The sequence below is a fragment of the Chryseobacterium sp. CFS15 genome (genome assembly GCF_031118795.1).
Classification (GTDB): Bacteria; Bacteroidota; Bacteroidia; order Flavobacteriales; family Weeksellaceae; genus Chryseobacterium; species Chryseobacterium indoltheticum.
The window spans coordinates 115,344-173,014 of the sequence record NZ_JAVHYL010000011.1; the positions used below are offsets into that span (position 1 = coordinate 115,344).

Sequence of the window (57,671 nt, forward strand, 5' to 3'; positions counted from 1 at the left end):
CTTCCATTTCAAGTTCTATCAGAAATACAAATTTTGTAATCCTTAGAAATATCTCCATGAGTTTCCTCTATTAAACTTGGCTTTACATTATGTAATTCTTTGAACAAATTATACTATAAAAAAATTGAAAATAAACAACCACCCGACAAAAATTTCTTCGAAATTTCGCCACCTCTCCTGAGGAGAGGAATTCATGCATTACCATTATAACTAAAAAACAATATGTAGAAAAGTCTCAACTATCGACTATTAACAAACAACTACTACCTAAATTCTGCCTAAATGTCATTATTTTTTCTTTGGCAGAATGTTTGTGAAACAACATTGTAAAAAGTTATTGAAATATGGAAAATCAGGATATCAACGAAGAAAATATCAATAATCAGGAAGAAAACATTACGCAGACTGAAGAAACGGTTGAAGAAAATGTGACAGAAATGCCTACTCCAGAAGAACTTTTGGCAGCAGAAAAAGATCGTTACATAAGACTGTATGCTGAGTTTGAAAACTATAAAAAAAGAACATCAAAGGAGAAGATGGATTTTTTCACCTACGCCAATCAGGAAATGATGGTTTCTATGTTGGGTGTTTTAGATGATTTTGAAAGAGCGCTAAAAGAAATTGCTAAAAACGGAAATGAGGCCGATCTTCAAGGTGTTGAACTGATTTACAACAAGTTTAAAAATAAACTGACCGAGAAAGGTTTAAAAATAATGGAAGTAAGAGCGGGAGACAGCTTCAACGTAGATTTCCACGAAGCAATTACACAAATTCCTGCACCTTCTGAAGACCTGAAAGGTAAAATTGTAGATGTTATCGAAACAGGATATACGCTGGGAGATAAAGTGATTCGTTTTGCAAAAGTTGTAACAGGAAACTAAAAATTTATTAATGATAAATGATGAGTGATAATTGATTGAATTTTTCACTTAGAATTTCAGATCAGTTATTATTTATCAATCATCAATTATACTATATCATGTCAAAAAGAGATTATTACGAGGTTCTTGAGGTAAGCAAATCTGCAAGTACCGACGAAATAAAGAAAGCATACCGAAAAATGGCGATCAAATATCACCCCGATAAAAATCCGGGCGATAAAGAAGCTGAAGAAAAATTTAAAGAAGCTGCAGAAGCTTACGAAGTTTTAAGCGACGACAACAAAAAAGCTCGCTACGATCAATACGGACACGCCGGCGTAGGCGGTGCAGGCGGTTTTGGCGGCGGTGGCTTCGGTGGAGGCATGAACATGGAAGATATCTTCAGCCAGTTTGGAGATATTTTTGGTGGCGGAGGTTTCGGAGGATTTGGCGGTGGCGGCGGTGGTCGTCAGCAGGTGAAAGGTTCTAATTTAAGAATCAGAATCAAGCTGAATCTTGAAGAGATGGTAAACGGAACCCAAAAAACTCTTAAAGTAAAAAAAATGAAGATGGCCGAAGGTGCCACTTCAAAAACTTGTCCTACATGTAACGGTGCCGGAGTTCAGATGAAGGTGATGAACACAATGTTCGGACAAATGCAAACACAGACCACTTGTGGAACTTGTCAGGGAATTGGTAAAGTTGCCGATAAAATTCCTGCAGGTGCCAATGCACAAGGTCTAATAAAAGATGAAGAAGAAATTACCATTAACATTCCTGCAGGTGCAAGAGACGGCATCCAATTGAATGTAAGAGGAAAAGGAAATGACGCACCATTTGGCGGTATTCCCGGAGACCTTTTGGTGATTGTGGAAGAAGAAGTAGACAATACAATCAAAAGAGAAGGTGATAATCTACATCAGGAATTGTATGTTTCTTTTGCCGAAGCTGCTTTGGGAACGAAAAAAGAGATTCCTACCGTTGGCGGAAAAGTAAAAATCACCGTTGATCCTGGAACACAATCCGGAAAAATTTTAAGATTAGCCGGAAAAGGTTTACCAAGTATCGACAGTTATGGAAAAGGTGATATGTTTATTCACATCAATGTATGGACTCCACAAAGACTTACGAAAGATCAAAAAGACTTTTTCGAGAAGCAGATGAGCAGCGGCGAAATGGTTGCCGAGCCTTCCGGGAAGGAAAAAACCTTCTTTGATAAAGTAAAAGATCTATTCAACTAAAAAAAACTTAAAAAGAGGCTTTTTAAAGTCTCTTTTATTTTTAAATTTACATCAATTTTTAATTTGATATATTCCTTAAAAAGGATATTGTAAAAAACTCCTCATGAACTACAAGCTTGAACTGCGCACACCTGATTCTCAACCTAAACTAATCTTCCATGCAATTACTTTTGATGCGTTCAAAGTAAATATTGTGGAGAGATATGGTGGAGTAAAACCAATATTATGCGATGTTTTATTCAGAGTAAGAACTCTGGATGACCAAATTATCAAAAGAAAAGACGGGCACGTAAAAATCAGAATTAAAGATGAAGAGCTTGAAACCTATCAGAGATTAATAAAAGTTTTCAAATCTTACGATTATAAGAACCGATTGATCAGCAGAAGAGATGCAGAACAGGATTTCGTACATTTTATTTTGAGAATGGTGATTATCAATTACGAAATGAATTAATATAAACTAGACAACGATGATATTTCGCTGTCTTTTTTAATTTTAATAATTTCAAACGTTTTTCTGAATCATAATATTAAAATTATTAAGATCAGTAATTTTCATTATTTCGTAAACCTTACCGAATAATTATTCAATATAATGAGAAAACTATTGATACTTTCATTATTTAGCGCAATCGTTTACGCCCAAGAAAGTCCGAGATATTTGTTTAACTATTTATATTTTGCAGATCCTTCTGTTCATGTTTTTGATGGAAAAATTTATATTTATCCTTCTCACGACATTCAGACTGATGTGAAAGATGCTGCCAATGGTGCTCATTTTAATATGAAAGATTACCATGTTCTCACTTTGAATGACGTAAACCAAAAAGCAAAAGATAATGGCATTGCTTTACAGCTTGAAGATATTCAGTGGGCAAAACAACAGCTTTGGGCGCCAGATGTTGCCAAAAAAGGAAACAAATATTACCTTTATTTTCCTGCGAAGGATAAAAATGATTTGTTTAAAATTGGCGTAGCTTCCAGCAAATCTCCGACAGGACCATTTAAAGCTGAAAAAGATCCTATTTCAGGAACATACAGCATTGATCCTACGGTTTTGAATGATAACGGTACTTATTATATTTATTTTGGAGGGTTAAAGGGCGGTCAACTTCAGGAATACAGAAACAACAAACATTCTAAAGATTATCCTGACTTGCAAAAAGGCGAAAATGCTTTATTGCCAAAAATTGCTTTGCTCAAAAGCAATATGAAAGAATTGGCTGAAGAACCGAAAGATGTTTTAATTGTCGATGAAAACGGAGATCAACTAAAATCCGGAGATCAGCAAAGACGTTTTTTTGAAGGTGTTTGGATTCATCAGTACAACAACAAATATTACCTTTCCTACTCTACCGGAGAAACTCACAAACTGGTTTATGCAATTGGAGATAACCCTTATGGCCCATTTACTTTTAAAGGAGAAATTCTGACACCCGTTGTAGGCTGGACAACCCATCACAGCATCGTTGAGATCAACAAAACATGGTATCTTTTCTATCACGATTCCAAAAATTCTGGTGGTAAAAGTTACCTTAGAAGTTTGAAAGTAAGAGAACTGAAATATGATCAAAACGGAATGATTCTGCCAATGAATGGTCAGGATTAATTTAAAGCAAATATTTCAATTTTCTGTTGAGATAAACCAAGCCAAAACTTACAGGAATTAAAATTGCTAAAAAGATCAAGATTTTAAACGACTGAATTTCTTTATAAAATTCAGATTTCATGATCAGCGGATGTACAACATATATTGCTGTAGAAAAGCTGGCTAAAACTTTCGAGGTTGTTTTTATATATATTTTCTGGCAGTATAAAAACAACAGTGGGCTCGCAAAAATCAAAGAAAATAGAATGTCTGTACTTTCGCTGCTGATATATTTATAATTAAAAAAAGCTTCGGCAATAACACCTGAAATTGATAAAATAACCAGCAAAGACGAGTTTTTGTATGTTGAAATATCAATTCGGTGCTTGTTAATTAAAAAACCAATCGTTAAAAACGGGAAGCAGACAAAAAGGAAATTACGGTAAAGCAGATAGTCATTCAAAAGTGAATCTGATTCAGTATTTAAATAATGTAGATTTCCTAAAACCTGAACGAAATAGCCGAGCAAGAATAAAAAAATCGCCAAAGTAAGCAGCCAACTTGAATTTTGGTTTCTAAGAAAATACAGAATCAATCCTGAAAAAAAAGTTCCTATTAAATACCATAAATGATGGTATCCGAAGATAATGGTCAACCAAATCTGCTCGTTATCTTTCCAATAAGAAACGTAAATCAGCATCCAGATTGCATACAGCAGAAACGTCCTAAAAAGCCATTTTTTAAGTTTTTTTGCGCTGTCGATATGGAAAAAATAAAATCCTGTGATGACTAAGAAAACAGGGACTGCAATTCTAAAAAGTCCGTTTACTAAAATATAACTCAAAACAGGATACGTCTCTTTCAGAAAATTCATGTGCAGAAACACAACAAAAAATGCCAGTATTATTTTTAAAACATCAATTGATAAATTTCTACCCATAATTAATTAGAACCAAACCTTTTGAAGATCCATAATTTTGCAAAAGTAAATATTTAAAATTGATTAATAAGGCAAATTATTCCTCTGTTCATTCTCAAAAACACGATAAAAATTAATTTATTTTAATTAGATATATTTGAAAAGATTTTATTTTTAATAATATGAATTTTAAATATAAAGCATTACTCGTTTTCAGTACAATTTTTATAATTTTCACACACGCTCAACAGCTTAAAAACGGAAATTACACAGAAAAAATTGATGGCATAAATATCAATTACACTATTAAAGGAAATGGTCCGGTAATGTTTGTGGGACATCCTAATTCAGGAAAAATTGGGTATGAATTAACATTACAGCCATTGGAGAAACAATTTACAATGGTATATTATGATTCACGCGGAACCGGAAAATCTGCTTTACCAAAGAAAGTAGAAGATTATAGTCTTGAGAAAAGTGTTGTAGAAGTTGAGGAATTAAGAAAAAAACTCAACATCGATAAGATTTGGTTCTTTGCACATTCCGATCAAAGCGCAGTGGCCATGCTTTACGGTTTGCAACATCCAAATCATGTTGAAGGAATGATCTTGGCCGGAACTTCTTTAGTTGCATCCCCGGAAGAAGTCTACAACAGAAAAAAAGAATCCGAAAACAAAAGATTAAAAGAATCTGAATGGTTTTCACAAGTCGTAAAAGACTGGGATTATATGTACACGCATAAAACCGAAAAAGCTCCGGACGGAAGAGATTTATCTGAATCTCCTTTGAAATGGTGGTGTTATGATGAAGAATCTTCAGAAAAAGTAATTCCGATTATAAAAGAAATTTCAAAAGCTGGTAGAAGAAAACCAGTTAACGGTCAATTACCGAAGATTGAAAAAGAATTAAAGTATTATTATACTCAACAGAAAAAATTCTCAGATATCAAAACAAGAACTTTAATTCTCAACGGTATAGCGGACACCAATAATTTACCTGAATTTGCAGAACAGCTTCATCAAACATTACCCAATTCTAAATTGGTATTAATAGAGAAAGCAGGTCATTTTCCCTGGGTAGAAGATGCAACTCAAAGTTTCGCAGAAATCGAAAAATGGCTTGAGGAAACTAAACATTAAATAAAATTAAAAATCCTGCTCAAAAAATATTGAAGCAGGATTTTGTCTTAAGATCTAACAATTATTTCTTAGTCGCTAATGCATAAATTTTCTTTCCACCAGTAATTAAAAACAAGGCAATTAATCCTCCAACGATACCAAATAATACTTGTTTTAGTGTCTCATGCCATGTCGGGAGTGAATGATGAAGATAATCAATATTGTGATCAAAAATTCCACCTGCTACCAAAATCAACGCAATAGTTCCGATAATTCCCAAAGCTTTTATCACAAAAGGAAGTGCTTTCACGAGAAGGTGTCCCAATTTACCAAAAAAACCTTTATCGTTACTTTTTTTAATTAATTTGAAACCTGCATCATCCATTCTAACGATTAATGCTACAATTCCGTAAACACCTACCGTTGCAATAATGGAAACCACAGAAACAGTAACTATTTCTACAAGGAAAGGATTAAACTGAGATTTAAGCGCTATATAGCCATCTTTGGCTGCAGCTAATGCAATAATAACGATCTCAAGAGACAAAATAAAATCAGTGGTAACTGCAGATTTTACTTTAGCTTTTTCTACCGCCTCACCGTCTTGTTCAACTTCCTGTGCTTCTTCGATTACTTCATGTCCTTTTTTATCTCTGTGAAATAAAAATTCAACAATTTTTTCGACACCTTCGTAAGCCAGATAAAATCCACCAATGATTAAGATAATTTTAATTGCAGGTGAATACAGCCACTCCAGAAGGAAGACAAAAGGAACAATAATCAGCTTATTGACAAATGAGCCTTTCATAATCTTCATCAATACAGGGATTTCTCTTGAAGAAAGAAAACCTGTGGCTTTTTCTGCGTTTACCGCCAGATCGTCGCCCAAGATACCTGCTGTTTTTTGGGTTGCAATTTTACTTGTTACAGCAACATCATCCATCAAAGCAGCGATATCATCTAAAATCGCAAAAAAACCAGACGCCATAGTATTTTAATATTTTTTTAATAAGTGTTAAGTCTTACAAAAATATAGATTTTAATTGGTTTCAAAGAACTTTTAAATCTCATTTATCCGAATAATTGTTCACAGTAAATTTAAACAGTCAGATTATATTATTGATTTTGACGTTGTTTTTCTTACGAGGTTTCTACGTCATCGCTTCGTCATGTCTCCGTCTCAATTATTATTTAAAATTTAGGGTAAAAAAATTAAACAGATATAAAAAATCATCTGTATTGATAATCAATAAAATCAAATTCTCCTTACCTTTACTCTATGAAAAAGCTGATTCTCAATTACCATTTTTTTGTTTTAGGATTGATTGGTTTGGTATTAAATTCATGCACTAATTCTAAGTTTAAAGTTTGGATGGGAAAAGACAGTCAGAAAATCTACAATCTTAATTATGGTGAACACAAACGCCAGAAAATGGACGTCTTTCTTCCCGCAGATTATCCGCAAAATTCTCCAGTTATTTTAATTGTTCACGGTGGCGCTTGGAAGTATGGAAGAAAGGAACACATGATACAAATTCAGAAGATGCTTTTTGAAAATAATATTCCGAGTATTAATATGAATTACCGCTTGGTTTCAAAACATTTCACGTACAAAGATCAGTTGGAAGACATCAATTCTGTGATCGAAAAATTCAATGCACTTTCAGAAAAAGCAGAACTTCTTCCGAATAATTATATCATATTGGGTGAAAGTGCGGGCGGACATTTAGCATTGCTTTACGGCTATCAAAATCCTGATAAAATTAAGAAGATTATTTCACTCAGTGGGCCGACAGATTTTTATTCGCAAGAATATTTGCAGTCATTTTATTCAAAATATACCTCGGGAACAGTGCAGAAAATGGTAGGAAGTAAATTTGACCGAAAAAATTTATCTGAAGATTTCCAAAAAGCTAGTCCGATAGCGAATGTAACGAATGTTCCGACGCTTTTATTTCAGGGAAATCAGGATTTTTTGGTGAATCAGAAACAAGGTTTAGCTTTAAACTCAGCATTAACGAAAATGAATATTCCGCATAAATTGGTGTTTATGGATAAAACAGGTCATGCTCCAAGATTTTTCAACAAGAAAAAAAGAGACAGCATTATTTACCCCAATATTCTGGAATGGATTAGGAATTAAAATTTAATTCTTTTTTTAAGCATTTAAGCCTTCCTTTTTGATACTTGACAAAAATATTTAACCGCAAAAGAATCAAAAGAAATGATTAGAAAAGTAGAAATTCAAAAGTTGACAAAATATGAAAAACCTGAGTTGTCAATTGTTTTGCAAACTTCTGATTAGCTTAGTAAAATCTTTTGATTCTTTTGCGGTTAAAATAAAATATAACGTACCAAAATCGTATATAATTTTTTCTTTTTCTCTCGCTGATTATGCAGATTTCGTAGATAATTTTGCTAAAAACCTGCCCAATTTATAGTCTTTACACTAAAAAATTATAGTACGTTTTTTAGAAGCAAAAAAATAACCCGCAAAACTGCAGGTTATTTTCTATATTTTAAATTGATTATTTTTCTTTGTCAATCAAATCATCCAAAACTTCATCTTCCAGTTTCGGGTTTCCTTTTGGCGCTCCAAACATAAATTTCAGAACCACAGGAACAGTTGTAATTAAAACAATTACAATAATGATAAATTCTAGTTTTTCTTTCAGATTGATTCCGAATTGATCAAGGAATAATTTGTCTAAGTAATGTCCAGCAAAAATTAAACTGAAAGACCAAAGAACACCTCCGATAATATTATCACGAAGGAAAGATTTTTTATCCATCTTCACAATTCCGGCAACGATGGGCATAAAAGTTCTTACTACAGGTAAAAATCTAGCCATAATAATTGCTAAAGCTCCGTTTTTTTCAAAAAAATCATGTGCCTGATAAAGGTATTTTTTCTTGAAAAGCATCGTATCTTTTTTCTTGTATAAAGCCGGACCGGTTTTGCTTCCGAACCAATACCCTACCTGATTACCTACAATCGCAGCAAAAGCTACAGCACTTGCCAAAATTGTGGTATCTAAAAAGTCACTTCCCGTAGAACCGAATGTTTGAGAAATAATGTCTACCGCATAAATTCCGGACACAAATAGCAGTGAATCTCCCGGAAGGAAAAACCCTACAAACAATCCTGTTTCGGCAAATATTATAAATAATATAACCCAAAACCCACCCATGTTTATATAAAACTCGGGGTTTAATAAATCTCTCCAGCTATTGAATTCTTCCATATGTAATGATGATGAACAAAAATAAGCTTAATAAAATTATGCTGAAAATATATTAGCATATTTTAACAAAAATGTAAACATGATTTTTTATAGATCAAAATCATCGTCTGAAACTGCAGTTCCGTCAGCCATCAGAAACGCTTTAAGGAAAGGCGTAAGATTTCCGTTCATCACGGCATCTACATCTGATGTCTCATGACCAGACCGCACATCCTTTACCAGTTTGTAAGGGTGCATCACATAATTTCGGATTTGACTTCCCCACTCTATTTTCATTTTATTGGCTTCAATTTCGGTACGGGCTTTCAGACGTTCCTCCAATTCCATTTCATATAATCTGGATTTCAAAAGCTGCATCGCCTTTTCTTTATTCTGAAGCTGAGAACGAGATTCTGAGTTTTCAATGATAATTCCTGTTGGTGCGTGACGAAGACGAACAGCCGTTTCTACCTTGTTTACGTTTTGTCCACCCGCTCCCGAACTTCGCATCGTTTCAAATGAAATGTCTGCCGGATTGATGTTGATTTCAATCGTATCATCTACCAAAGGATAAACATACACCGAAACAAAGCTGGTATGACGTTTTGCATTAGAATCAAAAGGAGAAATCCTTACCAGTCTGTGAACGCCATTTTCACCTTTAAGATAACCAAAGGCATATTCGCCGTCGATTTCCAAGGTTACAGTTTTCACACCGGCAACTTCACCTTCCTGGAAGTTCAGTTCTTTTATTTTATAGCCCTGTTTTTCAGCCCACATATTATACATCCTCATCAACATTGCAGCCCAGTCACAACTTTCTGTTCCACCTGCTCCTGCCGTTATTTGAAGTACTGCCGAAAGCTCGTCACCTTCGTTAGAAAGCATATTTTTAAACTCCAGATTCTCTATTTTCTCTAATAATTGAGGAAAAGCTTCATCCAATTCTTTTTCAGAATCAGCATCTTCTTTCGCAAACTCCAGTAAAACCTGAAGATCCTCAAACTGAGTATTGATTTCTTCGTACTCTTCTACCCATTTTTTCTTGGAACGAAGCTGCTTCAGAAAAACCTCAGCTGTTTTAGGATTATCCCAAAATTCCGGAGCTGCTGTTTTTTCGTCATCATTAGAAATCTCTATCTTCTTTTTATCGATCTGAAGATATTTATGAAGGTCTTCAATTCTGGATTGAATTTCTTTTATCTGGTCGTTATTAATCAAAACTAAAAAATTTGAATAGCAAATTTACGGATAAAATCATGAGTTTTGGTATTGCTCGTAAGTATTACTAAAACTAAATCGTTACAACACTTACGTTAAACTTTATCTTCGTCATTATGCATAAAACCGATTTCTCTTCTCGGAGTTTCTACAGACTGATACGTTTCCAGCTCAGATTTTAGCGCATGAATTCTCATTTGAAAATCATCAAGGTTATTGATAATGACATCATTTAAAAACTGAGCAATTTGGTTAAGGTATTCTTCAGTTAATTTTGCTGCTGCATCTCGCAAAGCACCATTCAGAAGGGTTTCATCAATTTTCAACTTTTCGTCTTTCGTTCTTTGGTAGCGGTTTTTAATCCTCTTTTTTAAACTTTGAGTAAAATCAATCAGCATGGTATTACTGAAAACCTTCATTTTCTTAACAGTTTCGCTCCAGAAAGGAATTTTATCTGCTTTGTTGTTTTTCAGAATTTTGAAAAGCAGAGAATCTTTATCCAGATTTTTGGTCATTGAATACAAAATGATCTCTGATCTTTCGGCAGCATTGGGAGGAAAAACAGGAATAACAACATCAAATCTTCCGGGTGCCAGAATTTCTTCGTCAATGTCTGCAACGGAATTGGCAGAACCGACCATCAATACTCCTTCACTTTCAAATTTTGAAACGTGATGCAGAATAATCTCCTGGGTTTCGAGATTGCACGAAGCCACATTATTTTCAGCATTCCTTTCCATCATAATTTCATCAAAATCATCCAAAAAAAGCAACACTTTATCTTCCTTCATCATCGTCACCAAAAAATCATTGAAATTGGTTTGATTTCCGTCAATGAATGAGGTGCCGAGATAATGTTTTTTAACTTCTTTAAACTTATAATTAATGATTTCGGCAATTTTATTGGCCCAAAATATCTTTCCGCTTCCGGGAGGTCCGTACAAAATAATTCCTGCAGGTTTATGAATTCCCCAGTCTTTGGTTTGCTGAGGATTTAAAAACGGCTCCAAAATATCTGAAATATAAAAGAAAAGATCTCTATAACCGATGAAATCTCTTTGCTGAAGCTTGGTTTTATTTCCAAAATAATTATAAACGAATTTGTAATTTCCACCTAACTTTTGATCAATCCCATAACTTGAAATCGAAGATCTAAACAATCCGTTATCAAAAATATTTGAAGGATTTTCTTCAATGGCTTTTTCAATTTTATCTTTAGGTTGATTGATAGTTTCTGCAATTTGGTCGACGGTTTTATTTTTGTCTAAATCTGTTTCATATAGTTTTAAAAAATCTACATTTTCACGGGCAAATTTTTCAAAATCTTCTTTTACTTCAAACTGGGTCGAAATACAATCAACCAGGTCAAGATCAAAATCCTGAATAAACTGCTTGATGGACTCTGCGGAAACATTTAATTCTTTTGCAAGTTCAATTAACTTCATACAAACATCTTTTAAATCAAATTTAATGAAAAAAATTGGTTGTTGGTTGTTAGTTATTTGTTGTTAGCTAAAAGTATTCATAATTCATATTTCATAATTCATAATTCATAACTAAAAAGTTCACTTCGCTTGTAACATTTCACAAAAAAGAGAAACTTATAGTACATACAATATACTACATGGAAAAAATTTTATCAGTAAAGAATCTGACGAAAAAATTCAAGAGAGTCGTAGTCAACAATATTTCTTTTGATGTAGAAAGAGGTAATGTTTACGGTCTTTTAGGTCCCAACGGAAGCGGAAAATCTACTACCTTCGGGATGCTTCTTTCAACAATCAATCCTACAAGCGGCGACTGGTTTTGGTTTGGGCAAAAAGGAACAACTCCCGAAACGCTTAAAAAAATCGGAGCTATTATCGAGCAACCCAACTTCTATCCTTATCTAAGTGCAGAAACCAACCTGAAAATTGTTGCGGAAATCAAAGGAACTCCTTTTGCGAGAATTGATGAAGTTTTAGATACCGTTAAACTTTTAGAAAGAAAAAAAGATACATTCAAAACCTTTTCTTTAGGGATGAAGCAACGTTTGGCAATTGCTTCGGCTTTACTCAACAATCCTGAAGTTTTGATCTTAGATGAACCGACCAACGGCTTAGATCCTGAAGGAATTATTCAGATCAGAGAAATTATCGGAGCTATTGCAAAACAAGGTATTACCATCATTATTGCAAGTCACCTTTTAGATGAAATCGAAAAGATCTGCAGTCATGTAATTGTTTTAAAAGAAGGAAACGCCATTTATTCCGGACGAGTAGATGAGATAACCAGTAACCAAGGCTTTTTCGAATTAAAAGCTGATAATAATTCTGCACTTTTGAGTGCTTTGGAAGAACTTCAGTGGTTTACCTCAGTTTCGGCAGAAGGTGAACTTATTAAAGCACAGGTGCGTGATGATGCATCGATTTCTGCATCAACATTAAACCAGAAACTTGCAGAAAAAGGTATTTTCCTGTCACATTTGGCTAAGAAAAAACAATCGCTTGAAAATCAATTCCTTGAACTTGTAAAAAACACTAATTAATCATGATGAAATTATTAAAATTAGAATATTATAAAAATCTGAATTATACACCGTTCAAGGTTTTTACCATTCTTTACTTTGCTATTTTGGTGATCTTTCTTTGCATCGGTTTGATTGATCTTAAACTTTTTGGTGACACCATCAATTTGAAAGAACAAGGGATGTATAACTTTCCTGAAATATGGAATTTTACGACCTGGACTGTCGCTTTACTTAAAATATTTTTAGGGCTAATTATCGTCTTTTCGATCTGTCAGGAATTCAGCAACAGAATGTTTAAGCAGAATACGATTGATGGGTTGAGCAGAGAAGAATTTATTGGTTCAAAATTATTGACGATCACTATTTTTACTTTAATTTCAACAATTATTGTATTTGCTATTACTTTGTTTTTAGGCTTACAGTACTCAACCTCCACAGAATCATCATTGGTTTACAAGGAGATGTTTTTTATTGGAAATTACTTTTTAAAGCTGTTTGCATTCTTTTGTTTCTTAATGTTTTTATCAATTCTACTAAGAAAATCTGTTTTTGTTTTCCTTGCATTCTTTGTAATTTGGGTAGGAGAATCTATTATCGGAGGAATCGAATCTTATTCAAAATTAGCAGGCCTAAAAGCGGCTCAAAGAAATGAAGTATTGCAAAATGACTTTTTCTTCAGCAAAATTTTCCCTCTGGAAAGTATGTCCAATTTAATTCCTAACCCGATGTTGAGGCTAAATATGGCAAAAGCACTTGGTTTAAAATATGAGTTTACTTACCCGACAGAAAGCCTTATTGCTTGCCTGATTTGGTGTGTTTTATTTATTTTCGGGTCTTATTTGATTCTGAAAAAGAGAGACTGGTAAAATTTATTTACATATTATTCAAAATTAAAAGTGATTCGTTTGAATCACTTTTTTTATTTTACTTAATTATTTCATCGGGCTTTACCCGATGCTTTGATAAATCGTCCTTTTAGAACCTCAAAATATTTAATCTAACATTCTGATGCCTTAAAATAAAAAAGCCCCGAAATCGAAATTCCGAGGCTATATTTATTAATGAACAACAATTACTCATTGCCCATTACTTATCATTTATTAACCAAGATATGGGTATTTATAATCTTTAGGAGAAACAAAAGTTTCTTTAATAGATCTTACAGACGTCCATCTTAGCAAGTTCATTTTAGAACCCGCTTTATCATTTGTTCCTGAAGCTCTACCTCCACCGAAAGGCTGCTGACCCACAACTGCGCCGGTTGGTTTATCATTGATGTAGAAGTTTCCTGAAGCATTTTCTAACGCTTTGAAAGCCTCGTTTACAGCGTAACGATCTTGTGCAAACACAGAACCCGTCAATGAATAAGGAGAAGAAGAATCAACTACTTTTAAAGTTTCTGCCCAGTCTTTATCTTCGTAAACAAAAACAGATAAGATCGGTCCGAAAATCTCTTCAACCATACTTTCGTATTGAGGATCTGTAGTTTCTATAACTGTTGGATATACAAACCAGCCTTTAGAATCATCAGTTTTACCACCAATTACTACATTGGCAACGCTTGAAATTCCTGCTCTGTCGATATAACCTTTACATTTTTCGAATGAATTTTTATCGATTACCGCATTCACAAAGTTTGAAGGATCTTCAGGAGAACCTACTTTAATTGAAGCGATCTGAGTTTCCATTACTTTTTTCACATCAGCCCAAAGAGATTGAGGAATATAAGCTCTTGAAGCCGCAGAACATTTTTGTCCCTGATATTCGAAAGAACCTCTTACCAAAGCCGTTGCAACAGCTTCTACGTTTGCTGAAGGGTGAGCGATCACGAAATCTTTTCCACCCGTTTCCCCAACGATTCTTGGATATGTTCTGTAGTTATGAATATTGTCACCGATCATTTTCCACATTCCCTGGAAAACTTTTGTAGATCCTGTAAAGTGAAGTCCTGCAAAATCTCTGTGCGTCAGAACTTTATCAGCAGTTTCTTTTCCGTCTGTAAAAATCATGTTGATAACTCCTGCGGGAAGACCCGCTTCGATCAAAACATCCATAATTACTTTTGCAGAATAGATTTGCTTGTCAGAAGGCTTCCAAACCACTACGTTTCCAAGCATTGCCATACAAGTCGGCAAGTTTCCTGAAATTGCTGTAAAGTTGAAAGGCGTTACTGCAAAACAGAATCCTTCCAGTGGTCTGTACTCTACTCTGTTCCAGATTCCTGCGTCAGAAACCGGCTGCTCAGAATACATTTCTGTCATAAATTCTACGTTGAATCTTAAGAAATCGATGAATTCACAGGCTGCATCAATTTCAGTCTGATGAACATTTTTAGACTGCCCGATCATTGTCGCTGCATTAATAACGTCTCTGTAAGGTCCTGCCAAAAGATCAGCTGCTTTTAAGAAAATCGCTGCACGGTGCTCCCATCCTAGCTCATTCCACTGTTTTTTTGCGGCTAAAGCAGAGTTGATTGCATCATCTACATGCTGCATCGTTCCTTTATGATAAAAACCGAAATCGTGTGCGTGATCCTGCGGAGACTGAAGCTGAACAGTATCGCCTGTTTTCACTTCTTTACCATTGATGATCATTGGGATTTCTATCTTTTCTGCCCACATTTTTTTGTAAGTTGCAAGAAGAGATTTTACTTCTGCTGATCCCGGTACATAAGAAGTTACCGGCTCATTTACTGCAAATGGTACTTGCGAAATTGCTTTTGACATATGAGTTGTATTGTTTAATTTTTGCTTTTTACAAATTTACAACATTTAAAATTTATTTTGAATAATTGTCAAAGGTGAATTTTTCTTTGCAAGTGAAGAGTGGATTTTAAATGATTTAAGCTTAAATTTTAGCAAAAGAAATAGACAAGGAAGAGCGGATTGCTCTTTCACAATTCACTTTCTCACATCTTTTCGTTCTCCAGAATTTTTAAAACTAATTTTTCCTCGTGAGTTAAGCCAGCTTTTCCGTCATTTTCTTCGATAACTTCTAGCTCATCAAGGTATTTTTTGATGGTATTATTTTCGTATAAATTAATTACTAGTGGGTGCACATAGTATTTCCGGCACACTGTATTTGTATTTCCAAGATGCTCAGCAACAATATCTAATGCAGCTTTCACTTTCTTTTTATATTGAGAATTATTTTCGGCATAGCCTATTTCTTTAAATGCAATTAAGGCATTTACCGTTCCCGACCAGGTTCTGAAATCTTTGGCTGTAAAATCCTCACCGCTGATTTCTTTAATATACTCATTTACCATCCCAGAATCTACAGAATGCCTTTTTCCGTCGTCATCAATATACTGAAACAGCTCCTTCCCGGGAATTTCTTTGCATTTCATAATTAATTTTGCCAATCTTTTGCTTTTAAGATTGACATTATGCATTACCCCTTTTTTACCTTTAAATGAAAAATTGATTTTCTGCCCCTCTACCTTTACATGTTTTCCCTTCAATGTAGTCAATCCGAAAGAACCATAAAGCTTTTCGTAAATACTATTACCAATTCTGATATTGGTACGCTGCATTAAACTGACAATCAAAGCCATAATTTTTCGCTTTTCAAAATTTCTTAAAGCAAGATCTTTTTCAAGTTGCAGTCGAATTTCGGGTAAAGCATAGCCAAACTGCAGCATTCTGTAAAATTTGGTCTGATTTCGCAAAGCACTCCAAAGTGCATGATATCTGTATTGCTTTCTTTTTCTTGCATCAAATCCTGTAGCCTGAAGATGACCATTATCTAAAGCGCATATCCAGACATTCTCCCAAGCCGGAGGAATGACTAAACTATTAATACGCGTAATCTCTTCTTTATCTTTAATTTTTTCACCATCTTTAAAGTAAAGGTATTTTTTGCCTCTTTTTCTACGAATAATTCCGGCAGTTTCTGCATCTGTGGTGTAAATAAGATTCACCGCCTTTGCAGAAGCTACCGGATCTTTCATAATTTTTACAATCTTCGATGGCTTAAGATGAGAAATAATATCTAAGTCTGATTGTTCCATAAAAGTTGGTTAAGAGTTTCTACCCCGCGAAAAAAGCCATAACAGAAGTGCAACGACTCCGACAACCAGAATTATCCCCCACCACATTCCTGCTTTAAAGATTGTTTCTACTGCCTCGCAGCTTGTAAGAAGCATCAAGCTAAAAATAGCCATGCTGTATAAAGTCCACTTTTTCATAGTAATATAATTTAGGTTAGTTATTTTAAATCCGATGGTGATCTGCTCGCCATTTTTTAATTGACTTTTTGATCTGATCACCTGACATTTTTTCGTTTAAAGCTTTATATAAAAGTTCTTTAAATTCTTCATCATAAGCAAATCTTAAAGCAGCGATCTGTTCGAAATTCAATTTCTCTTCCACTTCATCTGATCTTGTGTTGAACAGTTCAAAATATCTTCGCTTAAATTCAAGTCTCACGATGCGGTTTTGTAGTCCCAATGCATAATGTTGACGGACCATTATTGCTAAATAGAGAATTAGAAATATAAGAACTGAAAACAGCACCCACACAAGTTGATTCACTGAGTCATTAAATATTTTATAAATTCCAAAAATTTCAGCTATCAACAACAATGGCAAATAAATGAAATGATGCGGCGGATAAAATTTTCTGTGGTTATTATAGTTTTGCGTTCCCATGTTGCCGATACTGCAATAATCTTTCCAAAAAGTTAATTTTTTTATGATTTGAGTTTGATGTGGTACCTGAATACTGTTGTTTTTCCCGTAACTCATTAAAAACATTCATTAAATATGATTTTAAAATTATAGTCAACAATCAAGAATATTTTTGATTAAAACACTTCAAAACTGCATTTTTTTGTAACTTCACGTCTTTAAAATTGATAGAAAAATGACTTCAAAGGAAAAAGTAGCTGCGCTTCGTGAAGAAATGCAGAAAAATAATGTTGATGCATTTATAGTATATTCTGCAGATCCTCACATGAGCGAATATTTGCCTGAAGAATGGCAGGAAAGAGCCTGGCTTTCGGGTTTTCTTGGTTCCGCAGGTTTTGTGGTAATTACTAAAGATAAAGCCGGACTTTGGACGGACGGAAGATATTTCACGCAAGCTCCAATCGAATTAGCAGGCTCAGGAATAGATCTTTTCAAAGACGGAATGGAAGGAACGCCCAATTATATTGATTGGATTATCTCTGAAATTCCTGCAAACGGAAAAGTGGCAGTTAATGCATTGGCAACTTCACATTCAAACTGGGAACTTTTACACCAGAAACTGAACGCCAAAAATTTAACCCTGGTTGATTCTCCTTTATTAAAAACAGTCTGGAAAGAAAGAGGAACTCCTTCAAAAAACCCGATTTTTGTGCATCCATTAGACAGAGCAGGAAAATCTGTGACAGATAAAATCTCTGCAATTCGTCAAAAAATGGAAGAACAGGAAGTTACCGTTCATGTGATCTCGAGTCTTGATGATGTTGCCTGGACATTAAACTTAAGAGGAAGCGACGTAGAAAGCAATCCTGTTTTTTTAGGATATATTTTGATTACTAAAAATGATGCAATTCTGTTTACCGACCTTGAAAAAATGGAGGTTGAAGCCAGAAAACAAATGGATGAATCATTCGTAAAAATGATGCCTTACGAAGAATTCAATAATCATTTAAGAACTATCAAAAACGAAAAAGTTTTAGTTTCACCAAACAGCAACCAATCTATTTTTGAAGCTTTAAAAATTGACAATAAATTTGTAAAAGCTGCTGTTCCCGGAAATATTATGAAGGCTCAGAAAAATGAAACTGAGCTTGAAGGTTTCAGAAAAGTAATGGTAAGAGATGGTGTTGCGATGGTAAAATTCCTTTACTGGTTGACGCATAATGCCGGAAAAGAAACCATGAACGAATATTCTATTGGTAAAAAGCTGAGAGAATTCCGTGCTGCAGGAGAAAATTTTGTGGGTGAAAGTTTCGGAAGTATCGTTGGGTACAAAGACAACGGTGCCATGATGCACTATTCTGCAAAAACCGAAGGCAGTAAGGAAGTAACCAATGACGCAAGTATTTTGGTTGATTCGGGAGGTCAATATTTAGAAGGAACAACAGATATTACAAGAACTTTAGCTTTAGGAGCAGTTTCTGAAGAATTTAAAATCAATTCTACTTTAGTTTTACAGGGAATGATCCGTTTATCGATGGCTAAATTTCCAAAAGGAACAAGAGGAGTTCAGCTTGATGCGATTGCAAGACTTCCTTTGTGGATGAAGGGAAAAGACTACAATCACGGAACAGGCCACGGAGTTGGAAGCTTTATGAATGTACATGAAGGTCCGCAAAATATCAGAAAAGATATGAATCCGCAGGAACTTTTGGTTGGAATGGTTGTTTCAAACGAACCTGGATATTATGTGGAGGGAGAATACGGAATCCGTCATGAAAATCTTATTGCCGTAAAAGAATCAGAAACCACAGGATCCGGGACTTTTTATGAGTTTGAAACTTTAACGTTCTGCCCGTTCTTTAAAGATACCATCGTAAAAGAAATTCTTTCTGAGGAAGAAATCACTTGGCTGAATACTTATCATAAAACATGTGAAGAAAAACTGGCTCCTCATTTGGAAGGGGAAGTAAAAGATTGGTTTTTATCACTTGTAAGCCCAATTTAAGGTTATTAATAATATTTTAATTGTTAATTGTTAATTGTTAATATAAGATTTAATATTTTTTAATTAATATAAATAGTCATCCTGCAACAGATTTTGCAGGATGATTTTGTTTTATACAACCGTATTTTTACGGTTTTTTTTATGAGGTATATCCTGAAAAACAATTAATTCTTATCCTCTATTTTTGTGCAGGCAAAAGGAAAGCAAAACCAATCACATTTATATATAAAAACTAATATCCTTTAACGTCATCTCTATTTAATAGGGATGATGTTTTATTTTACTGCAAAATATTTAAGTAATTTTGTTACGACTAAAAACAAATTTATTTACAAAATGATTCAGCAGTTTTTTCAAAATTTTAATCTGTTTTCAAAAAATGAAATAGAGCATCTTTCGACTCTTTTTAGTGAAATAAAATTATCAAAAAATGATTTTTTTGTAAAAGAAGGTGAGAAATGTAAAGAAATTGCTTTTATACAATCAGGAATATTCAGATCTTTTTATACTTCAGATGAGGGAAAAGACAATACGTATTGTTTTAGATTCCCCAATGATTTGATGGCTTCTTATTCTTCATTTATTTCAGACAAACCAAGCATAGAAAACATGCAGGCCATTTCAGATGCTACTCTATTGGTTATTAAGAAAGAAAAAATTCAGGAACTTGCCTCTGAAAATCCGAAATGGAGCGAATTTCTCAGAATGATTGCCGAACAGGAATATCTAGAACTTGAAAAACGTTTTTTCCAGCTTCAACGGGACACCGCCGCACAGAGATATGATTTTTTAATTGAAAATCAGCCGAATTATATTCAGCAAATTCCCTTGCAACATTTAGCTTCTTATCTAGGCATTACCCAAAGACATCTGAGCCGCATCAGGAAAGAAATTTCTTTTTAGACATTTGTCCTATTCATTGATATGCATCATGTATAGTTTTGTACCAAAGAATAAAGGTATTCAAATACAGTACATCATGAAAAAAATTGCACTAATCAACGGACACCCAAATCATGAATCGTTCAATTTCGTTTTAGCTGAAGCTTATAAAAAGGGAGCCGAAAATTCAGGAGCTGAAATAAAAGAAATTATTATCCGAGATCTTGATTTTAATCCTAATCTACAGTTTGGCTACCAAAAAAGAATGGATTTGGAACCTGATCTACTGAAAGCATGGGAAATTATACAATGGGCAGATCATCTGGTTTGGGTACATCCGGTTTGGTGGGGCGGACTTCCTGCCATTACAAAAGGTTTTATCGACCGTCTTTTTCTTCCCGGTTTAGCATTTAAATATCGTGAAAATTCGGTTTGGTGGGATAAATTTCTAAAAGGCAAAACTGCACATATCATCACAACAATAGATCAACCTGGTTGGTACTACAGAATATTTTATGGAAGACCAAGTATCAATCAGCTCAAAAAATCTACCTTAGAATTTTGCGGTGTAAAGCCTGTAAAAGTTACTTATATAGGAATTATTAAAAACTCAAAAGAAGAGCAACGTCAAAAGTGGATTGAAAAAGTGTATTCTTTAGGCCAGAAACTTAAATAATTGAGGTAAAAAATCTGTTTTCAGATTAGCATTAAAAATTTTCATATAAAACCGTAAATTTGCAAAATGAATCATGACACTATCTGCGCACTTGCCACAGCCAATGGAATCGGAGCCATCGGAATTATCAGAATTTCGGGTGATGATGCAATTCCTGTTTCAGCTAAAATTTTTGACGGTAAAAACCTTGAAAAAGCACAATCGCACACTGTTCATTACGGTTTTATAAAAGATGGTGATGAGGTAATTGACGAAGTGATGATCTCTGTTTTTAAAGCTCCAAAAACTTTTACCGCCGAAGATTCTGTAGAAATTTCATTTCACGGATCACCCCATATTGCTAAAAAAATTCTTGAAGTTCTGATTAAAAACGGAGCAAGAATGGCGAAAGCTGGTGAATTTACCATGCGTGCTTTCATGAACGGAAGAATTGATCTAAGTCAGGCTGAATCGATTGCCGATTTGATTGCGTCAGAAAATGAGGCATCAAGAAAAGTAGCATTAAACCAGCTAAAAGGAGGAATTACTAACGAAATTTCGTTTTTAAGAACCGATTTATTAAATTTTGTTTCTTTAATTGAATTGGAACTCGATTTTGCTGAAGAAGACGTTGAATTTGCAGATAGAACCGCATTGAATCAATTACTTGATAAAATAGAAGCCAAGTTAAATTCTCTTATTGAAAGTTTCCAATACGGAAATGCTATAAAAAACGGAACCGCCGTTGCCATCATCGGAAAACCAAATGCAGGGAAATCAACGCTTCTGAACGCTTTATTAAAAGAAGAAAGAGCAATTGTGAGCAATATTGCGGGAACAACAAGAGATACCATTGAAGAAATTCTTCACATAAAAGGTCATGCATTCAGATTAATTGACACAGCCGGTCTCCGTGAAACCGTCGATGAAATCGAAGCAATCGGTGTAAAAAAAGCAAAAGAGAAAGTAGAAAATGCCAATATTCTGGTTTACCTCGCCGATGCTGCCACAGAAAATTTTTCTGAAGACATCGAAATGATAAAATCTTTACAAAGAGATGATTTAAAACTCATCATCTGCGCCACGAAAATAGATGAAGTTTCTCCTGCCCAATATGAACTGGTGGAAAATATTTTCAGAAAAGAAATTTCGCAAGATTTCGATTTCATCACCATTTCGGCTGTTGAAAATCAAAATATGCAAGATTTAAAAAATGAATTATCATCTTATGTAGAGCAGCTAAAATCGGAAGAAAGTAATGTGGTAATCACTAACCAACGACACTTTGAAGCCTTAGGGAAATCCTTAGACGCCGTAAACAAAGTAAAGGAAGCCATTACTTTCCAAATTTCAACAGAACTTTTAGCTTACGAACTAAGAAATGCTTTGGAGCATCTTGGTGAAATTTCCGGCGAAGTAACGAATGATGAGGTTTTGGGAAATATTTTTTCTAAGTTTTGTATCGGAAAGTAGGGAACTAAAACTTCTAAATATTTTAATAAAAAAGTCTTTTAACAGTTAACTGTTTCAAAAGACAATGCAAAATTGACGGAAGATTTTATTTTAATTTTACTGTTTTTGAAGCTAATTTCCCATGAAAAAATTTAATATTATTTTTGTAATTATATTTAATATTTTCTAATTCCTTTTTGTCTATTAAGTTAGTATCTATATCCATTTTTATTTTCAGATGATATCTCTTTTTATCGTCTAAAATAGGATATGTTTTGCCTCCTTTTATATTTGTAGAATCAATAAATGGAAGAGTAAAAATAACTGAACTTTGTGGAGATATTACTCTATGGATACGTTTCTTCGCCAATGTACTGTATTTTTCCATCTCTTTTATATCCTGTGGATTAAACGAACCATTTTCATTTAATATATATAAAGGATCTGAAGAAACTTCAACTTTAGCAGCTATATTTTCAGCACTCACTTCAGCAATTATAGTATTTTTACTCTTTGAATTATAATCAAGTTTAGGATTTTCAAAATAAAACAAATAGTGTTCATTTGTATTATTGTAAAGCTCGAACCGAACAGAATCATTTGTTGAAATCGAAGTATTTAAAATTTTAATTTCAAAATTATCTTTTTTGCAAGAGCAAAGGATGGTTGCCAGTATAATAAGTAATATATTTCTCATAATTCGTTTTAAATGTTCCTTTTTACCAAAAGAAACCATATACTTTTGAGTTTGTTTTTTTAATAAATCAACAAATCAACAACAACCGATATTCCCCATCATTTTCTATCGGAGCCCGATGAACACAAGGCAAAACCTTTTGCGAAGGATGATCTACCGCCAAACGCAAAAGATGTCCTATGCCTAAATTTGTTGGACTTGCACCAGGTCTGGCCTCATAATGAAGGTCGAAAAAGTTTTCTTTTAGAAAGTCTTCAAATTCTTCTTCCGAACCGTCGTGCAATTGTTTAAGCTTTGCTCTGATTTCCGGAATTAATATTTTTTGTTTAGCCTCATCATTAGGTATAATATCGCTTGAAGCACCATAATAAGTGCATAAAAAAGTATCGATGCCAACTGGCGAGCGATCTACATGAAAAGAATATACATCTGTCGAAATGAAATCGAATTCCTCATCTCGTTCGTAATTTTTGAGTAAATTGAGTGAAGGCAATGCTCCAAAATCACTTAATAATTTTAGGTCATTTAAGATAATTTCTCTTGCTAAAATACCATTTTCTGATAATTCCAAAGTCAATAGATCTTCAGTAGAAACTTCTGTAATGTTTTCTTTTAATTGCAGTTTAGAAACAATTTCTTCAAAATCTCCATTTAAGTTTCGGTTCCAACAAATTGCATTCATAACTCCATGAAAGCTTGTATCTACCAGTTCGGAAAAAGAAGAAACTACTCCAATTTGATGGTTTTCAGAAGATGTATTGTGCATATATTAAATAATTGTCTGGTCGTTTAACTTTATGCAAAAATAATGAAACAACGTAAGACAAATATGAGATTCTAAACTTATTTTAGAACAAAAAAAGCCGTCTCTCAGAGACAGCTTTCGTTTGATTTTGATCGAAATAATTATTTTTTAATAATCTTTTTTACAGTAATTGTTTTATTTCCAGCTGACATAGCTTTTAAAATATAGATACCTTTTGAGAGATGAGATAAATTTAAATCTTTCTTATCTGACACGTACACTATTTTACCAGACATATCATATACAGATACATTGCTTAGTTTTTCAGTAGTATTGATATGAATGTCATTAGTAAACGGATTTGGATACAAATCTACACCCGTTTTATTTCTAATTTCAGCAGTAGCCAAAGAGCTTACAACATTTAAAATTCTTGCAATTCTATTTTTTCCGTTGCCTTTGTAATTGGTAAACACCCCGCCTATTAATACATTATTATTTGGGTCTAAAACCATTTTATTGATATTGTTATTTGTACCGCTACCAACATCAAATGTTGTATCCAGCGTAGCATCTGCATTCAGCCTCATGATTTTATTAGACAATGTAGTCCCGTATTTGGTAAAGGCGCCTGCTATAATAACTTTATTGTCTGGTTGTACAACAAGGGTTTGCACAGAAGCGTCAATATTTGTTCCCGGAGCGAATGTAGTATCCAGACTTCCGTTAGAATTTAACCTTGCAACTCTTGCATTGGCAATCCCGTTAAATGTTGAGAAATTTCCTCCAATCAATATTTTTCCATCCTGCTGAACTGCTACTGTATATATGGGTAAATTAGTTCCCGTTCCTCCGGTGCTGAAAGATGTATCTATTGTTCCGTCGGTATTCAGTCTGAAAATCCTGCCTGTAGTTCCATTGAAAGAGGTAAATAAGCCTGTGATAATCATTTTCCCGTCTGCAAGAAGAATAATAGAAGAAATAGAACCGGAATTAGCGCCTGTTCCGACTGAAAAAGTAGCATCTATTGTACCATCGGTATTCAGTCTAGCGAGTCTGTTAATTGCTGTTCCGTTATAATTGGTAAAGCTGCCTCCTACAATAATCTTTCCGTCATTTTGTACGGCAACTGCGGTAACAGAATTATTGAAACTTGTTCCTAAAGTAAGGTCGTTACTATGAGATCCATCAGCATTTATTCTTACCAGATTAGTTATATCATTTCCATTATATTTTGTAAAAGTACCTCCCGCAATAATTTTACCGTTGTTTTGTAAAGCTACGGCAGAAACGGTTCCGTTTGCACCTGTCCCGTTCATATTAAATGATGTATCTAATGTTCCGTCGGTATTGAGTCTTGCTATTTTATTCTTTACCGTTCCATTATAACTTGTAAATTCGCCGCCTATAATCATTTTATTATCGGGTTGAAAAACAATGGAGCTCACATTGCCATCTGCACCTGTACCTAAATTATAGTTGGTGTCTGGCGCTCCGTCTGCGAGAATATGAGCACAGTAGTTTTTTACCAAACCATTATACACATTAAATGAACCTGTAATAAAGATTGTACCGTCTAAATTGTCTATAATATTAGTTACAGAAGAATTTGCACCTGAATTTCCTGCATTATAAGTGGTATCAAGATTACCGTCTGCATCTAACTTTACCAATCTACCCACGGGCACTCCGGCGTAAGAAGTAAAGTTTCCTCCTACAAAAAGGTTATTTCCTATCGTTTTTATAGCATACACACCTGTATTTGCAGCATTATTAAAATTGAAAGTACCATCTAAAGTACCATCACTATTCAGCCTACAAATGTTTTTGAGGGTACTATTGCCATTGTAAAACCCAAAAGTTCCACCAACGAGAAGTTTACCTGTACTTAAGAGTACAATTTCAGAAACCGTATTGTTAAAGCCTTGTGATGTTCCACTTCCGATAATAAAAGAAGTGTCTACGGTGCCGTCACTATTTAATCTTGCAATTCTATTTACTGTAGTACCATTAATTGAAGTGAAGCTCCCTCCAACATAAATCTTCTGATTTGCAGCATCATACTCCATTTTATTGATTGATGCGCTTGAATTTCCCACTCCCGGACTTGAGACAAATGTTGCATCTAAAGAGCCATCAGCATTAAGCCTTGCAATTTTAACCGCAGTAATATTATTATAAGCACTGAAGCTACCACCTATCAATATTTTTCCGGTAGGTAAAATCACAATATTATCAACTAAACTATTGCCGCTTGGTCCTGCTCCTACACCTGAAAATGTACTGTCTAAAGTTCCGTCCGAATTTAGTCTTATGATTCTGTTAACTGTAACTCCGTTGTAGCTGGTAAAGCTTCCGCCAATGATTATTTTACCATCAGGCTGCTCAGCGGCTGAATATACATAAGCATTTGCTCCTGTTCCGCTGTTAAAGGTTGCATCAATGCTTCCATCGGTATTAATTCTTACTATTCTTCCTAAAATACCATCATTGTATGAAGTGAAATTACCCACCAGCAATAGCTTACCGCTAGATAATTTTAGAGACTTCGAAATATTTCCGTTGGCACCATCACCAGCACCATTACCCGAATCTGCAGTATTAAATGTTGCATCTATATTACCAGCCTGCGAAAAGTAGAAATTGCAGGTTAACAGTAGAAATAAAAGTATGTATTTTCTCATCGTTTATTAGTTTTTAATTACTTTTTTTGTCGATTCGTTTCCTTTTTTGTCCAAAATACGAACCCAATAAACTCCTTTTTCAAATGAAGAAAAATCAAGCTGACGTGTTTCCTTAGAAGCATTAATCAACTGTCCTGCTGCATTATATATAGTTAACGATGAAATATCTTCTTTAGATTGAATGTGTAAAACAGAACGTACAGGATTAGGGTAAACAGACAAATCATTATTATCATTTTTTACCAAATCGTTTGTAGAAAGGAAAGATGAGAAGTCATAATTCTGTGCATACGGACTGGTAATCCCCGTTCTGTTCTCAGTCCAAGTCACAATAAACTGATTGTTTAAGCCTTTGTTAAGATAAATATTTCCTTTTGCAAAAGCTGATGTTCCGACCCCTACACTACCTCCGGGAATAATAAATGTGGAAGGTGTATTTTCGTTTAAGATAGTTAAAGAAATAGTTGTAGCATTAGCGCCATTATAATTACTGTCAATTGTGGCAAAAACAGGTTTTTCTCCAAGCATTTTCAAAGTACTCGTCGGTTGCTTTGAAGTTGGTGTTACCGGATAAATTTCCTGCGCACTATCAGATAAAAGTCTGGCACCTGTATTTTTATCGAATTTCTGAACAAATGAACCAATGGAGCCTTGTCCACTTGACGTGAGTCGGGATAAAGCCCAAATATAATTAGAACCGGAATTCATCGCAATAGAGGTATTAAACTCAAAATATTGGTTTGTAGTCGCAAAATCAACCCCGTTGATTCCCCATGGGATGCTTCCGTCAGCAGTAATTTTTTGCAGAAAAGAATCTGTTCTGGAACTGTTTGCCCCGGAATATCCTAAATATAATACATCATTATCCTGCACACAAGTATAATTGGTATTAGAAAAGGTAGTTCTGTCAGAAATCTTTGTTGGAGCTGCTAGCATTGGAGCTCCGGTAGTACTGTTATATCTTTGTGCAAAAAAATTAGAATTGGCAGTTGTTATTGCCGTTTTTGCATGAAAAAGTGCCAAAAAACTACCGTCAGAAAGCACTGCACCTTCACCAAGGCTGGTTACGTTGTAGCTTACCGGAGCTGAAATAGTCTGAGTGGTAGGCCACAATAAAGTTTTACTTGCGTCATATTTACCCAAAACTCCCAATCCGTTCTGAAAAGAACTTACATACACGTTAGAGGAATTCTTATCCGTAAAAACTTTAGGAAAATAAGCTGCATTTCCTAACGGTAATCCATCCGAACCCCACAATTCTGTACCTGCAGGTGAGATTTTGTGTACAAATCCTCTTTGGTCTCCACCGGTTTCTATAAAAGCAATATAAAAATTATTATTGCTATCGATCGCCGTATTATATATTGAAGTATAGGATGACATATTGAGTGGGAAATCTCCACCGGCATGAACTTCCATTCCCGTAGGTCCAAATAGTTTATTTCCATTTTCATCCAATAATTGCACATACAATTTAAAATACTCGGGAGCAGGTTTTGAAACCCAATATGACAAATAAGTTTTACCGTCCGAAGTCGTTTGTGAATTTGAAGCCAATACCGATGCATCCGAAGCAATAGTATTTACTGCATAATTGTTTGTCCACTGTGCTTTATTTGCAACTGCTGCTAAAAGCGCTAAAAAAAAGAGAGATTTTTTCATATACCTGTTGATTATTTCAAACAACAATACAGCTTAGGAAAAAACAGCGCAAATTTATAGCTACATCAACAGCACTCACTTTACAAAGCAAACCACCTACTTACCACACACCTAAAAATTTAAATCTGATAATCAATCGATTAACTTAATGAATATTCGACAAATTAAACATGATTATAGTAGGAATTTTTTACTTTTGGAATTTTTGATGATTATTTTCAATACTAAAATTATGATATTTACCAGATTAAAGTCATTAGCCAACACATATAAAAAAAGAAATACTACTCTTAATAAATAAAATTCTGTAATATCAAATTTACTTTGTTAAATACACATTTAATTACATAGTATTTGGAACCTCGGTTTCTATCAAATAAATGGACTGGTTTTCTATTTTAAATCTTAAAATTTCAGACAATTCTTTTTTTATTTACATGACATCTTTTATTATGACTTTTTAGAAGAAATTTAGAAATTATAAATATTGATAAAACTTATTTCGTTTTCATTTTACCATTTTTAAACCTTTCGCTTGCAGTTTGATAATAAGAGATTGTTTCAGAGACAAGATCTTTATTTTTAAAGTTAACTTCCTGCAAAGATTTGTCGGTTCGGGAAACGGTAAACTGCTTTACTCTTTTTCTGTCGTCAATTTGAGTAAAAAGATCATTCCGAAGTAAGCCCAGAGTGCGGTAATTCCCTATAAAAGCCCTTTCCTCTCCTATTTTGGTTTTATTAATGTCTTTTCCGTACCAACTGGTGTCGTATGTCCAATTCAGATAACCGAACAACGAAGGCATAAGATCAATCTGAGAAGTAAGTCTATTGATTTCTTCAGGTTTTTGTTGAAGATTATAGATAATCGCAGGAATATGATGTTTCGCAATATTGATTTCCCATTTGCCCGCGCTGCTTGCACAATGATCTGCAACCACTACAAAGACTGTGTTTTTAAACCAAGGTTTTTTCTTTGCATCGCTGATGAATTTTCCTAACGCATAATCTGTATATTTTACCGCTGCATCTCTGTCACCTTGCGGAAGATCAATTTTTCCTTTTGGAAATGTATAGGGTTTATGATTAGAAGTAGTCATTAGAAACTCAAAAAACGGTTTATTTGAATTACTTTCTTTATCTGCATATTTTATTGCCTGTTTGTATAGATCGCCGTCACAAATCCCCCATGCATTTTCAAAACTCACTTCGTCATCTTTTATCTGAAAACGTTCGGTCTTTATACTCTCCGATAAAGGATTTCCTCGATTTCTGTCTACAATCGTAAATCCTTGTCCACCAAAAAAGTTGTTCATATTATCAAAATAACCGTCACCACCATAAATGAAATAAGGCTGATATTTTTTATTTTTTAAAATAGTTGCTACAGAAAACAAATTCTGGTTATTCGGTCGTCTTACGATACTGTTTCCCGGAGTTGGCGGAACGCATAAAGTGAGAGCTTCCATGCCACGCACGGTTCTGGTTCCTGTTGCATAAAGATTGGTAAAGAAAATACTCTCTTTTGCCAATTGATCGTAATTGGGAGTAAGATGATCTTTATTCCCGAATGCACTTAGAAATTCTGCGCTAAAGCTTTCAATAGCTATTACTACGATATTTGGTTTTTGCTCTCCATTACTTTTTGTAAGTCTCGAAATGTCATCAAATTTCGCTGAAGAATAGCTTTGATTTTCCTGTAAAAGATTCTGCTTTAAAATTGAATATGCTTTTTTATCTGAAATTTTAGGATAAAAGGTTTCATAATCCAGTTCATTTGATCTGAAAGCTGCTATAAATGAAAATGCACCGTTTTTTCCAAGTTCATTGTCTACAAGATTATTACTGAAATCTGCATATTTGTTTTTCATGAAAAATCCCAAAACAATTGTCAAAACCAAGACAGGACTCACAAAAAATGCACGTTTTTTTAATTCTATATGATCTGAAAAAGTCTTTTTGAATATTTTGAATTTTGTCAGCAGAAAAAACGTCAAAGCGACCAACCCGAACAATACGGCGATAAGCAAAGGTAACGGATAAGACTGATTGATGTTTTCTACAACTTCGTAAGTGTAAATTAAATAATCAACTGCAATAAAATTAAATCTAACCTCAAACTCCTCCCAAAAAGGAATTTCCGCAAGAAGACTGAAATAAATGACCAAGAGAATAACCGCTAAATAAAAGTAAGTAAAAGCTTTGTCAAATAAAGAGCCTATCCATTTTTTTGGAAAAATAAAAAGGTAAAGAAGGTAAAGAAATAAGAATAATGACCCCGAAATAAAATCATAAAGAAAACCTGTGAAAAATATTCTCAGAATATAAACAAAATTAAAATCTACATCTTTTGATGACCAGAAAAAAAATACTAATCGTATTAAAAACGACAATAAAATATATAAACTTAGAATACTGAAAAATGCAGAAAATCTACTGTTAAATGCCTTTCCTGTAAGGTTTGAAAGTTTTTTTGAGAACATGCTTTACTTTTTTAAAACGTAAAGGTGTTTCTCAATTTAGAATTAATTTAGAATTTTAAAAATTCACTGTAAAAATATGTTGATCATTTTCAAATGTGTAAATAATTTCCCAGTTCTGAAATTTGCAGATTTCATAGATAATGGCAAGCCCCAAACCACTTCCGGCACTGTCTGTTGAAAGTCTGGAGAATCTTTTAAACAAAAAATCTTCATTAAGCTTTTCCGTTCCTGAATTTGTAATTTGAAAAGAAGAGTCTACCAATTTCATATCGATAAATCCTTTTTGTGTAGTATGCCGTATTGCATTAACTATTAAATTATTAATCAAAACTTCCGTTAAACTCATGTTTCCATTTACAAAAACTTCCACTTTAAGAGAAGAATGTACTTTAATATTTTTTTGATGAAAATGCTCTTCCAGCATTTCACAGCTTTGCCCGATTACCATATTCAACAGAATATTTTCAGATATATCAAACTGGCTGTTTTCAATTTTGGCGAGCAGCAAAAGATTTTTATTGATTCTGGAACTTCTGGTCAAAGCCTTGTTGATATCTTCTACAATTTCATATTGTTTTGAAGTTAAATCTTCATTCTGAAGAAGAATATCCAATTTATGTTTAATAATTGCCAAAGGAGTCTGCAATTCGTGAGAAGCATTTTCGGTAAACTCCTTTTGAGTTTTATAGACCGAAATACTATGTTCTATTAATTTAGATAGTGACTGGTGAAGCTCCTCAAACTCTATAGTATCGGTTTTTTCAAATTCTATTTTACTTTGATGATTCAGGTTGAAGTTTTTTAGTTTTTCCAATGTATTTCTGAACGGATTCCAAACCACTACCGACAGCCTTCTATTCAGAAAGAGAAGTCCTACAACAATAATTGCAAAGAAAAATGCCGTATTGAGCGCAATAGCAGCAATGGTTTCACGAGATTCTTCGATATTGGTCTGTACCGTAAAAAGAAAGGGTTTGTTGTTGATGTAAACTACTTTTTTCAGACAACGATACCGTTCTATTTCAGGTTCGGCAGCAAAAGTTTCTGCTTTTTCTACGGTAAAATATTCGTCATTTTGCGGAACTTTTGCTTTTATGTTTTCAATATTTGTCTCCGGCTGAATGCTGTTCCAAAGTTTAATACTTTCGTGCAACATTTCATTAGAAAGCTTCAGATGATTAAATTCATAAGCTGTTTTTTCTGCAATAGTTTTGTTATGCTCATCAAGCTCATTCTGCCAAATCGTATCTACAATAAAATAATAAACAGGAATACTCATTAATAAAATAACGAGTACATAGATAATAAACGGTTTGGTGGTTTTACTTAAAAGCGGTTTCATTAAAAATTATAAGTTATGAATTATAAATTTTTCGATTTTGTTATTATAATGGCGCTACGAATCATTTTTAATATTTCTAATGTATAACAATGTGTTTGTAGAGTTTTACAATTCTTATTGCAAAAAATAAAGCTCTTATCTTTCAAAATATTCTTTTTATCATTCATAACTCATCATTTATAACTCATAACTAATTATCGCCCCATTTATAACCGGTTCCGTAGACTGTTTTAAGGTAATGTTCGCAACCTGCATCATATAATTTTTTCTTGAGGTTTTTCACATGGGCGTAGACAAAATCATGACTGTCGAGCATGTCTGCCAAATCTCCTGAAAGGTGCTCTGCCAAAGTACTTTTAGAAATTACTTTATTTTTATTTCCTATAAAGTAAAGAAGCAGATCAAATTCTTTTTTTGTAAGATTAATATTTTTATCGTTAATCATCACCGTCTTGGCCAAAAGATCAATCTGAAGTTCGTTCTGAATGATAATATTAGAATTATTAAATTGTTTTCTCCTGATGATCGAGTAAATTCTTGCCATGAGTTCAGAAAGATGAAAAGGCTTCGTCAGATAATCATCGGCTCCCAATTGCAAACCTTCTATTTTATCTTCCAAAGCATTTTTCGCAGAAACAATAATGACGCCGTCTTGTTTGTTCTGTTTTTTTAATTCTTCCAAAATAGCAAGTCCGTTTCCGTCGGGAAGCATGATATCTAAAACAATACAGTCGTACTGGAACATTTCTATTTTATTCATTGCCTGCGTAAAAGTAGTGGCAAATTCGCACAAATAGATTCCTCCCGAAAGATATTCTGCAATACTTTTAGACAGTTCTATTTCGTCTTCGATGATTAAAATTTTCACAGCATCAAATTTAATGATTCATTCCTGAGGAAATTATGAATTAAAAAAGTAATAAAGATAAGATTTAAAACTTACCAATCTGCATAAAAGTATTACCGATAACAACACCTTGCAAAAACTACAAAATATTTTAATCAAAAATCCGTAACTTTGCGCTCTACGAAAAATTTTATGGAAAGTATTCAAGTTCACGACAAAACTTTTGTTCCCTATTTAAAGGATGCCGAAATTCAGGAAATTGTAAAGGCAACCGCTCTGAAGATCTATGAAGATTACAAAGATGAAGTACCTGTTTTCATCGGTGTTTTAAACGGTGTTATCATGTTTTTCTCTGATCTTCTTAAACATTATCCCGGCCCTTGCGAAATCGCCTTTATTCAAATGAGTTCTTATGCAGGAACAGAATCTACAGGTATTGTTTATCAGAAAATGGAATTGACGAAAGATGTAAGAGATCGTCACATCATTCTTGTAGAAGACATCGTAGACACAGGAAATACTGTTGAAAGTCTTTTTAAATATTTTAATGAGACCCAACGTCCTAAATCTGTGAAAATTGCTTCTTTCTTATTGAAACCTGAAGTTTATAAAAAGGATTTTAAACTGGATTATATTGGAAAAGAAATTCCAAATAAATTTGTTTTGGGTTACGGATTGGATTATGATGAACTAGGCAGAAACCTATCGAATCTATACCAATTGGAAGACGGACAAATCAACCATTAAACGCTGTAGGCTAGGAGCTCACAGCTTTTAGCTTAAAAAAGTAAAATAAAGAAATAAATTTAATAATAACTAAAAAAGCTGAAAGCAAAGTTGCAAACCGCCAAAAGCAGTTGCCAATTGCCCAAAGCAAAACAACATTATGATAAACATTGTTCTGTTCGGCCCTCCAGGAAGTGGAAAAGGTACTCAAGCGCAAAACTTAATCGAGAAATTCAATTTAAAGCAAATCTCAACAGGTGATCTTTTCAGATTCAACATGAAAAATGATACCGAATTGGGAAAATTGGCAAAATCATATATCGATAAAGGAGAATTGGTTCCGGATCAGGTAACGACAGATATGCTGATTGACGAAATCAGAAAACCAAGCGATGCGGCAGGATTTATTTTCGACGGATATCCCAGAACTGCAGTGCAGACAGAAGCTTTGGAAAAAATAGTAAAAGAAGAACTGAATGATAATATTGATGTTTGTCTTTCTTTAGTTGTTGAAGACACTATTTTAGTTGAAAGATTACTGAAAAGAGGTGAGATCAGCGGAAGATCAGACGACAGCAATGTAGAAATCATTGAAAACAGAATAAAAGAATACTACACAAAAACAGCAGAAGTAGCCGAGCTTTACAAACAACAAGGTAAATATGTAGAGATCAACGGTGTTGGAGAAATCAACGAGATTTCTGAAAAACTTTTCGCTGAAGTAGAAAAAATAAAATAGTTAAAAGTTATGAGTGATGAGTTATAAGTTATTACAATTCATTCTCATAATTCATAACTCATAACTCATAATTGTAAGAAATGTCAAATTTTGTAGATTACGTAAAGATTCATTGTAAAAGCGGTCATGGTGGCGCAGGTTCTGCCCATCTTCGTCGTGAAAAATATATTCCCAAAGGTGGTCCTGATGGTGGAGACGGAGGCCGAGGTGGCCACGTGATCATGAAAGGAAATGCCCATGAATGGACTTTACTTCCGCTTCGTTATACCCGTCACATAAAAGCTGAGCGTGGACAAAACGGAGCAAAAAACCAGTTAACAGGAGCGTACGGAGAAGATGTTTATATCAATGTGCCGATCGGAACTATTGCTAAAAATGAAGATGGCGAAATTGTAGGCGAAATATTGGAAGATGGCCAGGAAATCATCCTGATGGAAGGCGGTAAAGGTGGTAAAGGAAATGAATTTTTCAAATCATCTACCAATCAAACTCCACGTTTTGCACAACCGGGAATGGATGGTCAGGAAGGTTACATCATTTTCGAGCTTAAAATATTAGCCGATGTAGGTCTTGTAGGTTTCCCAAATGCCGGAAAATCTACTCTACTAGCATCTGTTTCTGCAGCAAAACCTAAAATTGCCAATTACGCATTTACAACCTTAACGCCCAATTTAGGAATCGTTGATTACAGAAACTACAAATCTTTTGTAATGGCAGATATTCCGGGGATTATTGAAGGTGCTGCAGAAGGTAAAGGTCTTGGCCATAGGTTTTTAAGACATATTGAAAGAAATTCTATCTTATTATTCTTAATACCTGCAGATTCTGAACATCATTTTCAGGAGTTTAAAATTTTGGAGAATGAATTGAAAGAATATAATCCTGAACTTTTAGATAAAGACTTTATTATTTCTGTTTCTAAAGCCGATCTTTTGGACGATGAATTGAAAAAAGAAATTTCCGCAGAATTTCCGGAAAACAAAAAACCACTGTTTTTCTCGGGTGTTACCGGAGAAGGTTTAGTTGAATTAAAAGATGCTATTTGGAAACAATTGCACGGATAGAAAATAATATTTATCAATATTTATAGAGAAGCTTTCAGGTTTCTCTATTTTTTTATTCGCTATTTTGGAATACTTATTGAAACAATCATTTCAAATAAAAAAACAATGAAATATCTATTAAGTCTCTTTTCAATTATTTTTCTTTTCTCATGCACTACTCAGAAAATGTCATCATCAAAATACTCAACTGTAGAATATGAAGCGGGTGCATGCTTTGGTTCTTGCCCCATTTATAAAATGACCATTAACGCTGACCGAACAGCTGTTTTGGAAGCCGAACATTTTAATTTTTCTAAAGGATTTTCAAAAGGAGAATTTGATAAACCCAGAGAAGGAACTTTTAAAACGACTATTAAGGAAGCAGATTACAAAAAACTTATTACACTTCTTGATGGTCTAGACCTAAAAAGTCTTAATGATAAATATGGCTCACGTAATATTACCGATTTATCTACATCTTATCTAAGAGTAAAATTTAATGATGGATCATCTAAAAACATTGAAGATTACGGAAAACGGGGAACTGAAAAACTGAAGACTGTGTATCAATTTTTTGAAGATTTGAAGCACAATCAGCAGTGGGAAAAAGTTCAATAATTGTATTTAAAATTATTTACGCTATATTTGCAGTATATTTCGCGGCATTCTCAGCCAAATAGTAATTAATATTACTTAAAAACTCTGTTAATCTTTTTAGCAGATCTGCTAAAAAATGATGAAGTATACTGCTTCGACCGCATTATTTTAATACGCAATATATATTTTGTTATTTACAGACTTAAAACTTATTAAGCCCATCTTGGATGCGCTTCAAAAAGAAGGTTACGAAAAACCAACACCTATTCAGGAACAAGCAATTCCATCAATTTTAGAACACAGAGATGTTCTGGGTACAGCACAAACAGGAACCGGTAAAACTGCTGCTTTTGCCATCCCGATTCTACAGAATCTTACAGAAAGAAAAGGCCCGAAAAGCAATCATATAAAAGCATTGATTCTTACTCCAACAAGAGAATTAGCCATACAAATCGAAGAAAGTTTCAACGCATACGGAAGAAATTTACCATTAAGAAAATTGGTGGTTTTTGGTGGTGTGAAACAAGGAAGTCAGGAAAATGCATTGAGAAAAGGTGTTGATATTTTAGTAGCGACTCCGGGAAGATTGTTAGATTTTATTGCACAGGGAATTATTTCTCTTAAAAATCTTGAAATTTTTGTTTTGGATGAAGCCGACAGAATGCTAGATATGGGTTTTGTACATGATGTAAAAAGAATTATTAAACTTTTACCTCAAAGAAGACAAACTCTTTTCTTTTCTGCAACAATGCCGACTGAAATTCAAAAATTAGCAGATTCTATCCTGAATACACCAATAAAGGTATCTGTAACACCTATTTCTTCGACTGCAGAAACAATAAAACAATCTGTTTATTTTGTTGATAAAGATAAAAAACTGGATCTTCTTTCTCACATTTTAGAAAACAACATCAAAGAATCTGTTCTGGTATTCTCAAGAACAAAACATGGTGCTGACAAGATTGCTAGAAAACTTCAGTCCGCAAACATAGCTACAGAAGCGATTCACGGTAACAAATCTCAAAATGCGAGACAAAACGCTTTAAATAATTTTAAATCAGGAAGAACGCGTGTTTTGGTAGCTACAGATATCGCAGCAAGAGGTATTGATATTGATGAACTGAAATATGTTATCAATTTTGAGCTTTCTGATGTTGCAGAAACCTACGTTCACCGTATCGGAAGAACAGGCCGTGCAGGAGCTGAAGGGAGTTCTTTATCTTTCGTTGATGGTTTAGATTTACTTAATCTTAAAGATACCGAAAAGCTGATTGGAATGAAAATCCCTGTTGTAAAAGATCATCCTTATCACACCGATAATTTGGTTGTTGAGAAGAGAGATTCTAACAATAAACCTTTTACACCGAGACCCAAACCGGCAAATGCAGGTCAACAAAGAAAAGATACAGGTTTTAAAAAACCAAAGAATAAAAATAACTTTTCCAGAAATAAATAAACAAGAAAGCCTTCCGATTGTGGACTGCCCCCAAAAAGTTAGACACTTTTTAGGGGCATTTTTTATGAAAAGGAAAGAAAAATTTAGCGTTGCTTTCAAATTGGACTGTATTGAACTTCACCAGAATTCTTATCGTTCGATTGACTCTATAGCAACAGAAAAAGGATTTAATGAGAGTAATCTTCGCAAGTGGATCAGCTTTTATAATAAGTATGGAATATCGGGACTCCGGCCGAGAAAAAACAAAAGTTACTCTCTAAAGTTTAAGCTTAAAGTCTTGAAAGCCATCCATACTGAGTTTATCTCACAAAGGGAAGCGTGTGTCAGGTTTGATATCCCTGCCCAATCTACCGTCTTGAATTGGCAACGTGATTACGAAAAAGGTGGTATTTTAGGTCTGGAAAACAAACCTATAGGAAGACCCAAAATAATGAGTGATTACAAACGTAAGAAAAGGAAGTCTGACAAGCCATTGACCAGAGAAGAAGAACTTTTACTGGAGAATGAAAGGCTGCGCGCCGAGAACGATTTTCTAAAAAAGCTAGACGCCTTAACTCTCAAAAAGAACAAACAGAAGCCATCGAAGAATTAAGGCGAAAATATGACCTGTCAGTCTTGCTGGATTGTACAGGAATGGCCAGGAGCAGTTTCTATTACCATCAGAAAACCCTTGAGAAGAAAGATAAATATGGAGAAATCAAAACCTTGATAAGACAAATCTATCACAGGCACAAAGGGCGTTTCGGATACCGTCGTATCACTTTGGTAATGAAAGAAAAAGGAATTATGATCAATCACAAAACGGTAATGAAACTTATGAAAGTTTTGGGACTTAAAAGCATCATAAGGGTAAAGAAATACAAATCCTATCGAGGAGAACAAGGTAGGATAGCACCAAATATTTTGGAAAGAAACTTTAAAACAGATCGCCCGAATAAGAAATGGGCAACAGATGTGACAGAGTTCAATGTCTTGGGAAATAAGCTCTATTTATCACCAATAATTGACCTGTATAACGGAGAGATCATCAGTTATGACCTCTCAGAGAGACCTGTCTTTACGCAGGCTGTGAATATGTTGAAAAAAAGCTTCAGAAAAATTAAAAATACAGAAAACATCATTCTCCACTCGGATCAAGGCTGGCAATATCAGATGAAAGCCTATCAGATGCTTTTGAAAGAAAAAGGAATCGTACAGAGTATGTCGAGAAAAGGAAACTGTCTGGATAATGCCGTAATAGAGAATTTCTTCGGAACATTAAAATCCGAGATGTTCTACACCAAGAAATTTAGAACAATTGATGAACTTAAAAAAGAAATAAAAGAATACATTAATTACTACAACCACGACAGAATAAGACTTAACTTAAAAGGAAAAAGTCCGGTAAAGTACCGAACTCTTTCATTATAATATTGTTTAATTTTGTCTAAACTTTTGGGTGCAGTCTATTTTGGAAGGCTTTTTTATTTTTAAACAATCAAGGTTTCAACTTGTAAACCGTTATAGAATCATACTGCGGCTGCCATGTTTTTATGGGGTTAGGATATGATTTTATTTTATTGAGTTCACTTTCTTTTAAACTATCAATGATCGTTCGATCTAATGTATTTCTAAATTTAAAAATATAATCTTCATTACGGTTATCAACATGAAGAGCTAAAAAAGCCTGTGTCCCGTCTTTTGTGAGAAAGTGAGTCGGCAAAATGAGATATTCAATTTTATTTTTATTTAAAAAGTTTTTAAAATTTCCGGATCTCATGTCATCAAAATAGTTCTTATTGGCAACCAATCCATCTGCAGGAATTACATTAAAATTAGAGTAAAAAGCAAATTTACCCGGAAAATCATACACGTAAATGCGAGAATCTTTCGGGATGTTTTTCTCAAATGCCTGCGCGGTTTGACGAACAAGATCATTCGATTTTTTTTCAAATTTAGAATGGCTTGCAAATACGTTATTCTGAATACTGAAGCTTGTTGTAAGTTTTAGCCAGGCGATTCCGCAAACAAAAATTAACGCTCCGGCAAATATAATTTTATCTAAAGCAACTTTCTTAAGTAATTTTCCTTTTAAATTATTTACAATGTCATAAACGAACAAGCCACAAAAAAACATCTGTGAGACAAAATACCATTGCCCTATTTCAGATTGAAACAATAAATTATAAAATAGCTGTAGCAAACTTCCTATTAAAAAAGACAATTTTACGCTCCTGTACTGATCTTTCTTATTAAAATTTAAAAAAAGAAAATATACAATACCCAAAAGAGCAAATATTTTTTGAAATATCCCAAAATTAATATATTCCTGAATATGTGGAAAGGAACTCTTTATTCTTCCGCTAATCGGTACTGCAGAGCCAAAATAATAGTAATTGGATATAATGTAAGGCACCGCTAAAATCAAAAAGCCAATAAGCATTATTCCTAAACTTTTGATATTCCATTTTCTGAAGTGCCAATACAGAAAACCTAAAGGTAGAATAACAAATATATGATCTAACCGAGCTAAAAATACCAAGCTACATACAAAACCGAACACCAAATCATTTGTAAATTTTCGACTTATAAAAAAAAGAAGCAAAGCAAAAGTGAAAAACGTGAGATGTGCTTCAATAAGATATAATGTTCCCAAGCTAAAGAACATGAGACAATAAAATGCTAAGCCAAATATTTTCCCTGTTCTGCATTCTTTAAAAATTGTTTTTTCTAAAAGAATAAACCCAAAAAGAACCAACAAGACCTGAAATAACCAAATTATGTTTAAAACAAACGCTTTATCAAAAGGATTTATAAATTCTGCAACGGTACAGAAAACCATCCATAAAGGATGAAATCCGTTGGTAAGATACAAATCATTAAACCCCATAAAACCATTATGGACAACATTATATGCAATCTGAGGATAAAAAAAACCATCATCAGCAGGAAATTTGGAAGGATTTCCTAAGAAAAAAACGGAGGAAATAAAAAGCAGATAATGATAATTTTTTTTAATGAATTCCATGTTTAAGGCAATAATTTTATTTGTGAAATTTTTCTTTTAAATTTTTTGATGTAATATAACTGTAACCCATAATTGAAAAGGGTAAGCTAGCTGCTAAATAAGTTATTCCTAAATTATTATATGCGATTCCGTTTAATACAGATTCAATAAGGAAACTTCCTATTAAAAGGAAATATATCATTGCTGAATAAAAAAATACTTGCTGAATATTTTTCACATGTTTGGAGGTAATTACCGTTACAACTAAAAAAAACACCATTATATAACCATTACCTTGTCCCTGTGTTCTCAATGGATTATATTCTTTCAGATATTTGAAACTTTCCACAGGTAAAATAACCGTTGCCAATAATACACTAAAGCTAATTAAAAAACCAATAATGGCTTTAAGCTTTTCAGAATTATCTGCATTAAAAAATGGATTCAATAAGAATAGTATGAGCGGTATGATTACAAGACTTCTGGTGAGACAAAGAATTCCTAAAATAACGCCTAATAATAATGGCTTTGCAAAATAATTGTAACTAAATTTTTTATACCAGAAAATAATAAATGCTATTGTAAGTATAAAAGACGAAATAAAATCACTCTTACACAGTACTTCATAAATAAAAGACAGCGATACAGTAAGTAAAAAAATAGTAATGAACCGAATATTATTATTAGAAAAAAATCTAAAAGCAGCAACTACAAATAAAATAAACGCAGCCACCTGAAGATAGCCAACATTCCCCATCAAATAAAAGCCTACAGCAGCAAGCAACTGACCAGGAAGATAAGATGGCATCTGACCAATAAAATTAGGCTTATCGTAAAAAAAATCTCCATTTAACCAATCTTTCAGACAATACTCTATGGTCTGCCAACGATCGATATTTACTTTGTATGGACTATCAATTACGTGACATAAAAATATAAAAACCGACAAAACAACTCCTAAAAACAAAGACAAAAAAGTCTTTGTAATTTTCAATTCATTAACAAAAAATTTGTCATATTTATAGATTAAAATATGTATGAAAGAAAAAAAAGCGACTAAAAAAGAAATAGGAATCTTATCTTGTCGTACTCCGTACTTTATAATAAATAATAGATTAACTGTAAAATAAATGAAGAACATCACAAGTTTCATGACATTATCATTCTTCAAATATTTTATTGCATTCATTATTTTTTATAATTATTTAAACATTTTCCTCGCATTCTCAGTTGTAATTTTATCGATCTCAGCAAAATCTTTCTGATAAATATCAACCAATTTTCCGGCAATCAAATCTAAGTAAGAACTTTCATTTCTTTTTCCTCTAAACGGAACTGGAGCAAGATAAGGTGAATCTGTTTCCAGAACAATTTTTTCTAATGGAATTTCATTTAAAAACTGATCGATTTTTCCATTTTTGAAGGTTACTACTCCACCAATTCCCAAAATAAAGTTTAAATCTAAAGCATGTTTTGCCTGTTCTAAATTTCCTGAAAAACAATGAAAAATCCCGCGAAGTTTGGGATGCTTTTTTCTTTCTAAAACTTCAAAAGTCTCGTCAAAACTTTCTCTGGTGTGGATAACGATGGGCAAATCTTTTTCTATCGCCCAATCAATTTGCTGTTCAAAAGCTTTTATTTGGATATCTAAAGTTGATTTATCCCAATACAAATCAATCCCGATTTCTCCGATCGCAGGAAAATGTCTTTGATCAAGATATTTTTTGACTAATTCAAGTTCTCTTTCCCAAGATTCTGGCTTTACGTAACAAGGATGAAGCCCCATCATCGAAAAAATCTGGTTTGGATATTCACTTTCTAACTGAAGCATTTTTTCGTGCGATTCTGAATCGATCGCCGGAAGATAAAACTCTGTAATTCCTTTATCTAAAGCTCTTTGAATCGTTTCTTTTCTATCTTCATCAAATTCTTCAGCATATAAATGCGTATGTGTATCAATCATTATTTTAAATTTTTAAAAGATCTTCGTAAGGATTTTTTAAGCCTAAAAGCACTCCGAAAGCCGGCTCGGTTTTGATTCCTTTTTTCTTAAGATCGATTATTTTTTGTTTAAACTCCTCTCCATTTTCCTGCAAAATTTTATATTCGACGATCATGTGGCGATAAGCATTTTGCTCAATAGTTGGCATATTTTGCGCAAAAATTTCGATAGAAAATTCTTCCAGTTGAAAATTACAAATGATAGAATTTTCTTCTTTAATCGTAATTTTTTCAATTTTCAAATCAAACTCCGAAAAATTTTGAACTAAAAATTTCTCAAACTCAATTTTATCCTCAACTTCACAAATTATATCCAAATCACTTCCTTCAACATCAATCTCAATAGGAATTGTTCCTGCTAAAATTGGCAAATAATGTTCTAAAACCTCGAAGATTCTATATTCTGTAAGAATTTCATAAGCTCTTTTCTGTCTTTTATTTCCTATCTTCAGATAATCGAGTTTGGTAAAATCAATCATAAAATTAGATTTTAACATTAAACATTGAACTTTAAACCTTGAATATGTTGTGTTTTACTTTTTGCCTCTGAACTTCAATTCTTTGATTTAATTTTTCTTTAAATTCAATAAATTTTGGATCTTTTTCGTCGTCTGTTCGATGTTCTAAAGCTTTATTAATTTTAAAATTTTCTCTAATAAAATCTTTAGTTTCAGTTGAAAAGTAAGCTTCACCAAATTTCTCAAAAATATAATTAACGGCTTGTGAATTAGGATGTATCAAATCTTCTTTATAAAATCGATAATCCCGCAAATCATCCATTAAGATTTCGTAAACCGGCAAATAATGGCAGTTTTCAAACTGTGAACTCACTTCATGAATTGCCGTAATTAATTTTGATTTACTCAGTTGATTTTCGATCATTCCGTCTTTTGTGTGACGAACGGGTGAAACCGTAAACAGAATCTGAACATTTTCCGGACAAATATCATGAAGATTAATAATCGTATCGTAAATGGAATCTGTAAGTTCCTGATGCGTTAAAAGTCTTTTTTCAAAGAATTTTTGTGGAATCTTATGACAATTTGCAACCAGCTTTTTTTTAGGTTCAAATTCATAGATAAATGAAGTTCCATAAGTAATAATCACCCAATTGGATTCCTGCAAAAAGCGATTTCCTTCTTCTATTTTCGAATTGATTTTCTCTAAAGTCTGGTGAACGTATCTTGTATCAAAATTGGTGTGATGATCCAAAGAAATAAATTCGTCATGATAGGAAATCAGATCATCTTCATGATAAAATTCCGAATCATGAAGTCTTTTGACTGAATTATTAATCGAAAACGGATTAAAAATCGTCCCAAAAGGATTGTTTACCGTCTGAAGCTGACCTTTCTGAAACAAATCTGACATTTCTGAGGCAAAACAAGAACCTATCGAAAATATTTTATCTTCAATTTCAATTTTTTGTTGCGACGATTGTATGTCAACTTCTGTACGGAATTTCATATTTTTTGGAGTAGGATTTAGGTTTTAGGAATTAGTAAAAGGCAGTTTACAAACTAAGCCCTAATTCCTAAAATCTATTACCTAATTTAGCTTTCTCTTCTTAGCAAATAGTTAGCAAGTTCAGAGAATGGTCTTTTCTTTTCTTCGGGAACATTTATTTTTGCTAAATAACTTTGTCCGATTTCATTATGTTTTTCGATCAGACGTAATGCTTTCTCATCAACTCTTGTTCTTCTGAAAATCTTTTCAACACCATATACTTTATCGATGTTATCGGTCTTTTTAGAATACCAGTAATCTAATTCTTTACGCTCTTCTTCGGTTCCGTGTTCTCTTGCCAAAAGATAAAGTACCGTTTTTTTATTTTCATAAATATCTCCGGCATGCTTTTTTCCGAACTGAGCCTGATCTCCGAAAACATCCAAATAATCATCCATAATCTGGAAAGCGATACCAATGTGTTTTCCAAAATTGAAAATTGCTTTAGCATCTTTAAACTGTGCTTTAGCGATCATTGCTCCGATCTCAAAAGATGAAGCGCTCAAAACTCCGGTTTTATAAGTAATCATTCTGATATAATCATCAAACGTTACATTTTCCTGAGTTTCAAAATTAATATCATATTGCTGACCTTCGCATAGAAGTAAACCTGTATGTGTGAAAATTCTGACGCAAGCTTTAAAAATTTCCGGCTCCAAATCTTCAAAAAACTTGTATGCTTTCAACATTAGGCCATCTCCTGAAAGAATTCCTGTATTAAGACCGTGAATGGTATGAATAGTCGGTTTGTTTCTTCTTAGCGGAGCTTCATCCATAATATCATCGTGAATCAACGTGAAATTATGAAAAAACTCAATCGCCAGAGCCGGCTTTATCGCTTCTTTCTGATCACCACCAAATAAGTCGCAAGCCATTAAAACCATAATCGGACGGAGACGTTTTCCACCGTGCGAGATGATATAATTCATCGGCTCATACAGTTCTGTAGGTTTGTCTTTAAACGTATATTTAGTAATAGCATCAGCAACAATCTGTTGGTAGGTGTCTAAGAATTCCATAAAAGATTTTAATTTGAACAAAAATACGATTTTCTGAGGGGTTGTAAAACAAAAAACTTTGCCCAAACGGACAAAGTTTTGTATTGTGATAATTTTTTTTGTTTATGAAAAATAGGTAATTACCAAATAAGTAATTCCAGCAACAATCGCCGAGATAGGAATTGTTAACACCCAAGCCCACAGTAAGCTTACCGTGATTCCCCAACGTACTGCAGAGATTCTTTTGGTAAGACCTACACCAATGATAGAACCTGTAATGGTATGCGTTGTAGAAACCGGAATACCAAAGTGATCGGTGATGAAAAGCGTGATTGCTCCAGCTGTTTCAGCACTTACTCCTTCCAATGGTGTTACTTTTGTGATTTTCGTACCCATTGTTTTGATAATTTTCCATCCACCACTCATCGTTCCTAATGCAATAGCAATGAAAGAAACCAGAGGAACCCACATATAGTGTTGAGAGAAATAGTTGAAACGGTCTGCAGGTGCAATATTTAAATAAACAGGATCCTGCAACATATTTACATGATAGTAAATTAAAGCTGCACCAATAATCCCCATTACTTTCTGAGCATCATTCAAACCGTGACCTAAACTGAACAAAGCTGAAGACGCCAACTGAAGTCTCTTGAATGATTTGTCTGCTTTGTGCGGATTTGATTTTTTGTATAAATGAACAATAATTAAAGTGATGATAATTGAGATAATCATCCCGATAACCGGTGCCAGGAATATGAATAAGAAAATAGGAATTACTTTGCTGAATTTCACAACATCTTGGGTTGTTACTTTCATCATGGCTTCTTTTAGCGTAGCAAACATTCCCAAATCCGGTTGAGTTGCTACCACTTCGTTGTAATCCATCAGGAAAGCATGCATTAATGCTGCTCCCAAAAACCCACCAATCAAAGTATGTGATGATGATGAAGGAATACCAAACCACCATGTTAAAAGATTCCAGGCAATTGCCGCAATAAGACCTGAAAAAATTACTTCCAGCGTAATAAAGTTTTCGTTGACGGTTTTTGCAATTGTATTACCAATTTTAAATTCTCCGATAATATAAACTGCGATGAAGAAAGCTGCAAAGTTCCAAACTGCCGCCCAAAGAACCGCCTGAAACGGTGTAAGAACTTTAGTAGAAACAATGGTTGCAATAGAGTTTGCCGCATCATGAAAACCGTTGATGTAATCGAAGATTAAAGCTAAAGCAATAATAACCGTAAGTAAAATAGGAAAATCCATTTCTGTTATATTGTTTTATGCGTATTTAATCATGATGTTTTCAATTGTATTGGCAACATCTTCTGCTTTATCGGTTACTACTTCAAGGTAATTTAATACTGATGAAATTTTGATAATATTAATCGCATCATTGGTTTCAAACAATTCTACCATAGAATTTGAAAGAAGATCATCTGCAATATTTTCTATAGAGTTTACTTTGATACAAGCTTCTTTTACCTGCTCCATATTTTTGAAACCTTTAAGGTTTTTCATTGCATTCTGAATCTCAAGACAAGCTTTGTGAATCAACAATGAAAAATCTGCATAAGCCTTCATTAAAGGAGATTTGTAAAGAAAAATATATTTTGCAGACGCATAGATATAATCTGCGATATCATCTAAACCGGTAGCTAACGTGTGAATGTCTTCACGATCGAAAGGTGTAATGAAGTTTTTCCCCAATTCAACAAAGATCTCGTGAGTAAGCTCATCATTTTTGTGCTCGTAGTCGCTCATCAATTTTAGCATAGAATCATCATTCAGATCAAAATCTTTGATTCCGTGATTAAAATCGTTTGACATAGCAACCAGATTATCTGTAACTTTTTCGAAAAGCACAAAAAAGATTTTATCTTTTGGTTGAAAAGCGTGGAAAATATTACCAATGCCCATTTTATAGTATTTATAAATTCGTGTGCAAATTTCTTAAAAAACCATGTTACCAAAAAGCATCCAGCGTTAATTTTTGTTCACATTGAGGTAATATTTATCAGCTTAAAAAATGACGCACAATCAGCTTTTTTCTATAAACTTTGGAATCAACAACTTAAACAAGTGTTTACAAAAAAAGAGCCGACAAAAAATGCCGGCTCAAATTATATGGTAAGAATAAGATTAGTTAGCTTCTTCAGCTCTCATATCTTTTCCTTTAAACTTCATCGATTGGATATTTCCTAAAAGTTCATTTTTATAAGATTTTTCAATCTCAAAGAATGAGAATTTTTCAAGAATTTCAATATTACCGATTTCGGCTCTCTTGTTTCCTTTACTAGAAGTAGCTTTATTGATGATTTCTAAAACATCAAGTTTTTTCAACTGATCTTTTTTACCAAGATTGAAGAAAAACCTAGTCATGTTCTCATCTTTTTGTCTTGGTTTACCACCACGATCACCTCTTCTTTCTCCTCTGTCGCTTCTTCCGTCCCGATCTCCTCTAGGACCTCTGTCGCGGTCTCTATCTCTTCCTCTGTCACGATCTCTACCTCTGTCACGGTCTCTTCCACCTCTGTCATCATCTCTGCTGCTCATTTTCTGCTCCAGAATATCATGCTTGTCTTTGTAATACAAAGCAAGATCTTTAAGTTGGAACTGAAGTAATTTGTGCACCAATTCTTCTTTTGTAAATTCTGAAAGATCAGGAATCAATGAATCATCAAATTCAAAGAAATCTTTCTGTACTTCAAGTAAGTTTTCGAAAACACCTGCAACCTGAGCTTTTACGATATCTTCACCTGTAGGAATTCTAGCTTCAGCGATATCAATCTTCGTAACAGATTTTATCTGCTTCAATTTTCTGCTTTCTTCAGGTTTAATCAAAGAAATAGAGATACCATCTTTTCCGGCTCTACCCGTTCTACCACTTCTGTGAACGAATACTTCAGGATCATCCGGTAAAGAATAATGTACAACGTGAGTTAAAGAATCTACGTCTAATCCTCTTGCTGCAACATCAGTTGCTACCAAAATATCAATATTTTTCAGTCTGAATTTCTTCATTACCGTATCTCTCTGCGCCTGAGAAAGATCACCATGAAGAGCATCTGCTGCATAACCATTCTGCATCAAGAAATCGGCAACTTCCTGAGTTTCCATTCTTGTTCTACAGAAAATAATTGAATATTGGTTCGGGTTTGAATCGATCAATCTCTTCAAAGCCTCTTTTTTATGACGGTAACCAGCCACATAATATTCGTGCTTAATATTCTTCTTAACTTCGTTAATAGAACCCACAGAAATACGGTGAGGTTTTGTCAAATAATTTTTTGAAATTCTCTCCACTTCTTTGCTCATCGTTGCCGAGAACAAGAAAGTTTGTTTTGTTTCAGGAGTTTCTCTCATAATGGTTTCCAACTCGTCTTTGAAACCCATTGAAAGCATTTCATCTGCTTCGTCTAAAACCAACCAGTGAATTTCTGAAAAGTCTAATGCCTTTCTGTTAATCAAATCGATCACCCTTCCCGGAGTTCCCACAATAATCTGCGGCTTCTCCTTCAAAGAACGAATCTGATCCACAATACTGCTTCCACCGTAAACTGCTGTAGTTTTGATGTTCTGCATGTACTTTGAATAATTTTTGATGTCTTTTGTAATCTGAAGACATAATTCTCGTGTCGGACAAAGCACCAAAAATTGGATTTTGCGACTCGTATCGTCAATCATATCCAAAATCGGAAGCGAAAACGCTGCTGTTTTGCCTGTCCCTGTCTGCGCAAGTGCGATTAGATCGCGAATATCTGAAAGAATAAAAGGGATAGTCTGTTTTTGGATTTCTGTCGGGCTTTCGTAACCCAGTTCGCCAATGGCCTTAAGGATATCAGGACTTAAATTGGTCTCCGTAAATAAATTCATTAAATATTATAAAATTTTTGCAAAGATACAGCTTTTATTTGGATATTGAATTATACAATATTAACGAATTGATAATTTTATTTTAGAAAACCACAATCATTTTTATATTTAGACAAAAAAACAACAGCTTTTTTATTTTTAATTTAAAAATTTTTCAACAATAATTACAATTGCTGAATAATACATTTTACAGATTAATAATTATGAAATAATGAAAATATTCTTCTTTACTATTTTCAATATTATTATTTAAATTTGATAAAAATTTAAAATATGGCATCGCAGATATCCCCTAAAATATTCGATTTTTTAAAACTCATCGAGAAAAATAACAACCGTGAATGGTTCAATGATCACAAAAATATTTTTCTTGAAGCCCAATCAGATTTTCAGGATTTCACTGAAGAACTAATTGCCGAAATGGGAAAATTCGATGAAAATATTTTAAAGCTTGATGCTAAAAAATCATTGCTAAGAATCTATCGTGATACCAGGTTTTCAAAAGACAAGACACCTTACAAAACGTACTTCGGCGCATCACTCGGAATGGGAAAAATGAATACCAAAGCAGGTTTTTATCTTCATGTAGAATCTGGAAAATCTTTTTTAGCAAGTGGAATTTACTTACCTGAAGCTCCTATTTTAAAAGCAATTAGAAAGGAAATCTCTCTATTTAAAGATGATTTCCTTAAAGCCGTAGAAGATAAGGACTTCAAAAAAGTGTACGGCGAACTAGACCCGGAGCACAAGTTGAAGAATGTTCCGCAGGGTTTTGAAAAGGAAGATCCGATGGCAGAATATTTAAAACTGAAAAGCTTCATCGGGGTTTATAATATCACCAACAAAGATCTTTCTGATAAAAATGCAATAAAAAATATTTCTAAGATATTTGAGGCTGCAAAACCTTTAAACGATTTTCTAGATACCTCAATTTCAAATGCTCAAAATTAAACAACAGCAAAATAAACACTGATAATCAAACGATTACAATTAAGAATTTTTAACAACAATTTAACATTTTTCATTACCTTTGCTGGTCGTCAAATTTCCATACAATGTCTTTATACCAGCAACTCGCAGAAAAACTACAGTACATAAGCCCAAGTTTTTACAAACAGAGATATTTTAAAAGTTTAAAAAATCTTACAAAAGAAAATTTTTCAGGCCGTAATGTAGAACCTGAACTTGTTTGGATTAAAGAATATCTGCAAAACGACGCTGTAATTTTTGACATCGGAGCCAATGTAGGCACTTTCCTTTATCAGTTTGAAAACAAGCTGAATCACAAGAACATTTACGCTTTTGAGCCTAATAAAAAACTCAACATCAGACTAAAAAGACTTTTTCCGTCGATGAATATTTCTTCTGTGGCACTTTCTGATGAAAATACAACAGCACAGTTTAAAGTTCCGATTATCAAAGGAAAAATGGTTGCTTCGAGAGGCACGCTCAATACTTCTTACAAAGAGAAAGACGAAGAAAACAGCTATACAGAAACCGTAGAAGTTGTAAAACTGGATGACTGGGCAAAATCTAAAAATATCAAAAAAATAGATTTCATCAAGATTGATGTAGAAGGAAACGAAATGAAAACTCTTTTTGGCGGAAAAGAAACAATACAAAAATTCAAGCCGACTTTAATGGTTGAAATGGAACAAAGACACCACGATCAACCGATCTGGAACGAGATTTCTGAGGTTGAAAACTGGGGCTTTGAAGCGCATTATTTAAACAGGAAAACATTTACCCTCGAAAAACTGACGGAAGAAATCCTATTAAAAAACATCAGTGACGAAAAAAATAAAACAGAGTACATCAACAACATCATTTTCATTAGTAAAAATCAATAAAATCTAAGTATGAGTGTAGTTGCAAGGCAGGGTTTTAAGTATTCCATCATCGGATACGTCGCGACGTTGATCGGGATGTTCTCCATCTTTATTTTCACCAACGACCTCTTTTTTTACGGAAAACTAAGATACATTATGTCTGCTGCAGAAATGCTAGTTCCTTTTGTTGTGTTGGGAATTTCGTATTCGAATGTGAAATTTTTTGGCAAAGCTCACGAAGATGATAAGCACCAAAATATGCTATCGCTTTCTTTGGGATTGGTCGGTATTAATTTCTTAGTATTTCTTATTATTTTCTTTCTTATTCCGACTGTTTTTCCTGAGTTTACCAAAATGAAAATCTGGGAAAGCAAAAAGTACATTCTTCCGCTCGTTTTAACGCTTTCTTTATGCGCAATTTTCAACAGATATATTTCCAATTACAAGAGGATTGTTGTTTCTAATATTTTCGATAATCTTTTGCCCAAATTAGCAAATTTGGGATCTTTCTGCCTGTTCTTTTATTTTCAGTTTTCAGAGCAGATTGCATTGGCCTTTTTCTTCGGAATGTTTGCCTTAATGCTTTCAGGATACATCTATTACACGAACAAACTTGAAAAAATAAACCTTGATTTCAGCAGAGACTACTTTAAGAAAGACAATTTTTATAAGGAATTTGCAGCGTATAGTTTCTTTGGATTTTTAGGAACTTTCGGAAATCATATGGCGATCAACAATTATATGATTGGTGAGTTTATTGGTGAAGAAGAGATTGCAGTTTACAGTATTTTACTCGCTCTTATTTCTTTGATTTCAATTCCGCAATTGGGGTTATTTAATATTTCTGCACCCATCATCCGAAAAAATTTAGCTGATGGAGACATGGAAGATCTCGACAGATTCCATAAAAAAACATCGTTAACTATTTATTTCCTGGGAGCTGTATTGTTTGGTTGCATCATGGTTGGATTCCCATATTTAACGCATTTCATGCCTAACAAAGGAGATTTATTAAGGATGTACGAACCCGTAATCTGGATTTGGGGCTCTGCTGTTTTAATGGATTTAGCGACTGGTTTTAATGGCAACATTATCTCGCTTTCAAAATATTACAAATTCAATATTATCGTAATGCTTTTATTGGCTGGTTTAACGATTAGCTTAAACTGGTATTTCATCAACCACACTGATCTTTCGCTGATTGGCATTGCTCTTTCAACCGCAATTTCAGTGACTATTTATAACCTTATTAAAGTTATTTTCAATTATTTCGTGTTTAAGGTTTCCCCTTTCTCTATTGAAATGATTTTTGTGTCGATTATCTGTACTTTAGCGATTACGGTAGCGATTGTTTTGCCTGTTTTTGATAATAATTTCATCAATTTAGTCTATAAACCTGCAGTCGTTTTAATCTTAATATTTATTGGAAATCATTTCACCAAAATATTCCCAATTGAAGATTATCTGAATATGAGATTTATTAAAAGTATTTTGAAATTTAAGTAAGCTTTTTAAGAAGGTTTTCTAAATTTTCGAGAACAGTTTGCTTGCTGTATTCTTTCTGAAAATCATAGTTAAAATTCTGCAATTCATAAAACTGTTCAATAACATTTTCTTTTTCGGTAACAATAAAATCAAGATCTGAAGTATAATTTGCGGGGAAAACTGCGATTTTACCAAATTTTATTGCATCACCAATATTCCCGGTCATTTTTGTTTTTCCGTACACTTCTTTTTGGCTGAAAAATTCGGTTTGCTGTTGAATCGGACACCATAAAACATCTGCTTTTTTCATCCACACTTCAAAATCTTCCTGAGAAACTCTTTCTTTGAAATGCTTTATAGTAAATTGATCGGATACTTTTTTAATTGCATCCAGTTCTTCTCCTTTTGTTTTACCTAAAAGCACAAATTCAATATTTTCAGTTCCTTTCGTTTTTTGAATTACCTCTAAAACATGCTGATAATCTCTTCTTTTTTGAGAAACTCCTCCCGGAATTACAACAATTAATTTTTCATTCTCATTTTGAGCAAATTCTTTAGCGTAAAAAAGCGGTAAAAATTGATATTGCTGTGAAGAAAATTCTTTATCCAACACCAAAAGATGCTTTGATTTTCTGTACACTTTTGAAGCATTGAATAAACCTTCTTTCCACCATAATTTCAGTCGGTAAACAACATCTTCCTTTAAAACATTTTTGATTAAATCTAATTTGGAAGCCTTTGAAAAATTGAGATTATGAACAATGACAGCGGTTTTATATTTATTGGTAATATTCAGAAAAGTATTGAAATATCGATGAACCGTTCCAATAATTATGAGATCATATTTTTTAGATTTAAGCTGATCTAAAATCATTGAATTATCCGACAAAAAGAAAGGCAAACTATGAGTATCAATCTGATTTCTAATTCGTTCAGAAAAATAATAGTCCACGGAAAATTCTTTTGAATCTTCCATTAGATCCATAAAATCGGCTGCAATTTCTGCGTGAGTATCGATTTCTATGTAAGCTATTTTTTTCAAAATGAAAATTTAAAATTTAGATGTTAAGTTTAGGCTAAAGCCAATGAAATGATTCTATTTTTTTAAATGGGCTAAAGCCCATTCCTATTGAAATTTAAAATGAGTCACATTTTAAACCATTTCTTTTTAAACATGTCCCAACGTTGTTTATTGATAACCTTTTGCTCGTCTTTTGAAATTTTCAATTCAAGATTTTGAGATTTGCATTTTTCGTATGAACTGATAATCTGAAACAAAAACGAAGGCGATTTTATTTTTGCAGCTTCTTTAGCTGCCGCAACATAAGTCAGAAAACGGTTTAAGCCTAAAAAATAAAAATATCTGCCGTAATAATCTGCTGGTTTTATGGTATAATCTGCTCCTTTTACTTTAATTAATTTCACATGTAAATTAGGAAGGACAATTTCTTTCCAGCCTAAATTTTGAAGCAAAATTGCATCAATATTATCCCAACCTAACGTTTCACGCAAACCTCCTATTTGAAGAAAACATTCCTTTCTGTAAGCTTTCATCGGGCCACGAACATGATGTTTATTGGAATTCCCTTCATACACCCATTCTCCGTTTTTTTCGACATACAAAAGTCCGCCGACCAGACCATAATCAGGATTTTTTATAAAAGAATCTGCAACAGTTTGTAGATAATTTTCAGCCAGAATAATATCTGAATCAAACTTGCAAATAATATCAAACTGATTCAGATCCTGAGTCTGCAACCCTTTTTTAAAAGCCGCAACAACTTTTGAACCCGGTTGATGCAATGACTTTTCCAGATTAATGGTTTCAAATCGGGAATCCTGATCCGTATACTTTTTAATGACTTCTGAAGTCTTATCTGTCGAGCCATCATTCACCACCACCACTTTAAAATCCTTAAAACTTTGCTGTTGTAAAGAATCTAAAGTAAACGGAAGATTATTTTCCTCGTTGTGTGCAGGAATTATGAGTAAAAATTTCAATGTAAAATTATCAGATGAAAATAATTGGTAAATGATAATATTCAACAGTTAGCTTGCATCAATTATCATTTACCAATTATCGTTAATATTATTTATTGTGCGGTTTCAGCATATTTTTAGGATCCAGAATTTCATCTAATTTTTCCTGCGAAAGTAAGTTCTGCTCCAAAACCAAATTATAAACACTTTTACCGGTTGCTAAAGCTTCTTTTGCAATTTTTGTAGATTGTTTGTATCCTATGTAAGGATTCAAAGCGGTTACAATTCCGATACTGTGTTTTACCATATTCAGGCAAACATCTTTATTGGCAGTAATTCCGATGACACATTTTTCACGAAGCGTTTCTAAAGCGTTGCACAAGAAATGAATATTCTCCATAATCGCATGCGAAAGTACAGGCTCCATTACATTCAACTGCAATTGTCCCGCTTCAGCAGCGAAAGTCACGGTAAGATCATTTCCAATCACTTTAAAGCAAACCTGATTAACCACTTCCGGAATTACAGGATTTACTTTTCCAGGCATAATAGATGAACCGGGCTGCATCGGAGGAAGATTGATCTCAGATAATCCCGCTCTAGGTCCTGAAGAAAGCAATCTTAAATCATTACAGATTTTAGAAAGTTTCACAGCAAGGCGCTTCATTGCTGAAGAATAAATCACGTAAGAACCTGTGTCTGGAGTTGCTTCAACCAAATCTGGAGCTGAAACAACCGGATATCCTGTCAATTCAGCTAAATTTTTAGCACAAAGCGTTGCATAACCGATTGGAGCGTTGATTCCTGTTCCGATTGCCGTTGCGCCCATATTGACTTCAACAAATAGATTGGCATTATTATTCAGTTTTGAGATATCTTCTTCTAAAGTTGCCGCAAAAGCTTCAAATTCTTGTCCCATCGTCATCGGAACAGCATCCTGAAGCTGCGTTCTTCCCATCTTAATGACATCATGAAACTCTTTTCCTTTTTCGCGGAATGCATCAACGATTCCTATCAATTTTTTCACCAATTTTTCGTTCATCTGCAACAATCCCATTTTTATTGCAGTAGGATATGCATCATTGGTAGACTGTGAAAGATTGATATGATCGTTTGGTGAACAGAATTCGTATTCACCTTTATTTTTACCTAATTTTTCTAAAACACGATTGGCAATCACTTCATTAGCATTCATGTTGATAGAAGTTCCTGCCCCACCCTGAATCATATCTACCGGAAATTCACTGTGAAACAATCCACCGATTAATTCGTCACAGGTTTCTGAAATTTTAAAATACAAATCCTGATCTAAAAGACCCAATTCATAATTGGTTTTTGCAGCTGCTTTTTTCACATAAGCCAAACCTTTGATAAATTCAGGATATGATGATAACAGCTGTCCTGAAATTTTGAAATTATCTATTGCTCGCTGAGTCTGAACTCCGTAATAAGCATTTATCGGTACATTTAGTTCACCGAGTAAATCACTTTCTTGTCTGAAATTTTCCATTAAATAGTATTTAATAGTTTTAATATTTGATTCATAAAAAACGCACCGTGAAGATGCGCTTTAAAATTTATTTTGTAGGATATTTTTCATTTAAAGCCTGAAGAATTGCCCATGTTTCGGCATCCATAATCCCGTCGTAATTCTGAGGCCTGAAATGATATTGTAATGCTTCGATAGTTTTTTTTGTAACATCATCCCATTTTCCGTTAGGAAAAACTTCGTAACCAAATTTCTGCAATGCAGTCTGAACCAAAAAGATAAACGGAGTTTCATTATATCTCATTGAAACATCCGTCTGCGCCGAAGTAAGAAAACTTTGTTTGGCAGCTTCATCATACCACATTCCGATCTGATATTCATCGTATAGTTTTTTCCATGGAAACTGTGGACCCGGATCTTGTTTTCTTGCCGGAGCAATATCTGAATGCGCCAAAACATTGGTTGCAGGAATATTATATCTTTTCACAATATCTTTAGCTAAAGCCGCCACTTTTTTGATCTGATCATCGCTAAAAGGCTGAAATATCTTTCCGCCTGTCGCATCTGCCGTGTATCCCATATTTACAATTTCAATTCCTATTGAAGTATCGTTCAGATTTTTATCTGCGCGCCACGCACTTACTCCGGCATGATAAGAACGTTTGTTTTCATCCACCAATTGATAGATCTCATTATCTCCTAAATTATTTACCAGATAATGTGCGCTCACTCCTTGTTGTGTAAGAACCGTTATCGATTTATCATCGGGTAAAACAGTATAATGCAAAATCAGATATTTTTGTCTGAAATTTTGTGCAATCGCAGGGAAATAAGTTTTTACAACTTTGTATCCGGCAGGTTTTGCAGAAACAATAGAACCGTAACTGGCTGTGTTATCATTTTTGGTTATATCTGCAATATTGGTTGTAAAAAACTCGGCTCCACTTTCTTTTGTAATTTGTGGTTTATTTTTTTCCTGAGAAGCAGAATTAGTTACAGTTTTTGGTTGTGTGACTACTGTTTTGGGACGGTAAGTATTTTTTTTAATATTTTTTTGTGATGTACACGAAAAAGCGAATATACTTAAGCCGATGATATATAATGTCTTACGCATTAGTTTAAATTTTTAATCATTTATCAGCGTAAAAATACACAATTTTTTTCTGAATTTTATTTGGTAAATAAAGAAATCTATTCTATATTTGCACTCGCAATAACAGAACAAAAGATCTTAAAAATACATAATAAATGGAGAGTTGCCTGAGTGGCCGAAAGGACATGTTTGCTAAACATGCGTACTGGAAACGGTACCAAGGGTTCGAATCCCTTACTCTCCGCATTTATTATTCTCGGGGCGTAGCGTAGTCCGGTCATCGCGCCTGGTTTGGGACCAGGAGGTCGCAGGTTCGAATCCTGCCGCCCCGACTGTTTTGGTAGTTTTCTCAAAACTATTCAATGGGTGCGTAGCTCAGCTGGATAGAGCATTCCGATTCTCGGAACGGTCAAGGCTGAAACATTCGCTTAAAAGTTTAGTAATTTCTTAAAATTACAAATGGGTGCGTAGCTCAGCTGGATAGAGCATCTGCCTTCTAAGCAGACGGTCTCAGGTTCGAATCCTGACGCGCTCACTCAAAACTCACAATTTTTATTGTGAGTTTTTTTGTGTACATTAGTTTCATGTGTTTTTGCTACATCCTTTATTCTAAATCTCTTGACAAATATTATATTGGAAGTTCCTGTGAGGATTTACAGGAAAGATTAAGAAAGCATCTTTCAAATCATAAAGGCTATACTTCAAAAACTAAAGACTGGATTATTGTGTATTTTGAAAAATTCTCTGATAAAAGCTCTGCATACAAAAGAGAATTACAAATCAAATCATGGAAAAGTAAGATCAAAATGATTGAATTAATCAAGCGTTCAGCTGGATAGAGCACCCCGATTCATCGGGACGGTCTCAGGTTCGAATCCTGACGCGCCACAATTTCTATTGTGAGTTTTTTTATTTACATTAGTTTCATGTGTTTTTGCTACATACTTTACTCTAAATCTTTTTATTATTTAGATAGTAAATTTTTCCATTTAATCTTCTACAAACTTTCTTCTTGCTGCTTTGATTCCAAAATAAAACATCACGATGACAGAAATTCCTAAAAAGTAAAATGACAATTTCCAGGAAGCATCGTAATCATGCAATT

The 57,671-nt window shown here is 33.7% G+C and carries 53 protein-coding genes and 4 tRNA genes (1 of these 57 only partly in view); 27 read left to right on the forward strand and 30 right to left on the reverse strand.

Features of this window, described 5'->3' with window-relative positions; translation table 11 throughout:
• Window positions 1–344: 344 nt before the first annotated feature.
• The 4 genes from OH814_RS16590 (at window position 345) to OH814_RS16605 (ending at window position 3,710) form a co-directional block, all read left to right on the forward strand.
• Entirely contained in the window at window positions 345–881 is a 537-nt protein-coding gene (locus OH814_RS16590) for a nucleotide exchange factor GrpE (RefSeq protein WP_279196708.1), read from the forward strand.
• A 98-nt stretch (window positions 882–979) separates the two neighbouring features.
• Entirely contained in the window at window positions 980–2,101 is a 1,122-nt protein-coding gene (gene dnaJ / locus OH814_RS16595) for a molecular chaperone DnaJ (RefSeq protein WP_076561699.1), read from the forward strand.
• Window positions 2,102–2,204: 103 nt separating this feature from the next.
• Window positions 2,205–2,555, forward strand: coding sequence for a prevent-host-death protein (locus OH814_RS16600; protein ID WP_076561698.1), 351 nt, complete (start codon window positions 2,205–2,207; stop codon window positions 2,553–2,555).
• A gap of 141 nt (window positions 2,556–2,696) precedes the next feature.
• The gene (locus tag OH814_RS16605) at window positions 2,697–3,710 is read left to right on the forward strand and encodes a glycoside hydrolase family 43 protein (protein WP_308828926.1); all 1,014 of its coding nucleotides are present in this window, start codon (window positions 2,697–2,699) and stop codon (window positions 3,708–3,710) included.
• 1 nt (window position 3,711) lies between these two features.
• Here OH814_RS16605 and OH814_RS16610 read toward each other — a convergent pair whose 3' ends face one another.
• Complete coding sequence (locus OH814_RS16610; RefSeq protein ID WP_308828927.1) at window positions 3,712–4,629, reverse strand: acyltransferase family protein; 918 nt, start codon at window positions 4,627–4,629, stop codon at window positions 3,712–3,714.
• A 161-nt stretch (window positions 4,630–4,790) separates the two neighbouring features.
• On the opposite strand from OH814_RS16610, the gene OH814_RS16615 reads away from it, so the two are divergent.
• Window positions 4,791–5,747, forward strand: a complete 957-nt coding sequence (locus OH814_RS16615) for an alpha/beta hydrolase (RefSeq protein WP_308828928.1) — start codon at window positions 4,791–4,793, stop codon at window positions 5,745–5,747.
• A 61-nt stretch (window positions 5,748–5,808) separates the two neighbouring features.
• Here the strand turns inward: OH814_RS16615 and OH814_RS16620 are convergent, their stop codons facing one another.
• Window positions 5,809–6,714, reverse strand: coding sequence for a DUF808 family protein (locus OH814_RS16620; RefSeq protein ID WP_076561693.1), 906 nt, complete (start codon window positions 6,712–6,714; stop codon window positions 5,809–5,811).
• Window positions 6,715–7,005: 291 nt separating this feature from the next.
• On the opposite strand from OH814_RS16620, the gene OH814_RS16625 reads away from it, so the two are divergent.
• Window positions 7,006–7,869, forward strand: coding sequence for an alpha/beta hydrolase (locus tag OH814_RS16625; RefSeq protein WP_308828929.1), 864 nt, complete (start codon window positions 7,006–7,008; stop codon window positions 7,867–7,869).
• A 385-nt stretch (window positions 7,870–8,254) separates the two neighbouring features.
• Here OH814_RS16625 and OH814_RS16630 read toward each other — a convergent pair whose 3' ends face one another.
• From OH814_RS16630 to OH814_RS16640, 3 genes are all read right to left on the reverse strand, one after another.
• Window positions 8,255–8,971, reverse strand: a complete 717-nt coding sequence (locus tag OH814_RS16630; RefSeq protein ID WP_115619716.1) for a DedA family protein — start codon at window positions 8,969–8,971, stop codon at window positions 8,255–8,257.
• Window positions 8,972–9,058: 87 nt separating this feature from the next.
• A complete protein-coding gene (gene prfB, locus OH814_RS16635) occupies window positions 9,059–10,171 on the reverse strand; it encodes a peptide chain release factor 2 (RefSeq protein ID WP_076561689.1) in 1,113 nt (370 codons plus the stop codon).
• A 95-nt stretch (window positions 10,172–10,266) separates the two neighbouring features.
• Window positions 10,267–11,616, reverse strand: coding sequence for an AAA family ATPase (locus OH814_RS16640; RefSeq protein WP_201134950.1), 1,350 nt, complete (start codon window positions 11,614–11,616; stop codon window positions 10,267–10,269).
• A gap of 179 nt (window positions 11,617–11,795) precedes the next feature.
• On the opposite strand from OH814_RS16640, the gene OH814_RS16645 reads away from it, so the two are divergent.
• Together OH814_RS16645 and OH814_RS16650 are read left to right on the forward strand one after the other, a co-directional pair.
• On the forward strand, window positions 11,796–12,698 hold the full coding sequence (locus tag OH814_RS16645; RefSeq protein ID WP_123885620.1) for an ABC transporter ATP-binding protein: 903 nt from the start codon (window positions 11,796–11,798) through the stop codon (window positions 12,696–12,698).
• A gap of 2 nt (window positions 12,699–12,700) precedes the next feature.
• Window positions 12,701–13,546 (forward strand): ABC transporter permease, encoded by an 846-nt coding sequence (locus tag OH814_RS16650; protein WP_076561686.1) that lies wholly within the window; start codon window positions 12,701–12,703, stop codon window positions 13,544–13,546.
• A 234-nt stretch (window positions 13,547–13,780) separates the two neighbouring features.
• Here the strand turns inward: OH814_RS16650 and pruA are convergent, their stop codons facing one another.
• The 4 genes from pruA to OH814_RS16670 form a co-directional block, all read right to left on the reverse strand.
• Window positions 13,781–15,406, reverse strand: a complete 1,626-nt coding sequence (pruA, locus tag OH814_RS16655; protein ID WP_308828930.1) for an L-glutamate gamma-semialdehyde dehydrogenase — start codon at window positions 15,404–15,406, stop codon at window positions 13,781–13,783.
• A 182-nt stretch (window positions 15,407–15,588) separates the two neighbouring features.
• Entirely contained in the window at window positions 15,589–16,692 is a 1,104-nt protein-coding gene (locus OH814_RS16660; RefSeq protein WP_308828931.1) for a DNA topoisomerase IB, read from the reverse strand.
• A gap of 9 nt (window positions 16,693–16,701) precedes the next feature.
• The gene (locus tag OH814_RS16665; protein WP_076561683.1) at window positions 16,702–16,869 is read right to left on the reverse strand and encodes a phosphatidate cytidylyltransferase; all 168 of its coding nucleotides are present in this window, start codon (window positions 16,867–16,869) and stop codon (window positions 16,702–16,704) included.
• Between the two features lie 25 nt (window positions 16,870–16,894).
• Complete coding sequence (locus tag OH814_RS16670) at window positions 16,895–17,437, reverse strand: DUF6526 family protein (RefSeq protein WP_308828932.1); 543 nt, start codon at window positions 17,435–17,437, stop codon at window positions 16,895–16,897.
• A gap of 109 nt (window positions 17,438–17,546) precedes the next feature.
• Here OH814_RS16670 and OH814_RS16675 point away from each other — a divergent pair, with 109 nt between their 5' ends.
• From OH814_RS16675 to mnmE, 4 genes are all read left to right on the forward strand, one after another.
• A complete protein-coding gene (locus tag OH814_RS16675) occupies window positions 17,547–19,316 on the forward strand; it encodes an aminopeptidase P family protein (RefSeq protein ID WP_308828933.1) in 1,770 nt (589 codons plus the stop codon).
• Window positions 19,317–19,652: 336 nt separating this feature from the next.
• Complete coding sequence (locus OH814_RS16680) at window positions 19,653–20,219, forward strand: Crp/Fnr family transcriptional regulator (RefSeq protein ID WP_308828934.1); 567 nt, start codon at window positions 19,653–19,655, stop codon at window positions 20,217–20,219.
• Between the two features lie 76 nt (window positions 20,220–20,295).
• Window positions 20,296–20,874, forward strand: coding sequence for an NAD(P)H-dependent oxidoreductase (locus tag OH814_RS16685; protein WP_308828935.1), 579 nt, complete (start codon window positions 20,296–20,298; stop codon window positions 20,872–20,874).
• A gap of 66 nt (window positions 20,875–20,940) precedes the next feature.
• Window positions 20,941–22,326 (forward strand): tRNA uridine-5-carboxymethylaminomethyl(34) synthesis GTPase MnmE, encoded by a 1,386-nt coding sequence (gene mnmE, locus OH814_RS16690; protein WP_079464843.1) that lies wholly within the window; start codon window positions 20,941–20,943, stop codon window positions 22,324–22,326.
• Window positions 22,327–22,411: 85 nt separating this feature from the next.
• On the opposite strand, the gene OH814_RS16695 is transcribed toward mnmE, so the two are convergent.
• The 7 genes from OH814_RS16695 to OH814_RS16725 all read right to left on the reverse strand — a co-directional run bounded on the left by OH814_RS16695 (window position 22,412) and on the right by OH814_RS16725 (window position 32,783).
• A complete protein-coding gene (locus OH814_RS16695; protein WP_308828936.1) occupies window positions 22,412–23,002 on the reverse strand; it encodes a hypothetical protein in 591 nt (196 codons plus the stop codon).
• Between the two features lie 67 nt (window positions 23,003–23,069).
• Complete coding sequence (locus OH814_RS16700) at window positions 23,070–23,768, reverse strand: DUF1826 domain-containing protein (RefSeq protein ID WP_308828937.1); 699 nt, start codon at window positions 23,766–23,768, stop codon at window positions 23,070–23,072.
• A 140-nt stretch (window positions 23,769–23,908) separates the two neighbouring features.
• Window positions 23,909–26,431 carry a T9SS type A sorting domain-containing protein gene (locus OH814_RS16705; RefSeq protein WP_308828938.1) on the reverse strand — a complete coding sequence of 841 codons (2,523 nt, stop codon included), beginning with the start codon at window positions 26,429–26,431 and terminating at the stop codon, window positions 23,909–23,911.
• Window positions 26,432–26,437: 6 nt separating this feature from the next.
• The gene (locus tag OH814_RS16710; RefSeq protein ID WP_308828939.1) at window positions 26,438–28,093 is read right to left on the reverse strand and encodes a T9SS type A sorting domain-containing protein; all 1,656 of its coding nucleotides are present in this window, start codon (window positions 28,091–28,093) and stop codon (window positions 26,438–26,440) included.
• A gap of 497 nt (window positions 28,094–28,590) precedes the next feature.
• Window positions 28,591–30,573, reverse strand: a complete 1,983-nt coding sequence (locus tag OH814_RS16715) for a sulfatase-like hydrolase/transferase (RefSeq protein ID WP_308828940.1) — start codon at window positions 30,571–30,573, stop codon at window positions 28,591–28,593.
• A gap of 55 nt (window positions 30,574–30,628) precedes the next feature.
• Window positions 30,629–31,915: a HAMP domain-containing sensor histidine kinase gene (locus OH814_RS16720; RefSeq protein WP_308828941.1), complete on the reverse strand. Its 1,287-nt coding sequence runs from the start codon at window positions 31,913–31,915 to the stop codon at window positions 30,629–30,631.
• Window positions 31,916–32,105: 190 nt separating this feature from the next.
• Window positions 32,106–32,783 (reverse strand): response regulator transcription factor, encoded by a 678-nt coding sequence (locus OH814_RS16725; protein ID WP_115619749.1) that lies wholly within the window; start codon window positions 32,781–32,783, stop codon window positions 32,106–32,108.
• A 171-nt stretch (window positions 32,784–32,954) separates the two neighbouring features.
• Between OH814_RS16725 and OH814_RS16730 the strand changes: the two genes are divergently transcribed.
• From OH814_RS16730 to OH814_RS16760, 7 genes are all read left to right on the forward strand, one after another.
• Window positions 32,955–33,509, forward strand: a complete 555-nt coding sequence (locus OH814_RS16730) for a phosphoribosyltransferase (protein WP_076561538.1) — start codon at window positions 32,955–32,957, stop codon at window positions 33,507–33,509.
• Between the two features lie 139 nt (window positions 33,510–33,648).
• On the forward strand, window positions 33,649–34,227 hold the full coding sequence (locus OH814_RS16735; RefSeq protein ID WP_115619750.1) for an adenylate kinase: 579 nt from the start codon (window positions 33,649–33,651) through the stop codon (window positions 34,225–34,227).
• An 80-nt stretch (window positions 34,228–34,307) separates the two neighbouring features.
• A complete protein-coding gene (obgE, locus tag OH814_RS16740; RefSeq protein ID WP_076561536.1) occupies window positions 34,308–35,291 on the forward strand; it encodes a GTPase ObgE in 984 nt (327 codons plus the stop codon).
• 105 nt (window positions 35,292–35,396) lie between these two features.
• Window positions 35,397–35,888, forward strand: a complete 492-nt coding sequence (locus OH814_RS16745; RefSeq protein ID WP_308828942.1) for a DUF6438 domain-containing protein — start codon at window positions 35,397–35,399, stop codon at window positions 35,886–35,888.
• A 166-nt stretch (window positions 35,889–36,054) separates the two neighbouring features.
• On the forward strand, window positions 36,055–37,323 hold the full coding sequence (locus tag OH814_RS16750; protein WP_308828943.1) for a DEAD/DEAH box helicase: 1,269 nt from the start codon (window positions 36,055–36,057) through the stop codon (window positions 37,321–37,323).
• Entirely contained in the window at window positions 37,250–37,915 is a 666-nt protein-coding gene (locus tag OH814_RS16755; protein WP_308828944.1) for a helix-turn-helix domain-containing protein, read from the forward strand. The genes OH814_RS16750 and OH814_RS16755 overlap by 74 nt, the downstream gene beginning before the upstream one ends.
• Window positions 37,903–38,733, forward strand: coding sequence for an IS3 family transposase (locus OH814_RS16760; protein ID WP_308828960.1), 831 nt, complete (start codon window positions 37,903–37,905; stop codon window positions 38,731–38,733). The genes OH814_RS16755 and OH814_RS16760 overlap by 13 nt, the downstream gene beginning before the upstream one ends.
• Before the next feature lie 67 nt (window positions 38,734–38,800).
• Here the strand turns inward: OH814_RS16760 and OH814_RS16765 are convergent, their stop codons facing one another.
• The 9 genes from OH814_RS16765 to OH814_RS16805 form a co-directional block, all read right to left on the reverse strand.
• A complete protein-coding gene (locus OH814_RS16765; RefSeq protein ID WP_308828945.1) occupies window positions 38,801–40,330 on the reverse strand; it encodes a hypothetical protein in 1,530 nt (509 codons plus the stop codon).
• A 16-nt stretch (window positions 40,331–40,346) separates the two neighbouring features.
• Entirely contained in the window at window positions 40,347–41,498 is a 1,152-nt protein-coding gene (locus OH814_RS16770; RefSeq protein WP_308828946.1) for a hypothetical protein, read from the reverse strand.
• 12 nt (window positions 41,499–41,510) lie between these two features.
• Window positions 41,511–42,272, reverse strand: a complete 762-nt coding sequence (locus OH814_RS16775) for a TatD family hydrolase (RefSeq protein WP_308828947.1) — start codon at window positions 42,270–42,272, stop codon at window positions 41,511–41,513.
• A 4-nt stretch (window positions 42,273–42,276) separates the two neighbouring features.
• Window positions 42,277–42,789, reverse strand: coding sequence for a DUF4269 domain-containing protein (locus OH814_RS16780; RefSeq protein ID WP_308828948.1), 513 nt, complete (start codon window positions 42,787–42,789; stop codon window positions 42,277–42,279).
• Window positions 42,790–42,820: 31 nt separating this feature from the next.
• On the reverse strand, window positions 42,821–43,777 hold the full coding sequence (locus OH814_RS16785; RefSeq protein ID WP_308828949.1) for a GSCFA domain-containing protein: 957 nt from the start codon (window positions 43,775–43,777) through the stop codon (window positions 42,821–42,823).
• An 86-nt stretch (window positions 43,778–43,863) separates the two neighbouring features.
• Window positions 43,864–44,835, reverse strand: a complete 972-nt coding sequence (locus tag OH814_RS16790; protein WP_076563090.1) for a polyprenyl synthetase family protein — start codon at window positions 44,833–44,835, stop codon at window positions 43,864–43,866.
• Between the two features lie 102 nt (window positions 44,836–44,937).
• On the reverse strand, window positions 44,938–46,080 hold the full coding sequence (locus OH814_RS16795; RefSeq protein ID WP_076563100.1) for an inorganic phosphate transporter: 1,143 nt from the start codon (window positions 46,078–46,080) through the stop codon (window positions 44,938–44,940).
• 15 nt (window positions 46,081–46,095) lie between these two features.
• Window positions 46,096–46,734, reverse strand: coding sequence for a DUF47 domain-containing protein (locus OH814_RS16800; protein ID WP_074229593.1), 639 nt, complete (start codon window positions 46,732–46,734; stop codon window positions 46,096–46,098).
• 222 nt (window positions 46,735–46,956) lie between these two features.
• Window positions 46,957–48,690 (reverse strand): DEAD/DEAH box helicase, encoded by a 1,734-nt coding sequence (locus tag OH814_RS16805; protein WP_076563102.1) that lies wholly within the window; start codon window positions 48,688–48,690, stop codon window positions 46,957–46,959.
• 273 nt (window positions 48,691–48,963) lie between these two features.
• Here OH814_RS16805 and OH814_RS16810 point away from each other — a divergent pair, with 273 nt between their 5' ends.
• The 3 genes from OH814_RS16810 (at window position 48,964) to OH814_RS16820 (ending at window position 52,025) form a co-directional block, all read left to right on the forward strand.
• Window positions 48,964–49,641, forward strand: coding sequence for a DUF2461 domain-containing protein (locus OH814_RS16810; RefSeq protein ID WP_076563104.1), 678 nt, complete (start codon window positions 48,964–48,966; stop codon window positions 49,639–49,641).
• 104 nt (window positions 49,642–49,745) lie between these two features.
• Window positions 49,746–50,540, forward strand: coding sequence for an FkbM family methyltransferase (locus OH814_RS16815; RefSeq protein WP_308828950.1), 795 nt, complete (start codon window positions 49,746–49,748; stop codon window positions 50,538–50,540).
• 9 nt (window positions 50,541–50,549) lie between these two features.
• Window positions 50,550–52,025 (forward strand): lipopolysaccharide biosynthesis protein, encoded by a 1,476-nt coding sequence (locus OH814_RS16820; protein WP_115619767.1) that lies wholly within the window; start codon window positions 50,550–50,552, stop codon window positions 52,023–52,025.
• On the opposite strand, the gene OH814_RS16825 is transcribed toward OH814_RS16820, so the two are convergent.
• The 4 genes from OH814_RS16825 to OH814_RS16840 all read right to left on the reverse strand — a co-directional run bounded on the left by OH814_RS16825 (window position 52,018) and on the right by OH814_RS16840 (window position 56,587).
• Window positions 52,018–53,046 (reverse strand): hypothetical protein, encoded by a 1,029-nt coding sequence (locus OH814_RS16825; RefSeq protein WP_308828951.1) that lies wholly within the window; start codon window positions 53,044–53,046, stop codon window positions 52,018–52,020. The two genes, OH814_RS16820 and OH814_RS16825, sit on opposite strands and share 8 nt — an antisense overlap.
• Before the next feature lie 104 nt (window positions 53,047–53,150).
• Window positions 53,151–54,005 carry a glycosyltransferase family A protein gene (locus OH814_RS16830; RefSeq protein WP_308828952.1) on the reverse strand — a complete coding sequence of 285 codons (855 nt, stop codon included), beginning with the start codon at window positions 54,003–54,005 and terminating at the stop codon, window positions 53,151–53,153.
• 88 nt (window positions 54,006–54,093) lie between these two features.
• Window positions 54,094–55,494 carry an aspartate ammonia-lyase gene (gene aspA / locus OH814_RS16835; protein WP_308828953.1) on the reverse strand — a complete coding sequence of 467 codons (1,401 nt, stop codon included), beginning with the start codon at window positions 55,492–55,494 and terminating at the stop codon, window positions 54,094–54,096.
• A gap of 67 nt (window positions 55,495–55,561) precedes the next feature.
• Window positions 55,562–56,587 (reverse strand): N-acetylmuramoyl-L-alanine amidase, encoded by a 1,026-nt coding sequence (locus OH814_RS16840; protein WP_308828954.1) that lies wholly within the window; start codon window positions 56,585–56,587, stop codon window positions 55,562–55,564.
• 136 nt (window positions 56,588–56,723) lie between these two features.
• On the opposite strand from OH814_RS16840, the gene OH814_RS16845 reads away from it, so the two are divergent.
• The 5 genes from OH814_RS16845 to OH814_RS16865 all read left to right on the forward strand — a co-directional run bounded on the left by OH814_RS16845 (window position 56,724) and on the right by OH814_RS16865 (window position 57,454).
• A tRNA-Ser gene (locus OH814_RS16845) sits at window positions 56,724–56,810 on the forward strand.
• 13 nt (window positions 56,811–56,823) lie between these two features.
• Window positions 56,824–56,898 (forward strand) — tRNA-Pro (locus OH814_RS16850).
• A gap of 129 nt (window positions 56,899–57,027) precedes the next feature.
• Window positions 57,028–57,101, forward strand: a tRNA-Arg gene (locus OH814_RS16855).
• Between the two features lie 49 nt (window positions 57,102–57,150).
• A complete protein-coding gene (locus OH814_RS16860; RefSeq protein WP_308828961.1) occupies window positions 57,151–57,405 on the forward strand; it encodes a GIY-YIG nuclease family protein in 255 nt (84 codons plus the stop codon).
• Window positions 57,390–57,454 (forward strand) — tRNA-OTHER (locus tag OH814_RS16865). The genes OH814_RS16860 and OH814_RS16865 overlap by 16 nt, the downstream gene beginning before the upstream one ends.
• A 101-nt stretch (window positions 57,455–57,555) precedes the next feature.
• Here OH814_RS16865 and OH814_RS16870 read toward each other — a convergent pair.
• Window positions 57,556–57,671 carry the 3' end of an MFS transporter gene (locus tag OH814_RS16870; protein WP_308828955.1) on the reverse strand. 1,087 nt of this gene lie beyond the right edge of the window, so the window shows 116 of its 1,203 coding nt (coding positions 1,088–1,203); the start codon falls outside the window, past its right edge — the gene reads right to left on this strand; its stop codon occupies window positions 57,556–57,558.

Excerpts from the sequence above, each read along its gene's own strand:
- OH814_RS16860 (WP_308828961.1), top strand. The coding sequence starts at position 57,151 with ATGTGTTTTTGCTACATCCTTTATTCTAAATCTCTTGACAAATATTAT.
- OH814_RS16650 (WP_076561686.1), top strand. The coding sequence starts at position 12,701 with ATGATGAAATTATTAAAATTAGAATATTATAAAAATCTGAATTATACA.
- mnmE (WP_079464843.1), top strand. The coding sequence starts at position 20,941 with ATGAATCATGACACTATCTGCGCACTTGCCACAGCCAATGGAATCGGA.
- OH814_RS16685 (WP_308828935.1), top strand. The coding sequence starts at position 20,296 with ATGAAAAAAATTGCACTAATCAACGGACACCCAAATCATGAATCGTTC.
- OH814_RS16660 (WP_308828931.1), bottom strand. The coding sequence starts at position 16,692 with ATGGAACAATCAGACTTAGATATTATTTCTCATCTTAAGCCATCGAAG.
- OH814_RS16815 (WP_308828950.1), top strand. The coding sequence starts at position 49,746 with ATGTCTTTATACCAGCAACTCGCAGAAAAACTACAGTACATAAGCCCA.
- OH814_RS16795 (WP_076563100.1), bottom strand. The coding sequence starts at position 46,080 with ATGGATTTTCCTATTTTACTTACGGTTATTATTGCTTTAGCTTTAATC.
- OH814_RS16710 (WP_308828939.1), bottom strand. The coding sequence starts at position 28,093 with ATGAAAAAATCTCTCTTTTTTTTAGCGCTTTTAGCAGCAGTTGCAAAT.
- OH814_RS16670 (WP_308828932.1), bottom strand. The coding sequence starts at position 17,437 with ATGTTTTTAATGAGTTACGGGAAAAACAACAGTATTCAGGTACCACAT.
- pruA (WP_308828930.1), bottom strand. The coding sequence starts at position 15,406 with ATGTCAAAAGCAATTTCGCAAGTACCATTTGCAGTAAATGAGCCGGTA.
- OH814_RS16785 (WP_308828949.1), bottom strand. The coding sequence starts at position 43,777 with ATGAAATTCCGTACAGAAGTTGACATACAATCGTCGCAACAAAAAATT.
- OH814_RS16820 (WP_115619767.1), top strand. The coding sequence starts at position 50,550 with ATGAGTGTAGTTGCAAGGCAGGGTTTTAAGTATTCCATCATCGGATAC.
- OH814_RS16775 (WP_308828947.1), bottom strand. The coding sequence starts at position 42,272 with ATGATTGATACACATACGCATTTATATGCTGAAGAATTTGATGAAGAT.
- OH814_RS16730 (WP_076561538.1), top strand. The coding sequence starts at position 32,955 with ATGGAAAGTATTCAAGTTCACGACAAAACTTTTGTTCCCTATTTAAAG.
- OH814_RS16755 (WP_308828944.1), top strand. The coding sequence starts at position 37,250 with ATGCAGGTCAACAAAGAAAAGATACAGGTTTTAAAAAACCAAAGAATA.
- OH814_RS16770 (WP_308828946.1), bottom strand. The coding sequence starts at position 41,498 with ATGAATGCAATAAAATATTTGAAGAATGATAATGTCATGAAACTTGTG.
- OH814_RS16700 (WP_308828937.1), bottom strand. The coding sequence starts at position 23,768 with ATGCACAATACATCTTCTGAAAACCATCAAATTGGAGTAGTTTCTTCT.
- OH814_RS16620 (WP_076561693.1), bottom strand. The coding sequence starts at position 6,714 with ATGGCGTCTGGTTTTTTTGCGATTTTAGATGATATCGCTGCTTTGATG.
- obgE (WP_076561536.1), top strand. The coding sequence starts at position 34,308 with ATGTCAAATTTTGTAGATTACGTAAAGATTCATTGTAAAAGCGGTCAT.
- OH814_RS16780 (WP_308828948.1), bottom strand. The coding sequence starts at position 42,789 with ATGATTGATTTTACCAAACTCGATTATCTGAAGATAGGAAATAAAAGA.
- OH814_RS16605 (WP_308828926.1), top strand. The coding sequence starts at position 2,697 with ATGAGAAAACTATTGATACTTTCATTATTTAGCGCAATCGTTTACGCC.
- OH814_RS16645 (WP_123885620.1), top strand. The coding sequence starts at position 11,796 with ATGGAAAAAATTTTATCAGTAAAGAATCTGACGAAAAAATTCAAGAGA.
- OH814_RS16600 (WP_076561698.1), top strand. The coding sequence starts at position 2,205 with ATGAACTACAAGCTTGAACTGCGCACACCTGATTCTCAACCTAAACTA.
- OH814_RS16735 (WP_115619750.1), top strand. The coding sequence starts at position 33,649 with ATGATAAACATTGTTCTGTTCGGCCCTCCAGGAAGTGGAAAAGGTACT.
- OH814_RS16800 (WP_074229593.1), bottom strand. The coding sequence starts at position 46,734 with ATGGGCATTGGTAATATTTTCCACGCTTTTCAACCAAAAGATAAAATC.
- OH814_RS16675 (WP_308828933.1), top strand. The coding sequence starts at position 17,547 with ATGACTTCAAAGGAAAAAGTAGCTGCGCTTCGTGAAGAAATGCAGAAA.
- OH814_RS16615 (WP_308828928.1), top strand. The coding sequence starts at position 4,791 with ATGAATTTTAAATATAAAGCATTACTCGTTTTCAGTACAATTTTTATA.
- OH814_RS16715 (WP_308828940.1), bottom strand. The coding sequence starts at position 30,573 with ATGTTCTCAAAAAAACTTTCAAACCTTACAGGAAAGGCATTTAACAGT.
- OH814_RS16695 (WP_308828936.1), bottom strand. The coding sequence starts at position 23,002 with ATGAGAAATATATTACTTATTATACTGGCAACCATCCTTTGCTCTTGC.
- OH814_RS16625 (WP_308828929.1), top strand. The coding sequence starts at position 7,006 with ATGAAAAAGCTGATTCTCAATTACCATTTTTTTGTTTTAGGATTGATT.
- OH814_RS16840 (WP_308828954.1), bottom strand. The coding sequence starts at position 56,587 with ATGCGTAAGACATTATATATCATCGGCTTAAGTATATTCGCTTTTTCG.
- OH814_RS16765 (WP_308828945.1), bottom strand. The coding sequence starts at position 40,330 with ATGGAATTCATTAAAAAAAATTATCATTATCTGCTTTTTATTTCCTCC.
- dnaJ (WP_076561699.1), top strand. The coding sequence starts at position 980 with ATGTCAAAAAGAGATTATTACGAGGTTCTTGAGGTAAGCAAATCTGCA.
- OH814_RS16640 (WP_201134950.1), bottom strand. The coding sequence starts at position 11,616 with ATGAAGTTAATTGAACTTGCAAAAGAATTAAATGTTTCCGCAGAGTCC.
- OH814_RS16610 (WP_308828927.1), bottom strand. The coding sequence starts at position 4,629 with ATGGGTAGAAATTTATCAATTGATGTTTTAAAAATAATACTGGCATTT.
- OH814_RS16805 (WP_076563102.1), bottom strand. The coding sequence starts at position 48,690 with ATGAATTTATTTACGGAGACCAATTTAAGTCCTGATATCCTTAAGGCC.
- OH814_RS16790 (WP_076563090.1), bottom strand. The coding sequence starts at position 44,835 with ATGGAATTCTTAGACACCTACCAACAGATTGTTGCTGATGCTATTACT.
- OH814_RS16665 (WP_076561683.1), bottom strand. The coding sequence starts at position 16,869 with ATGAAAAAGTGGACTTTATACAGCATGGCTATTTTTAGCTTGATGCTT.
- OH814_RS16745 (WP_308828942.1), top strand. The coding sequence starts at position 35,397 with ATGAAATATCTATTAAGTCTCTTTTCAATTATTTTTCTTTTCTCATGC.
- OH814_RS16680 (WP_308828934.1), top strand. The coding sequence starts at position 19,653 with ATGATTCAGCAGTTTTTTCAAAATTTTAATCTGTTTTCAAAAAATGAA.
- OH814_RS16590 (WP_279196708.1), top strand. The coding sequence starts at position 345 with ATGGAAAATCAGGATATCAACGAAGAAAATATCAATAATCAGGAAGAA.
- OH814_RS16810 (WP_076563104.1), top strand. The coding sequence starts at position 48,964 with ATGGCATCGCAGATATCCCCTAAAATATTCGATTTTTTAAAACTCATC.
- aspA (WP_308828953.1), bottom strand. The coding sequence starts at position 55,494 with ATGGAAAATTTCAGACAAGAAAGTGATTTACTCGGTGAACTAAATGTA.
- OH814_RS16630 (WP_115619716.1), bottom strand. The coding sequence starts at position 8,971 with ATGGAAGAATTCAATAGCTGGAGAGATTTATTAAACCCCGAGTTTTAT.
- OH814_RS16705 (WP_308828938.1), bottom strand. The coding sequence starts at position 26,431 with ATGAGAAAATACATACTTTTATTTCTACTGTTAACCTGCAATTTCTAC.
- OH814_RS16720 (WP_308828941.1), bottom strand. The coding sequence starts at position 31,915 with ATGAAACCGCTTTTAAGTAAAACCACCAAACCGTTTATTATCTATGTA.